52 protein-coding genes, 2 tRNA genes and 3 pseudogenes are annotated in these 55,371 nt (G+C 61.8%); 33 read left to right on the forward strand and 24 right to left on the reverse strand.

Annotation, left to right across the window (positions count from 1 at the left end):
* Positions 1-35: 35 nt before the first annotated feature.
* The 3 genes from LMTR13_RS17245 (at position 36) to LMTR13_RS17255 (ending at position 2,564) form a co-directional block, all read left to right on the forward strand.
* Positions 36-929: a LysR family transcriptional regulator gene (locus LMTR13_RS17245; RefSeq protein WP_065728893.1), complete on the forward strand. Its 894-nt coding sequence runs from the start codon at positions 36-38 to the stop codon at positions 927-929.
* Between the two features lie 272 nt (positions 930-1,201).
* Positions 1,202-2,137, forward strand: a complete 936-nt coding sequence (locus tag LMTR13_RS17250; RefSeq protein WP_065732755.1) for a pirin family protein — start codon at positions 1,202-1,204, stop codon at positions 2,135-2,137.
* A 76-nt stretch (positions 2,138-2,213) separates the two neighbouring features.
* Positions 2,214-2,564, forward strand: coding sequence for an ethanolamine utilization protein (locus tag LMTR13_RS17255; RefSeq protein WP_065728894.1), 351 nt, complete (start codon positions 2,214-2,216; stop codon positions 2,562-2,564).
* Between the two features lie 553 nt (positions 2,565-3,117).
* On the opposite strand, the pseudogene LMTR13_RS39360 reads toward LMTR13_RS17255, so the two are convergent.
* Positions 3,118-3,444 (reverse strand): annotated as a pseudogene (locus tag LMTR13_RS39360) (IS21 family transposase); the annotation flags it as partial.
* Positions 3,445-3,587: 143 nt separating this feature from the next.
* Between LMTR13_RS39360 and LMTR13_RS17265 the strand changes: the two are divergent.
* The 3 genes from LMTR13_RS17265 to LMTR13_RS17275 all read left to right on the forward strand — a co-directional run bounded on the left by LMTR13_RS17265 (position 3,588) and on the right by LMTR13_RS17275 (position 6,335).
* Entirely contained in the window at positions 3,588-4,085 is a 498-nt protein-coding gene (locus LMTR13_RS17265; RefSeq protein WP_065728896.1) for a carboxymuconolactone decarboxylase family protein, read from the forward strand.
* Positions 4,086-4,370: 285 nt separating this feature from the next.
* Positions 4,371-5,222, forward strand: a complete 852-nt coding sequence (locus LMTR13_RS17270) for an SDR family NAD(P)-dependent oxidoreductase (RefSeq protein WP_065728897.1) — start codon at positions 4,371-4,373, stop codon at positions 5,220-5,222.
* Between the two features lie 147 nt (positions 5,223-5,369).
* Complete coding sequence (locus tag LMTR13_RS17275) at positions 5,370-6,335, forward strand: RNA polymerase sigma-70 factor (RefSeq protein WP_083219076.1); 966 nt, start codon at positions 5,370-5,372, stop codon at positions 6,333-6,335.
* 305 nt (positions 6,336-6,640) lie between these two features.
* Here the strand turns inward: LMTR13_RS17275 and LMTR13_RS17280 are convergent.
* Together LMTR13_RS17280 and LMTR13_RS17285 are read right to left on the reverse strand one after the other, a co-directional pair.
* Positions 6,641-6,717: transfer RNA gene (locus LMTR13_RS17280), tRNA-Arg, on the reverse strand.
* Positions 6,718-6,766: 49 nt separating this feature from the next.
* A complete protein-coding gene (locus LMTR13_RS17285) occupies positions 6,767-7,024 on the reverse strand; it encodes a hypothetical protein (RefSeq protein WP_065728898.1) in 258 nt (85 codons plus the stop codon).
* Between the two features lie 328 nt (positions 7,025-7,352).
* Between LMTR13_RS17285 and LMTR13_RS17290 the strand changes: the two genes are divergently transcribed.
* The 3 genes from LMTR13_RS17290 (at position 7,353) to LMTR13_RS17300 (ending at position 10,700) form a co-directional block, all read left to right on the forward strand.
* Entirely contained in the window at positions 7,353-7,799 is a 447-nt protein-coding gene (locus tag LMTR13_RS17290; protein WP_065728899.1) for a hypothetical protein, read from the forward strand.
* Between the two features lie 157 nt (positions 7,800-7,956).
* Positions 7,957-8,832 carry a DMT family transporter gene (locus LMTR13_RS17295; RefSeq protein WP_065728900.1) on the forward strand — a complete coding sequence of 292 codons (876 nt, stop codon included), beginning with the start codon at positions 7,957-7,959 and terminating at the stop codon, positions 8,830-8,832.
* A 131-nt stretch (positions 8,833-8,963) separates the two neighbouring features.
* Positions 8,964-10,700: a methyl-accepting chemotaxis protein gene (locus LMTR13_RS17300; protein ID WP_065728901.1), complete on the forward strand. Its 1,737-nt coding sequence runs from the start codon at positions 8,964-8,966 to the stop codon at positions 10,698-10,700.
* A gap of 188 nt (positions 10,701-10,888) precedes the next feature.
* On the opposite strand, the gene LMTR13_RS17305 is transcribed toward LMTR13_RS17300, so the two are convergent.
* Positions 10,889-11,548, reverse strand: a complete 660-nt coding sequence (locus tag LMTR13_RS17305; protein ID WP_065728902.1) for a peroxiredoxin — start codon at positions 11,546-11,548, stop codon at positions 10,889-10,891.
* Between the two features lie 461 nt (positions 11,549-12,009).
* Here LMTR13_RS17305 and LMTR13_RS17310 point away from each other — a divergent pair, with 461 nt between their 5' ends.
* Both LMTR13_RS17310 and LMTR13_RS17315 read left to right on the forward strand, forming a co-directional pair.
* Positions 12,010-12,579 carry a hypothetical protein gene (locus LMTR13_RS17310; RefSeq protein WP_065728903.1) on the forward strand — a complete coding sequence of 190 codons (570 nt, stop codon included), beginning with the start codon at positions 12,010-12,012 and terminating at the stop codon, positions 12,577-12,579.
* 131 nt (positions 12,580-12,710) lie between these two features.
* Positions 12,711-12,989 (forward strand): hypothetical protein, encoded by a 279-nt coding sequence (locus tag LMTR13_RS17315; protein WP_065728904.1) that lies wholly within the window; start codon positions 12,711-12,713, stop codon positions 12,987-12,989.
* Between the two features lie 76 nt (positions 12,990-13,065).
* Here the strand turns inward: LMTR13_RS17315 and LMTR13_RS17320 are convergent, their stop codons facing one another.
* Positions 13,066-13,407 carry a hypothetical protein gene (locus tag LMTR13_RS17320; RefSeq protein WP_065728905.1) on the reverse strand — a complete coding sequence of 114 codons (342 nt, stop codon included), beginning with the start codon at positions 13,405-13,407 and terminating at the stop codon, positions 13,066-13,068.
* A gap of 378 nt (positions 13,408-13,785) precedes the next feature.
* On the opposite strand from LMTR13_RS17320, the gene LMTR13_RS17325 reads away from it, so the two are divergent.
* From LMTR13_RS17325 to LMTR13_RS17340, 4 genes are all read left to right on the forward strand, one after another.
* On the forward strand, positions 13,786-14,238 hold the full coding sequence (locus tag LMTR13_RS17325) for a PPC domain-containing DNA-binding protein (RefSeq protein WP_065732757.1): 453 nt from the start codon (positions 13,786-13,788) through the stop codon (positions 14,236-14,238).
* 74 nt (positions 14,239-14,312) lie between these two features.
* Positions 14,313-14,804 (forward strand): YciE/YciF ferroxidase family protein, encoded by a 492-nt coding sequence (locus LMTR13_RS17330; RefSeq protein WP_065732758.1) that lies wholly within the window; start codon positions 14,313-14,315, stop codon positions 14,802-14,804.
* 252 nt (positions 14,805-15,056) lie between these two features.
* A complete protein-coding gene (locus LMTR13_RS17335) occupies positions 15,057-15,584 on the forward strand; it encodes a hypothetical protein (RefSeq protein ID WP_065728906.1) in 528 nt (175 codons plus the stop codon).
* A gap of 92 nt (positions 15,585-15,676) precedes the next feature.
* A complete protein-coding gene (locus LMTR13_RS17340; protein WP_083219077.1) occupies positions 15,677-18,397 on the forward strand; it encodes a bifunctional diguanylate cyclase/phosphodiesterase in 2,721 nt (906 codons plus the stop codon).
* 6 nt (positions 18,398-18,403) lie between these two features.
* Here LMTR13_RS17340 and LMTR13_RS17345 read toward each other — a convergent pair whose 3' ends face one another.
* On the reverse strand, positions 18,404-20,857 hold the full coding sequence (locus LMTR13_RS17345) for a PAS domain-containing sensor histidine kinase (protein WP_065728907.1): 2,454 nt from the start codon (positions 20,855-20,857) through the stop codon (positions 18,404-18,406).
* 57 nt (positions 20,858-20,914) lie between these two features.
* Entirely contained in the window at positions 20,915-21,685 is a 771-nt protein-coding gene (locus LMTR13_RS17350; protein ID WP_156795660.1) for a thermonuclease family protein, read from the reverse strand.
* Between the two features lie 198 nt (positions 21,686-21,883).
* Between LMTR13_RS17350 and LMTR13_RS17355 the strand changes: the two genes are divergently transcribed.
* The 5 genes from LMTR13_RS17355 to LMTR13_RS17375 all read left to right on the forward strand — a co-directional run bounded on the left by LMTR13_RS17355 (position 21,884) and on the right by LMTR13_RS17375 (position 26,059).
* Positions 21,884-22,093 (forward strand): hypothetical protein, encoded by a 210-nt coding sequence (locus LMTR13_RS17355; protein ID WP_065728908.1) that lies wholly within the window; start codon positions 21,884-21,886, stop codon positions 22,091-22,093.
* 138 nt (positions 22,094-22,231) lie between these two features.
* Positions 22,232-24,247, forward strand: a complete 2,016-nt coding sequence (locus LMTR13_RS17360; protein ID WP_065728909.1) for an acetyl-CoA carboxylase biotin carboxylase subunit — start codon at positions 22,232-22,234, stop codon at positions 24,245-24,247.
* Between the two features lie 145 nt (positions 24,248-24,392).
* A complete protein-coding gene (locus tag LMTR13_RS17365; protein WP_065732761.1) occupies positions 24,393-25,262 on the forward strand; it encodes an isocitrate lyase/PEP mutase family protein in 870 nt (289 codons plus the stop codon).
* The gene (locus LMTR13_RS17370; protein WP_065728910.1) at positions 25,259-25,558 is read left to right on the forward strand and encodes an acylphosphatase; all 300 of its coding nucleotides are present in this window, start codon (positions 25,259-25,261) and stop codon (positions 25,556-25,558) included. The genes LMTR13_RS17365 and LMTR13_RS17370 overlap by 4 nt, the downstream gene beginning before the upstream one ends.
* 129 nt (positions 25,559-25,687) lie before the next feature.
* Positions 25,688-26,059 carry a nuclear transport factor 2 family protein gene (locus tag LMTR13_RS17375; RefSeq protein ID WP_065728911.1) on the forward strand — a complete coding sequence of 124 codons (372 nt, stop codon included), beginning with the start codon at positions 25,688-25,690 and terminating at the stop codon, positions 26,057-26,059.
* 79 nt (positions 26,060-26,138) lie between these two features.
* Here LMTR13_RS17375 and LMTR13_RS17380 read toward each other — a convergent pair whose 3' ends face one another.
* Positions 26,139-28,088 carry a diguanylate cyclase domain-containing protein gene (locus tag LMTR13_RS17380; RefSeq protein WP_065728912.1) on the reverse strand — a complete coding sequence of 650 codons (1,950 nt, stop codon included), beginning with the start codon at positions 28,086-28,088 and terminating at the stop codon, positions 26,139-26,141.
* Between the two features lie 237 nt (positions 28,089-28,325).
* On the opposite strand from LMTR13_RS17380, the gene LMTR13_RS17385 reads away from it, so the two are divergent.
* The 3 genes and pseudogenes from LMTR13_RS17385 to LMTR13_RS17395 all read left to right on the forward strand — a co-directional run bounded on the left by LMTR13_RS17385 (position 28,326) and on the right by LMTR13_RS17395 (position 31,010).
* A complete protein-coding gene (locus tag LMTR13_RS17385) occupies positions 28,326-28,883 on the forward strand; it encodes a GbsR/MarR family transcriptional regulator (protein ID WP_065728913.1) in 558 nt (185 codons plus the stop codon).
* A gap of 27 nt (positions 28,884-28,910) precedes the next feature.
* Positions 28,911-29,576 (forward strand): DUF4166 domain-containing protein, encoded by a 666-nt coding sequence (locus LMTR13_RS17390; RefSeq protein WP_065728914.1) that lies wholly within the window; start codon positions 28,911-28,913, stop codon positions 29,574-29,576.
* A pseudogene (locus LMTR13_RS17395) lies at positions 29,573-31,010 on the forward strand (TIGR01777 family oxidoreductase). Before LMTR13_RS17390 ends, LMTR13_RS17395 begins: the two are co-directional and overlap by 4 nt.
* A gap of 27 nt (positions 31,011-31,037) precedes the next feature.
* On the opposite strand, the gene LMTR13_RS17400 reads toward LMTR13_RS17395, so the two are convergent.
* Both LMTR13_RS17400 and LMTR13_RS17405 read right to left on the reverse strand, forming a co-directional pair.
* Entirely contained in the window at positions 31,038-32,555 is a 1,518-nt protein-coding gene (locus LMTR13_RS17400; RefSeq protein ID WP_065728915.1) for an ATP-binding protein, read from the reverse strand.
* 81 nt (positions 32,556-32,636) lie between these two features.
* The gene (locus LMTR13_RS17405) at positions 32,637-33,491 is read right to left on the reverse strand and encodes a LysR family transcriptional regulator (protein WP_065728916.1); all 855 of its coding nucleotides are present in this window, start codon (positions 33,489-33,491) and stop codon (positions 32,637-32,639) included.
* Positions 33,492-33,608: 117 nt separating this feature from the next.
* Between LMTR13_RS17405 and LMTR13_RS17410 the strand changes: the two are divergent.
* Positions 33,609-34,036: pseudogene (locus LMTR13_RS17410) on the forward strand (tautomerase family protein).
* A gap of 52 nt (positions 34,037-34,088) precedes the next feature.
* Here LMTR13_RS17410 and LMTR13_RS17415 read toward each other — a convergent pair.
* Together LMTR13_RS17415 and lipB are read right to left on the reverse strand one after the other, a co-directional pair.
* Entirely contained in the window at positions 34,089-34,388 is a 300-nt protein-coding gene (locus tag LMTR13_RS17415) for a hypothetical protein (RefSeq protein WP_065728917.1), read from the reverse strand.
* A gap of 107 nt (positions 34,389-34,495) precedes the next feature.
* Positions 34,496-35,224 (reverse strand): lipoyl(octanoyl) transferase LipB, encoded by a 729-nt coding sequence (gene lipB, locus LMTR13_RS17420; protein ID WP_065728918.1) that lies wholly within the window; start codon positions 35,222-35,224, stop codon positions 34,496-34,498.
* A gap of 64 nt (positions 35,225-35,288) precedes the next feature.
* Here lipB and LMTR13_RS17425 point away from each other — a divergent pair, with 64 nt between their 5' ends.
* Together LMTR13_RS17425 and LMTR13_RS17430 are read left to right on the forward strand one after the other, a co-directional pair.
* Positions 35,289-35,531, forward strand: coding sequence for a FliM/FliN family flagellar motor switch protein (locus tag LMTR13_RS17425; RefSeq protein ID WP_065728919.1), 243 nt, complete (start codon positions 35,289-35,291; stop codon positions 35,529-35,531).
* A gap of 97 nt (positions 35,532-35,628) precedes the next feature.
* A tRNA-Leu gene (locus LMTR13_RS17430) sits at positions 35,629-35,713 on the forward strand.
* 26 nt (positions 35,714-35,739) lie between these two features.
* On the opposite strand, the gene LMTR13_RS17435 is transcribed toward LMTR13_RS17430, so the two are convergent.
* The 8 genes from LMTR13_RS17435 to LMTR13_RS17470 form a co-directional block, all read right to left on the reverse strand.
* Positions 35,740-35,943, reverse strand: coding sequence for a hypothetical protein (locus LMTR13_RS17435; protein WP_156795661.1), 204 nt, complete (start codon positions 35,941-35,943; stop codon positions 35,740-35,742).
* Between the two features lie 70 nt (positions 35,944-36,013).
* Entirely contained in the window at positions 36,014-36,202 is a 189-nt protein-coding gene (locus LMTR13_RS17440; RefSeq protein ID WP_065728921.1) for a hypothetical protein, read from the reverse strand.
* Positions 36,203-36,744: 542 nt separating this feature from the next.
* On the reverse strand, positions 36,745-37,779 hold the full coding sequence (locus LMTR13_RS17445; RefSeq protein ID WP_083219078.1) for a tripartite tricarboxylate transporter substrate binding protein: 1,035 nt from the start codon (positions 37,777-37,779) through the stop codon (positions 36,745-36,747).
* Positions 37,772-38,911, reverse strand: coding sequence for a mandelate racemase/muconate lactonizing enzyme family protein (locus LMTR13_RS17450; RefSeq protein WP_065732763.1), 1,140 nt, complete (start codon positions 38,909-38,911; stop codon positions 37,772-37,774). The genes LMTR13_RS17445 and LMTR13_RS17450 overlap by 8 nt, the downstream gene beginning before the upstream one ends.
* Positions 38,912-38,919: 8 nt before the next feature.
* A complete protein-coding gene (locus LMTR13_RS17455) occupies positions 38,920-39,882 on the reverse strand; it encodes a hydroxyacid dehydrogenase (protein WP_065728922.1) in 963 nt (320 codons plus the stop codon).
* A complete protein-coding gene (locus LMTR13_RS17460) occupies positions 39,875-40,780 on the reverse strand; it encodes a fumarylacetoacetate hydrolase family protein (protein WP_065728923.1) in 906 nt (301 codons plus the stop codon). Before LMTR13_RS17460 ends, LMTR13_RS17455 begins: the two co-directional genes overlap by 8 nt.
* Positions 40,781-40,795: 15 nt before the next feature.
* On the reverse strand, positions 40,796-41,935 hold the full coding sequence (locus tag LMTR13_RS17465; protein ID WP_065728924.1) for a mandelate racemase/muconate lactonizing enzyme family protein: 1,140 nt from the start codon (positions 41,933-41,935) through the stop codon (positions 40,796-40,798).
* Between the two features lie 54 nt (positions 41,936-41,989).
* On the reverse strand, positions 41,990-42,967 hold the full coding sequence (locus LMTR13_RS17470; RefSeq protein WP_065728925.1) for a Bug family tripartite tricarboxylate transporter substrate binding protein: 978 nt from the start codon (positions 42,965-42,967) through the stop codon (positions 41,990-41,992).
* Between the two features lie 112 nt (positions 42,968-43,079).
* Here LMTR13_RS17470 and LMTR13_RS17475 point away from each other — a divergent pair, with 112 nt between their 5' ends.
* Together LMTR13_RS17475 and LMTR13_RS39365 are read left to right on the forward strand one after the other, a co-directional pair.
* Positions 43,080-43,772: a GntR family transcriptional regulator gene (locus LMTR13_RS17475; RefSeq protein WP_236843415.1), complete on the forward strand. Its 693-nt coding sequence runs from the start codon at positions 43,080-43,082 to the stop codon at positions 43,770-43,772.
* A gap of 989 nt (positions 43,773-44,761) precedes the next feature.
* Positions 44,762-45,145, forward strand: coding sequence for a ribbon-helix-helix domain-containing protein (locus LMTR13_RS39365; protein WP_083219079.1), 384 nt, complete (start codon positions 44,762-44,764; stop codon positions 45,143-45,145).
* Between the two features lie 24 nt (positions 45,146-45,169).
* On the opposite strand, the gene LMTR13_RS17485 is transcribed toward LMTR13_RS39365, so the two are convergent.
* The 4 genes from LMTR13_RS17485 to LMTR13_RS17500 are packed head-to-tail and all read right to left on the reverse strand — an operon-like array spanning position 45,170 to position 48,078.
* A complete protein-coding gene (locus LMTR13_RS17485) occupies positions 45,170-46,738 on the reverse strand; it encodes a GMC family oxidoreductase (protein WP_065728926.1) in 1,569 nt (522 codons plus the stop codon).
* A gap of 38 nt (positions 46,739-46,776) precedes the next feature.
* Positions 46,777-47,325 carry a Twin-arginine translocation pathway signal gene (locus LMTR13_RS17490; protein ID WP_065732765.1) on the reverse strand — a complete coding sequence of 183 codons (549 nt, stop codon included), beginning with the start codon at positions 47,323-47,325 and terminating at the stop codon, positions 46,777-46,779.
* A 36-nt stretch (positions 47,326-47,361) separates the two neighbouring features.
* Positions 47,362-47,757: a VOC family protein gene (locus LMTR13_RS17495; RefSeq protein ID WP_065728927.1), complete on the reverse strand. Its 396-nt coding sequence runs from the start codon at positions 47,755-47,757 to the stop codon at positions 47,362-47,364.
* Positions 47,758-48,078: a c-type cytochrome gene (locus LMTR13_RS17500; protein WP_065732766.1), complete on the reverse strand. Its 321-nt coding sequence runs from the start codon at positions 48,076-48,078 to the stop codon at positions 47,758-47,760.
* A gap of 304 nt (positions 48,079-48,382) precedes the next feature.
* Between LMTR13_RS17500 and LMTR13_RS17505 the strand changes: the two genes are divergently transcribed.
* The 5 genes from LMTR13_RS17505 to LMTR13_RS17525 all read left to right on the forward strand — a co-directional run bounded on the left by LMTR13_RS17505 (position 48,383) and on the right by LMTR13_RS17525 (position 55,355).
* A complete protein-coding gene (locus tag LMTR13_RS17505) occupies positions 48,383-49,435 on the forward strand; it encodes an NAD(P)-dependent alcohol dehydrogenase (protein ID WP_065732767.1) in 1,053 nt (350 codons plus the stop codon).
* A gap of 1,618 nt (positions 49,436-51,053) precedes the next feature.
* Entirely contained in the window at positions 51,054-52,724 is a 1,671-nt protein-coding gene (locus LMTR13_RS17510) for an aromatic/alkene/methane monooxygenase hydroxylase/oxygenase subunit alpha (RefSeq protein ID WP_065728928.1), read from the forward strand.
* Between the two features lie 85 nt (positions 52,725-52,809).
* Positions 52,810-53,850 carry a 2Fe-2S iron-sulfur cluster-binding protein gene (locus tag LMTR13_RS17515; protein ID WP_065728929.1) on the forward strand — a complete coding sequence of 347 codons (1,041 nt, stop codon included), beginning with the start codon at positions 52,810-52,812 and terminating at the stop codon, positions 53,848-53,850.
* A gap of 56 nt (positions 53,851-53,906) precedes the next feature.
* Entirely contained in the window at positions 53,907-54,977 is a 1,071-nt protein-coding gene (locus LMTR13_RS17520; protein WP_065728930.1) for an aromatic/alkene monooxygenase hydroxylase subunit beta, read from the forward strand.
* 6 nt (positions 54,978-54,983) lie between these two features.
* On the forward strand, positions 54,984-55,355 hold the full coding sequence (locus LMTR13_RS17525; protein WP_065728931.1) for an MmoB/DmpM family protein: 372 nt from the start codon (positions 54,984-54,986) through the stop codon (positions 55,353-55,355).
* Positions 55,356-55,371: the final 16 nt, after the last annotated feature.

The following is a 55,371-nucleotide window of genomic DNA, read 5'->3' on the forward strand; positions in this document are numbered from 1 at the left end:
TCGGTAATCTGTGTCGCGAGAAGCGGAACGCCAGAATGGAAATCGAAGATCTAGAGACATTCGTCGCAGTGGCCGATGCCGGGGGCGTATCGGCCGCCGCGCGCCGGCTCGGCGTCTCCAAGTCAATCGTCAGTCGGCGGCTCTTTCGGGTTGAAGCGGAGCTCGGCGTCCAGCTTCTTGCACGAACGACCCGCGGCGCCGCGCTCACCGAAGCGGGAATCACGTTTAGAGATCATGCGGCTAGAGCCAGCGCCGAGATCGACACGGCCAGGGAAACGATCCTCCCGACCGGCGACCTTCGCGGCCGCCTGAGGGTTGCCATGCCGCTGACTTTCGGCCCGACCCACTTCGCCCCGGTGCTCGCGGAAATGGCGCGCCAGCACCCGCAGCTTCACATTCATACCTCCTACAGCGATCGCTTCGTCGATCTCGTCGCAGAGGGTTTCGATTGCGCGATCCGGGGCGCCTACCTTCAGGACTCCAACCTGATCGCGAAGCGCGTCGGGCCGATCCATGGAAAGCTTGTCGCAAGCCCGGATTATATCGAAGCGCACGGGTCACCCGAGACTCTGGACGAACTCGTCACCCATCAGGCCCTCATGCAGGGGACGGAAGCCTGGCAGTTCTTGGATGGCCGCAAGATTGTTGCGGTCCAGCCGCAGGGCAGGTTCAAGGCCGACAGCGCCACGGCGCTTGCTGCCGCCGCGGCGGCAGGTCTCGGCATCGCCTGGCTCCCCGATTGCATCACACATGAATATGTGGCCTCCGGCGCGCTGGTCCCAATCATGACACGCTATCCGGTACCTCCGGGGGCCGCGTATGTCGTCCGACCGCCGGGTCAGCATCCCACGCGGAAAGTGCGGGTGCTCACCGAGATGCTAATTGAGTATTTCAAACGGAACCCGGATCTTTGGGGTCTCGACGGCTAGGGCGCGAACGGTGCGAAGCCTTATTAAAGAGTTGCGTTCGACGGTCGCTCTACAGCGAGCCGCCGGGCTCGACGACACCGCGCGCCCGTTCCACTTGCCGCGACACAGCTTGACGCATCACAGGACTAGTTGGGCAGACGGTCGCTGGCCAAGTTTAGGCGTTCGTCGGGCCGAAAGCGCTCTTCCCGCTCGTGTGGTCCGGATCAATCGAAATCAGGCATTCGCATCGGCAAGGGCGAGGCCTCCCGGAAGCCCAAGAGAGGATGACGTTCATGAGTTGGAACCCGGCAATCGACCCCGGCTGCCCCGATGAGGTCGGCATCGACGCGATCGAAACTCTCATTGTTCCACGCGCTCGCGATCTCGGCGGCTTTGAGGTTCGGCGCGCCCTGCCGGCGCCGAAGCGGCAGATGGTCGGACCGTTCATCTTCTTCGATCAGGCTGGGCCGGCCGAGCTCCTGACCGGACAGGGCGTTGACGTCCGGCCGCATCCGCATATCGGTCTCGGCACCGTCACCTATCTATATCGCGGCGACTTCCATCACCGGGACAGCACCGGGGCCGATCAGATCATCCGTCCGGGCGAGCTGAACTGGATGGTCGCCGGGCGCGGTGTCTCCCATTCCGAGCGCACATCAGCGGCCGCCCGAAGCGGTCCGAACAGCCTGTTCGGAATTCAGACCTGGCTGGCGCTGCCCGAGCGTCACGAGGATAAGGCACCGATGTTCGAGCATCATGGCAAGGAGGCGCTGCCGGTTGTCGAGGATAGCGGCGTCTCGGTCCGGCTCATCCTCGGGGACGCCTACGGCGAAAAGGCCCCTGCGACGATGTTCTCGGAAACATTCTACGCCGATGTGGCGCTCGAAGCAGGAAGCCGACTGCCGATGCCGGATGATCACGAAGATCGAGGCATCTACATCGTCGAAGGTTCGATCTCTATCGCCGGCCAGGAATACGACGCATCTCAGATGATGGTCTTCCGCCCCGGCGACAGGATCACGGTCGCGGCCGGCGACAGAGGTGCGCGCCTGATGATTCTCGGCGGCGCGACCTTTCCGGGCCCCCGCTACATCTGGTGGAATTTCGTCGCGTCTTCGCAGGAGCGCATCGAGGAGGCCAAAGCCGAATGGCGCGCGCAGAACTGGGGCAAGGGGCGCTTCGATCTCCCGGTCGATGACCGGGATGAGCACATTCCTCTTCCGGACTGACCGAGGCTGATAACGTGATCGCTGGACACGGCTCGAGCGGTCGAGGACGACACACCCGCTAGAAGGAGCAATTCCCATGAAGGTTCGCAAGTTCGCCATCACCGACGCAGTGCTGGAGCGTTCCCCGGGACAGGACGGAGACGTGTTTGTGGGCAATCTGGTCGACCAGCGCCATGCCTCCCCGATCACCATCGGGTACGGGCGCTATGGGCCGGACCAGACACTCGAGGAGACAATGGCCGTCGATGATGTGATGGTCGTCCTCGAGGGGCGGCTGTCGGTATCCGGAAAGGCAGGCAGCGTCACCGCAGGGCCGGGCGAGATCGTCCATATGCCCAAAGGCCAGAAGGTCACGATCTGCTCGCACGAGCAAGGCGCAGTCACCGCCTATGTCACCTATCCCCACTGGCGGGAGGCACGGGGGTAAGTCCTCCGGGCGACGCCGCAGGCTCGACGTCCACGCGGATCATGCTCATCCGAGTAGGCGTTGAGGTCTTGCCTGTTCAGATCTGGCGCGAGGCCTCTCCGCTTTGTCCCAGCGACGCCTCGCGTGCGCAGGCTCAAAGCTGTGCAAATCCGCCGTCCAGAACACCTCGCCCCCGTCTGGAAGCTGCTGTCGCTGAGGCGAGGAAGGCAGCGACGGCGGTGATAACGGGCGGCAACGTTCGAATGCCGCCGCGGCGAACTGAACGGCGGACTCGGGCGCAAAGCTGCCATCCAGCGCCGATGCGTGAGCACCGCCTTGGGCCAATACGTCATTCGACCGTAAGCGATTCGAACTTTTCACCGCCGTTACCACGCTATTCGCCCCCTGGTTGTTACCACCTCTTTGCGCAGGCGTAGTTCCGGTGGCGATTGGCGGTAATTCTCGGTGTTGGCGTAGTGGAAATGACCGAATTGGCGCGCCGCACCGGGTGATGATGAGAACTATGTCTACTCCATAGGCCTCTAAGGCCCGCCTGTGGCGCTCTTCGCCGACATTAGGACGACGGCCCGAGCAGCAACTGCAGCAGGTGGCGAACTCTCGTGCGTGCCCAACAATCGGCGGCAGGTTCATGGCGCAGGCGCAGGGTATCGGGCGTCGTGATCGTGATCGTAGCGGCCGGCTCGCGGCGTCGGGCCAGGATGAAATGACGTCTGCCGAGTGGACGCCTTCCTTCAGTGCCGTAGCGCAGGCGGTTTCGACCGCCGGCAGACCGTCGCTTAGCACCGGCCAGGATATCGACCATCTGCACCACCCTGCACTCCGCGAGCTTCCGACGCACCTGGTCCAGTGCGGCCGGAAGGATCCGACCCTTGAAGGGTGCGCAGAATACCGCCGAGCCTTCGATTTTCTGAGATTCGGGGGGCAAGCGAACTAAGTTTTGTCAGCGGCGATGTCACAGGGCGCAAGGCCGGGGTGTCTTAAGGATGTGATCAACCCAACACCCTCACGCGAAGGAGAGCAACTATGAGCCACCCCAATGCCCAATCACGCCTGAACTTCATGGAGCAATCGCCCGATCTGTTCAAGAAACTCCAGGAACTGGGAATTGCGATCGTCAAAAGCAGCGATATCGAGCCGGGGTTGGGCCAATTGGTGGACATCCGTGCCTCACAGATAAACGGCTGCGCCGCCTGCCTGGATATGCACGTCAAGCAGGCAAAGCTAAGCGGCGAGCGAGAGTTACGCTTGTATCACATCGCGATCTGGCGCGAGTCGCCGCTGTTTTCCGCCAAGGAGCGCGCGGCGCTGGCCTGGACCGAGGCGCTGACCCAGATCGCGCCGACGGGCGTCTCCGATGACCTCTATGCCGAGCTGCGCGAGCAGTTCAGCGAAAAGGAACTCTCGACGCTGACTTTCCGCGTGATCGGCATCAACGCGGCGAACCGCGCCAATGTGGCCTTCCGCACCCCGCCCGGCAAGTACGATAGGGAATTCGGTCTCGACAAGGCCGAGCTTGCCTAAGCGTGCGAACGATCCGGCGAATGCACCCCGCTGTCTGCGGCTTGGTCGCTAGGTTTGGGGCGACCGAGGTGATCGCCAAGGTCTAGCAACCGACTTACGCAAAGCTGTCCGCGCGCCGCGTACTCTTCAATAGTGAGCCGGCAGTTCTGACGTGGTCCGCGAACGGCAACCACCTACGCAGCGCGACGAGTGACAACTGGCGCATATGACAAGGGTACCGGAACCCATATTCGACGATGCAAATCGAATGTTCAGCGGAGATCAAAGAAAGAAGGAGAAGACATCATGAGTAAGGCTTGGTTCGTCACCGGTTCGTCGCGCGGTTTGGGCCGCTGCTTCGTCGAGGCCGCCCTGTCTCGCGGCGACAGGGTGGCCGCGAGCGCCCGAAACACCGCGAGTCTTGATGAACTGGCCGATGCCTATGGCGACGCCGTGCTTCCGCTCGAGCTGGACGTGACCGACAAGGTCGCGGTCTTCGAAAGCGTGAAGCGGGCCAAGGAGCACTTCGGCCGTCTCGACGTCATCGTGAACAATGCTGGCTACGCGCAGATCGGCGCAATCGAGGAACTGACGGAGCAACAACTGCGCGACCAGTTCGAAACCAACGTGTTCGGCGCGGTTTGGGTCATTCAGGCCGCGCTGCCTTACCTGCGCGAGCAGCGCGCAGGGCACATCATCCAAATGTCCTCGATCGGCGGGCTCATCGCGATGCCGCTCGGCGGCGCATACCAGGCCTCCAAATGGTCCCTCGAAGCTCTGAATGACACCCTTGTCCAAGAAGTCGCCGACTTCGGCATCAAGGTGACCGTGGTCGAGCCCGCCGGCTTCGCCACTAGGTCCGGCAAGAATCCAAATCCATTAGCCAACGGTCACATGGCCGAGGCGAACCCGGTCTACGACGGACTCCGCCAACGCCTTGCCGTGCTCGTGGGAAAGCAGCCCGCCGGCGACCCGGCCGCTGCGGCCCAGGCACTCCTCAAGATCGTCGATTCCTACACCCCGCCCCTGCGGGTGCTTTTCGGCCAGGGCTTCTACCAAATGCTCCAGCAAGTCTACGCCGACAGGCTCAAGTCCTGGGCCGACTGGCAGAACCTCTCGGCGGAGGCTCACGGGCAAGCTCAATCAAGAGATCGGTGACCCCTTCGGTGTGAGCTTTCGAGATCTGAGACGAGTGCATCAACCATGCCCGAATACAGACGGCATGCGTGAGGCGGTGGCGTTCTGGTGGTAGTCTTGCGGCACAGGCGAGGCCATTTAGTGCGCTATCCCTTTATTGAGAATTCGATGCGTCCCGAGCGGTTTGGCGGCGCGACGGCGCTGAATGAGAGGGATCGAGATTTGAACGACCATGCCAATAACGACCATGCCATTGATGTGGCGACGGAGGCTTTCACAGAGCACCGTGATCTTCTCTTCACGGTCGCATACGAGATGCTTGGATCGGCATCCGATGCCGAAGACGTCCTTCAGGAGACCTGGCTGCGTTGGGTGAAGGTCGACTTGGGACAGGTACGCAACAAACGCGCCTATCTTGTCCGAATTGCAACTAGGCAGGCGCTGAATCGGCTCCGCACCATAAAGCGGCGCAGGGAGGAATATGTCGGGCCGTGGCTGCCTGAGCCGTTGATCACTGCGCCGGACGTGACGGAAGACGTCGAACTCGCCGAAAGTGTTTCCATGGCGCTCATGATCGTCCTTGAGACGCTGTCACCGGTCGAGCGCGCTGTCTTTGTTCTTCGCGACGCCTTTGATGTAACTTATGAGGAGATCGCCGCCGTCGTCGACAAGACTCCCACGGCCGTCCGCCAAATAGCGCATCGGGCCCGTCTGCACGTCGAGACGCGCCGCCCTCGCCAAGTGGTCTCTCCCTTCGAGGCGAGGAGGGCACTGGAGTTATTCCGCCGTGCACTCGAATCCGGGAATCCCCAGGACCTCATCAACGTGCTTGCGCCTGACGTCGTCCTCGTGAGCGACGGCGGCGGCGTAAAGCAGGCTGCACTGCGCCCGATCATCGGGGCACAAAGGGTTGTCGGGATGTTCGTCCACGGCCTCCCGAAGATCGAAGGTGCGCTCACTGGCGAGCACACTGTCGTCAACGGCAACCCGGCGCTCCTCATGCGCCTTGATGGGAAAATCGACGGCGTCCTCGCGGTCCGGGTCGAGGACGCGCGCATCACCGGTCTTTACTACGTTCGAAACCCAGAGAAGCTAACACGGATCGCATCCATGACGTCGCTGACACTCGCATGAGCAGCGGCCCCGAACGAGCCCTTGCGATCAAGGGTCGTGGCGACGCGATTCCGATGCTGAAGATTTTCCGTGGGGTGAATGTACTTGCCAGATCTTGCTCTTCCTGCGATTCCCGCACGCTCCACTGTCGATACCGAAGGAATCAGGATCCTCGTCTGGCGCAGCGCGTCGATCACTTTTTCACCGCCGATCGCCGCCGCTACTACGCCTTTCGCGCGCAGGATATTTCTCGCGTTTCACTCAGCCGTAGTTCCGGCGGCGATTGGCGGTTATTCTCGGTGTTGGCGTGGTGGAAACGACAGAAGTGGCGCGCTCGGAGAGATTCGAACTCCCGACCCTCGGAATCGAAATCCGATGCTCTATCCAGCTGAGCTACGAGCGCCTGCGGTCTGCCGATATCAGACTTGGCTCGGCAGGGCCAGCAGTGGAAGCTAGTAGCAGGGATGCCGCCGGCGGTCCTGGCCGAGATAGGCAGCCGCGCCCTGACGGCAGAGGACAGTAGAGGGGCCGTCATAATAGGCAAAGGTGCCGGGTTGTGGGCCGGGCCCGTAATTGTGCAGGAAGCTGATCGGGTAGGGTAGGCCCCAATTGCGCAGGTGGTGCCGATTATGGCGGGCGTCCGCCAGGTTTGGGGCGATTACCGCCGCTAAAAGGAGGGCGGCGGCAACGAAAAACTTTGCTTTGGTCATTTCGATTCTCCGGAAGTCCCTCTGAGACTGTAGTGATTCGAGCCGAACGGATAGAAATTCGTGTGAAGAAAGTGCATCAAAACAACAAGATAGAAGCCTAAGCTGTGATTTGATCGCAGCTCGTAGCCCTGACATTCTGGCCGATCCGATGTCCCATTCCAGGAGAAGTGGGCCGAAATGCTGCGGAAAACCATCCTACCGCGCCCATTTTTGGCCTCAAGGGATGCTTAACGAATTCCCAACACAGTCCGGCCAGAGTTCTGTCCGGTCTTCGACAAGGGCAGACCTATCCCCGGCTGACAAAGGCTATCTGGTTCCAGATCGACCCATGCGCATCACGTCCCTTGCCTTGCTGTCCCTCTCGGTCCTGGTCGCGAGCCCGGCGCGCGCCGACCTGCATATCAGGCGCGATCACGGCGGATATGTCGAGGAGTACAAGGCCAAGTACAAGCGCATCCGCGACCGCAAGGAGCGCGTCATCATCGACGGCATCTGCAACTCGGCCTGCACGCTGGTGTTCGGCATCGTGCCGATGAACAAGATTTGCGTCACGCCGAAGGCAAGCGTTGGTTTCCACCAGGCTTATTACGACAAGGCCTTCACTTTCGGCATCAAGGTCACGAGTGCTGAAGGGACGTCGGATCTGATGTCCTATTATCCGGAAACGGTGAAGGACTGGATCCGCAGGAATGGCGGGCTCACGACCGAAATGAAGAAGATCAAGAACGGCCGCGAGCTCTGGAAGATCGTCGATCCCTGTCCGGAAGAGTGGTGAGCCCCGTTACCTTTCTCGCAAGCTCCAGAACGTGACGACGCAGCGATAGATTCGCCGCGCTTCATCCGTTCGTTCTTCGACATGTGAAATCGCGCCGGCGGCCCCGCGTGACCAATGCTTGCCGCACAACATGCGATCGGGCAACAGGGGCGAGCAAATGACCGGCGACTTCGAAAAAATGGCCGCGCGCGCGGCGCCCGCGATCTTCGTCGTCCTCTGGAGCACGGGCTTCATCGGTACCAAATACGTGCTGAACAGCGCCGAGCCGCTGACCTATCTCGCGATCCGAATGGCGTTGGTGGTGGGACTGATGGCGATCATCGTGGCGGTCGCGCGGCCGCGCTGGCCGGATCGCATCGGCATCGCGCACAGCGCCGTCGCCGGCATTCTGGTGCATGGAATCTATCTCGGCGGCACCGCGATCGCGATCGCACATTCGATTCCGGCCGGACTTTCGGCTTTGATCCCGGGCTTGCAGCCGATCCTCACCTCGACGCTTGCGAGCCGCTGGCTCGGCGAGCGCGTCACGCCGCTGCAATGGGGCGGATTGCTGCTCGGGCTCGCCGGCGTCGCACTGATCCTGCACGACAGGCCGATGAGCGGCGAGGCGGGCTGGGGATGGCTCGCCTCGGCCGTCTCGCTGGTCAGTATCACGCTCGGCACGCTGTACCAGCGCCGGTACTGCAGCGCGATCGACTGGCGGTCAGGCAATCTCGTGCAATACGTCGCGGTGACGATTTTCTTCGGTCTAGGCGCATGGCTGTTCGAGACCAACGAAGTGCATTGGACCACCGAGTTCATCTTGGCGCTGGCCTGGCTTACGGTCGTCCTGTCGATCGGATCGATCGGGCTGCTCTATTGGCTGATCCGGCGCTCGGCCGCGACGTCGGTAGCGAGCCTGTTCTATTTGGTGCCCGCTGTGACGTCGCTGATGGCCTACCTGCTGTTCGGCGAGCGGTTGGACGCGGTCTCTGTCGCCGGCATGGCCGCCTGCGCGGCGGCGGTGCTGGTGGTCAACCGCCGCTCAGTTTGAAGTAGAGCGTTCGACTCGCTTGCACGTATAAATTTCGTGAGGCTTATCAGTATTTTCCCTGGGTTGTGGCCATTAAGGCGATCGTAAGCAAAACAGGTCAGATTGGGCGCGATTTTGGGGGATTTCTCGTCATGGCCACGCAATCTGTTGGAAAGTTCCTGCCGGCGCTCAAGCTGCGCCTCGGTACCAAGGCTGTCATCTGTGCGATCCTCCTGATCGCGGTGAATACCGCGCTGGTGGTAGGGGCGGCCCATTGGTCACTGACCTCCGAATTTGGCGACCGGGCGCTCCGGGACATCGAGGTCAACCTGCGCACGCTGGGGCTGGCATTTGCCGAGACTTACGGTGACGCCAAGATCACCATCAAGGATGGGGCCGTCGCGCGCGCCGAAATTCCGAAGATGCCCGAGTTCAAGGACCACGCGATCGTCGATCGCGCGGTGGGCTATGCCGGCGGCAACGCGACGCTTTTCGTCTATGACGACGCCAGTAACCAGTTCGTCCGCCGCACCACCAACGTCAAGAAGGAGAACGGCGACCGCGCCGTCGGCACCCAGCTCGCGGCCGACCATCCCGGGCAGGCGGTGGTGCGCCGCGGAGAGGCCTATCGCGGCCCGGCGACGCTGTTCGGCAGGACGTTCATGACGGCCTACTATCCAATCATGAATCCGGCCGGCAAGGTGATCGGGCTCCTGTATGTCGGCATTCCCATGGCTCACTTCGAGAGCATGCTGTCGCACGCCATTCAGAACATGGCCATTGCAGCCGGCGTCGCGGCGCTTCTGGTGATGCTCCTGACCTTGCTGCTCGTGCGCCAGGTGACCAAGCCGCTCACCTCGGTCACGGCTTCGCTCACCGCCATCGCCAATGGCGACACCGACGTCGAAATCGACTGTGACGACCGGATGGACGAGATCGGCGAGATTGCGCGTACGCTTGCGGTCTTCAAGAGCAACTCGGTCGAGCGTCGGCGCATGCGCGACGAACAGACCTCAGCCGCCACTGCCGCGGCCGAGCAGCGCAAGTCCGAGCTGCGCGGCTTCGTCGATGAGTTCCAGACCAGCGTCGGCGGCATCCTCGACAAGGTGCTGAACTCCTCCGGCGAGTTCGAGCGCGTCGCGCGGCAGCTCACCGACACCGCGCGCACCACCGCAAGCCTGTCCGGCAAGTCGGCCGGCGCTTCCGAGACCGCCTCCGAGCATGTCCGCACCGCGGCGGCAGCCTCCGACGAGCTCTCCAGCTCGATCGCCGAAATCACCCGCCGGGTCCAGGAATCGAACGGGATCGCGGCCGACGCCGTCAAGCAGGCCGTCGCCACCGACCAGCGCATCAACGAATTGTCGGAAGCCGGCGCCCGGATCGGCGACGTGGTGAAATTGATCACCTCGATTGCCGAGCAGACCAACCTCCTGGCGCTCAACGCCACCATCGAGGCGGCGCGGGCAGGCGATGCCGGCCGCGGCTTTGCCGTAGTGGCGCAGGAGGTCAAGAGCCTGGCTGGCCAGACCGCGAAGGCGACCGAGGAGATCTCCAGCCAGATCGGCAGCATGCAGCTTGCGACCGAAGAGTCGGTCAGCGCGATCAAGGCGATCGGCCAGACCATCGAGCGCATCAGCGACATCGCCACCTCGATCTCGGCGGCGGTCGAGCAGCAGCGCGGCGCGACCCAGAACATCGCGCAGAGCGTGCGTGCAGCGGCGAGCGGCACGGCCGATGTTGCCGCCAACATCCGCAACGCCGCGCAGGGCGCCGACGAGACCGGCGAGACGTCGAGCCGGATGTTTGCCTCGGCACAGAATCTGTCGAGCGAAAGCCTGCACCTGAAGGCCGAGGTCGAAAAATTCCTCGACCGCGTCCGCGCCGCCTGACGGAAGCGTAGCGGTTGCTCGTGATGAACTGGCTGGTGCCCTGTTACCACGTCATTCCGGGGCGGTGCGAAGCACCGAACTCTGGTGCGCAATTGCGCACCAGAGAATCTCGAGATCCCGGGTCTAGTGCTTGCGCACCATCCCGGGATGACGGTTTCGATTGATCGCTACGCGCTCAATCGCAACCGTCACTTCGGCTGCGGCACGATCCGGATATACGGCTTCGGCGCCTTCCAGCCGGCCGGATAGATCGTCTTCGCCTCGTCGTCGCTGACGGAGCCTGCGATGATGACGTCCTCGCCCTGTTTCCAGTCGGCCGGCGTTGCGACGCGATGCTTGGCCGTCATCTGCAGGGAATCGATCGCGCGGAGGATTTCTGCGAAGTTGCGGCCCGTGGTCATCGGATAGACCAGCACCAGCTTGATCTTCTTGTCCGGCCCGATGACGAACACGTTGCGGACTGTCTGGTTGTCGGCGGGCGTGCGCGTGAGCGGATCGCCCGACGTTGAGGCCGGCAGCATGTCGTAAAGCTTGGAGACGTTGAAATCGATGTCGCCGATCATCGGATAGTTCGGCGCCGCGCCCTGCGTCTCCTTGATGTCCTCGGACCATTTCGAATGCCGGTCGACAGGATCGACGCTCAAGCCCATCAGCTTGACGCCGCGCTTGTCGAATTCCGGCTTCAACTTCGCGAGAGCGCCGAGTTCGGTGGTGCAAACCGGCGTGAAATCCTTCGGGTGCGAGAACAAGAGCGCCCAGTTATTGCCGATCCAGTCATGGAATTTGATTTTCCCTTCGGTGGTCTCAGCTTCGAAATCGGGGGCGGTTGCGCCAATCTGGAGTGCCATGGTTTCACCTCATGTTATTCAAGTTACGGGGGAAATTTGTCTTCAACATTATAGGAGTCTGAAGCGGTTAAGTGAACCGGCTAGCGCAGAAGGTGAGATCCTTCTCAGCAAGCCCGGAACTCCTAGCATCTTCTTTTGATCCGCGCCTCTGCGACGAAAAGAACCGTTGGCTCCTGCATTCGATGGAGGAAGTAGATTCGGGGGCCATCCTGTTGTTTGGTCGCGATCTTTTCATCGCTGCTCCACTTTTTTGCCGTTGCTGCCCAGATATTGCCTTTTATGGCCCGCATCACGCCGGGCCATTTTGCACCCGAGCGTGCTTTGGCTGAACCGTGACGGACCTCACAGCGACCAATTGGCAACCATGTAAAAATCTCGGAATGCGGGTTTCGAGTCGTTAACCGCTCGTTCATGCCCCGTATGGAAATGCTGGACTGGAATTGAAATTGAGAAGTGCAACTATGTCTGCCCCGACGGCTGTAGCCGCTGAAACATCCCTTCAACCATCCTGCCGCAAGACCGCCGCTTATGCGCTCACCATCGTGCGCGATGGCGTGATCACCGGCGAGGGCCCCACGACCAAGGGCCGCATCCATTTCTCCCGCGCGCTCGATGCCGATGACGCCGCTTGGTGCGTACGCATCCTGACCGTGAGCGCCGTCGAACATGAGCCGGTGAGCCGCGCCGAAGTCGAAGCGTTGTTCGAAATCAGCGATGCGGCCGCGGAACGCACCGACGACGGACGTTTCGACGATTTGTTGGCCAAGGCGGTCGCCCACCATGCCGCTTCCGAGTCCGGCCTGCCGGTGCCGCCGCGCACGGTGGCGCTGTCGCCGGATACGCCGATCGAGAGCTGGGCGCCGGTGAAGGCCGCCAACATCGACACCAAGGTGCTGGAATGGATCGCCAGCCAGATGCGCGGCAAGCGCCACAGCAACCGTCGCCTTGCGGCGCTGGTCGCCACCCTGGTCGGCGCCGCCGCGCTGCCGCTCGCGCAACTGCCGGGCATGCTGGACATGGGAATGCTGTAGGTCCATTTGGCGACACTTGTGCGGAACCGACCTCGGAGTCGGGGAGCATTGCCGGTCCCGGTAAAATCCTGCTCGAAAACACGTGGAAACATTGCCGCCTGACGTCGTTCTTCGATGGAAGGAGGCCCGCCATGAGCAAGTTCCATGAGAAGGTCGAGGCTCAGACCAAACAGATCATCGGGCAAATGCTCGGCGACGAACTGTTAGTTCGGGAAGGCAAGGAGCAACATCGGCAAGCGACAGAGCCCGAACCGACCGATCCCGGATCGTCCGATGGCAGCGACGACCAGGGCATCGTCCGTGATCAACGGGGACAGGAGCAACCCAAGGACAAGGAGCGCGCCCAGCGCGTGAGCCGGGTCGACCGCGGCGGCGATCCACCCGGAAAGAAGACTTCAGACAATCGCTAAATCTTCAGGGTAATCGCTAAAACCAAAAGAGAAGAGGCGTATTTGACCGCCTCTTCTTCAAGGCCTGTCGTGTTGGCTACTGACAGATGTGACGCCGGCCGTCCTCGCCGATGAACGTCGTTCCGGGCTGACAGACGAATCCGCTACTGTAGCTGCCATAGTAGCGACGCCCATAATAGCCATCATTGTAGGCGTAGACGTCATTTCGGAACGGAGCTGTCGCAATCGCGCCGGCCGTGCCGCCGACCACGCCGGCGGCTATCTCACCCGGCCAGAATCCGCTGTGGCGGTGATAAACCCGGTCCTGGGTCTGCGGTTTACGGATGGCATCCGACCGTCCGTGAGGATCCTGCGCCAGTGCTGGCGCTGCGACCGCAGTCGAAAGAACCGCCGCTGCGGCTAGGAGCTTCAAGTTCATGGGTTGCCTCCGTTGTGCTTACGCGGGGCCAACAAACAGCGATGTTGGCCGTTCCGATCTCGTGATCGGCTCGTTTCAAACGGATGTGAGGTTTCTGTTCCGGCTTCTGTTCCGCCAAAGGTGCTCAATCAGCAAACGCACCACTTTTGTGTGGCCGGAATAGCGGCCGCGATCACACGCCCTCCCGGCCCGTTGGGAACGATGCCCCGCAGTACCGATTTACCGAGACAGCTCAATCTCAGGATCCGGGTGACCGAAGCGTTCAGTGCGAAGGTCATCGAGGAGGTGAGGGAAGGCCGGCACACCAGGCGGGCTTCTCAGGATGAGGGTTTGAGCAGCTATGAAGCAGTAAGACTGACCGCAACCCATGAGGTCGCCATGAAGAGCATGCTTATCGTCGCCGATCACGAGGCGCAGGTTCACGTCGTCATTCTGGACACGGGAGAGGAGGCGTTTGCCGCGCTCACCCGGTTCGCCGAAAAATCCGGAATTTCCGCGGCCTCGCTGACCGCGATCGGCGCCTTCGAACGGGCGACGGTCGGCTGGTTCGACGTCGCCGCGAAGAACTACCGGAAGATCGAGGTCGACGAGCAGTGCGAAGTCCTCAGCGCGATCGGCGACATCGCCGCAGGCGACGACGGCAAGCCCAGCCTGCACGTCCATGTCGTGCTCGGCCTTTCCGACGGTTCGACACGCGGTGGTCATCTGCTGGCGGCAACCGTCAGGCCGACGCTCGAAGTGATCTTGACCGAAGCGCCGGCAGCGCTTCGACGCAAGAAGAGGCCCGACCTTGGAATTGCCCTGATCGATCTTGCGGCGGGGGGCGGGTAGCGCCTTCGACGGGCGCTTTAGGAACCATTTCATTCGGTCCCATGTTGTCAGCGCACCCATCAATGGAGGAAGCCATGCCGGACAAAGACCTGAATGAACTGTTCCTGGATACGCTCAAGGATATCTACTACGCCGAGAAGCAGATCCTGAAGGCGCTGCCGAAAATGGCGAAGGCCGCCACTTCGGACAAGCTCCGGGCCGCCTTCGAAAAGCACCACGAAGAGACCGAGGAGCAGGTCGAAAGGCTGGAAGAGATATTCGAGCTTCTCGGCAAGCCAGCGCGCGGCAAGAAGTGCGAAGCGATCGAGGGCATCATCGACGAAGGCAAGGACATCATGGAGCAGTATGCCGACACGCCCGCGCTCGATGCCGGCCTGTTGGCCGCCGCCCAGTCGGTCGAGCATTACGAGATTTCTCGTTACGGCACCCTGAAAGCCTGGGCACAAAAGCTCAACAATCCGCAAGCCGTGAAGTTGATCGATCAGACGCTTGCCGAAGAGAAAAAGACCGACGAAACCCTGACCAAGATCGCGGAGACTGAAGTCAATTACGAGGCCGCGGCATAGAGCACTCGTTCTATTGCGTCATGGCTGCTCAAACCGCTCATCCCGAGGCGCCCGCAGCGCGGGCGTCTCGAAGAATGTAAGCCACAGACGGGGCCTCATGCTCGTCGGCGCCCCACGTGAGCACCTTCGCAATCTGTTCGACTTCCTTTCGGGCCGAACAAATATTTGCGCACCGGGCGCCAGCGTAAGCAAACGTTTAGCCGCTGCCCGTAAAATGCCGGCATCAACTTCTGCATTAACCCCTGGTTAGTCATGCGCCTTCTGCCGATGAAAGAGCCGGACAGGTCCTGGCGGTCGATCAAGGGCCAGTGGAAGAAAGACGCCGAAAGCGTCGGAGAGGATTTTTCGACCTTTTCGACGGGAAGCTTTGCGGCTTATGACGGGCTGACCAGGGAAGGCGATCACCCCAGTCTCTACTGCCTGTCCGATGGCGAACGCGTCCACGCGGCCTGCCAGGTCAGCCGCCTGATGATGAGCAAGTTTCCAGATCCCATCCTCCGCGCGCGCTTTATCGTGGTGTCGCCGGTTTACGAACTCGGCATCGCGGATGCCGGCCAGTATGCCCAGACGATGGTGGCGCTGTTCTCGGGCATCGTATGGCTGTCGAGAGACACGATGTCGGCGAGCCACATCCGGTTTTTCCTGCGCAGTCCCGGAGACTCGCAGTTTTTCGCGGCGCTGCAGGCTTCGACGCCGGGCTCGCTGTTTTCGAAGTTCACGATCGACGGCGCGCTGATCGAGTGCAGTCTCAAGGAAGACGAGATGGCGGAATCCGCGTGATTCCGCGGCCGTCTTAACCCCTCGATAACTCATTTTGCTAACCGCCTCTTGGCTTGTGGTCCCTACAACGAGCGCCTGTGGGGGCAGCGAAAATGCTGAATAATCCATCGAAAGACGTCATCGCGGAGAGCCAGCCGCTGTTCGGTCGCGGCATGCCGTGGCGGATCAGGCTGAGTGCGATCCAGTGGCTGATCCTGAGCGCCGCGGGGCTCGTGATCGCGATCATGCTCGGCACCGGCTATTTTGCCCTGCAGTACCGCGAGCGGGCGCTGGAAGTCGCCGAGCGCGAACTCAACAACAGCGCGCTCTTGCTGTCACGGCATTTCGACCAGCAATTGAGCGATCTACAGCACGTGCACGAGGACGTCGTCGCCGCCATGCGGGCCGACGGGGTCGATACGTCGGAAAAGTTCGAACAGAGAATGTCGACCTTGAGCGTGCACGAGATGCTGCGCAGCAAGCTTTCGGCGCTGCCCCATGTCGGCGCGCTGAACCTGTGGAACGCCAAGGGATGGCTGATCAACTCCTCCGAGATGTGGCCAGTCCCCGATCTCAGCATCGCGGACCGCCAGTACTTCAAGGAGTTCACGTCGGGAAGATCGACGCGAGACGTGATCGTCGATCCGGTCGTCAGCAAGGTGACGAGGAACTGGACCACGCTATTTGCGCGCAAGATCGTCGGCCGCAATGGCGAGATCATCGGATTTGCCAGCCGTGGCGTCGAACCTTCGCATTTCGAGGCCTTTGTCGGATCGCTGGAGCTCAACAGCGATACCGCGATCTCGATGATTCACCGCAACGGCACCATCATTGCCCGCTATCCCAAGGACGACAGCCTGATCGGCTTCAATGTCGCCGAAACCGAGGCCTTCCAACGCGCGCTGGCCGTGGATGGCAACATATCCGGGCGCTTCACCAGCGCGAGGCGGGCGGAAGACAAGGTCGGCGCGGTCAAGTCGCTCATGCACTTTCCGATCCTGATCGTCGCGACTACCCGAACGGAGGCTGCGTTGGCCGACTGGCGGGCGCAGACCAGGCTGCAATTTTTCGCGGCAGCGTTGGCAATCATCGTCGTGATCGGCATGGTCTTTCTGATCGTGCGCCAGCTCCGCGGCCAGCATGCCGCCGCGCAGCGCAAGCTTTCGGAGAAGAGCCAGCATCTCGACACCGCCATCAACAACATGACGCAGGGCCTGTTGCTGTTCGATGCCTCCGGCCGTCTTGTGATCTGCAACCGCCAGTATATCGAAATGTTCGGGCTGTCGCCGGAGGTCGTCAAACCCGGCTGTCATCTGCGCGACCTGATCCGGCACCGTCAGGAACGCGGCTCCTTTCTCGGCGACGTCGACGCCTATTGCGACCGCTTCCTCGATCCCAATGGCAGCCTGGTTCAGGACACTGTAACCTCGACGCCGGACGGGCGCATGATCCGGCTGATCTTCAAGCGCTCGGCGGACGGCGGCTGGGCCACGACGCTGGAAGACGTCACCGAAGGGCGTCGCGACCAAGCCAGGATCGAGCATCTCGCGCATTACGACGCGCTGACCAATCTGCCGAACCGCACCCTGTTCCAGCGCCATGCGGAGGGACTGCTGCTGGAAACCGAGGGGTGCGAGTTCGCGATCCTCTATATCGACATCGACGAGTTCAAGCGCATCAACGACACGCTGGGACATCTGATCGGCGACGAGTTCCTGAAGGGCGTTGCGGAGCGGTTGCGCCAGTCGGTCGGCCCGGAAGACTTCATCGCCCGCCTCGGCGGGGATGAGTTCGCCATCCTGCAGCACGACATCGGGAGCTCCGAGGACGTTCACGCGCTGGTCGCGCGGATCTATCAGGCACTGCGTACCCCGTTCGATTGCCATGGCCATCAGCTTTCCAGCGATGCCAGCATCGGTATCGCGATTGCCCCGCGCGACGGCTCGGACCTGTTCGATCTCCTGAAGAACGCCGATCTCGCGATGTATGCGGCGAAGGCCGCCGGCCGCAGGACTTATCGCTTCTTCAATCCGGAGATGGAGCAGCAGGCCAATCATCGCCGCGAGTTGGAGGCGGACTTGCGCGAGGCGCTGGTGCAGGGCGGGTTCGAATTGCATTATCAGCCGCAGGTCGATCTGCGCGGCGACGGCGTCACCGGCTGCGAGGCGCTGCTGCGCTGGCGGCACCCGGTGCGCGGCATGATTTCGCCCGCCGACTTCGTACCGGTCGCCGAGGAGACCGGCCTGATCGAGGAGATCGGGCGGTGGGTGTTGCGCACCGCCTGTACCGAAGCCGCCGCCTGGCCGGCCCATGTCCGCATCGCCGTCAACGTCTCGCCAGTCCAGTTCCGCTCAGAGACGCTTTCGCTGAAGGTCGCCGCGGCGCTGACCGAGAGCGGGCTCGACCCGCGCCGGCTGGAGCTGGAGATCACCGAAGCCGTCCTGATTGCGGACGACGACGCCGCGCTTACGACGCTGAACCAGCTCCGCGCGCTCGGCATTCACATCGCGCTCGACGATTTCGGCACCGGTTATTCATCGCTGCAATATCTGCAGCGCTTCCCGTTCGACAAGATCAAGATCGACCGCTCCTTCGTCAAGGAAGTGACGCGCAATTCCTCGTCGGCCTCGATCATCCGCGCGGTGGTCAGCATCGCCGCCGACCGCAACATGATCACGACCGCCGAAGGCGTCGAGACGTTGCAGCAGCGCGAGACCGTGCAGAATCTCGGATGCACGCAAATGCAGGGCTATCTGTTCAGCGCCGCGCGTCCAGCCCAGGAGATCCGCGTGCTACTGGCGACGGGGGAGGCCGGCGTCGAGGCCGCGGCGTGAGCTGCCCTAGCGCCGCGCCTCGGAAATCGCCTTCCTGAGAATCCGCGACAGCAGCTCTACCGAATAAGGTTTCTGGATCAGCTCGAAGCCGCGGTGGGCGCTTTCCGCCAGCACGTTGCTGTAACCGCTGGTCAGGACCACGGGCAGGCCGGGATAGCGTTCGCGCACGATGCCGGCGAGCTCGACGCCGTTTATGCCGGGCATGATGACGTCGGAAAACACCAGGTCGGCGGAAAACTCGTCCTCGGCCAGGATTGCGAGCGCGGCGTCCGCGCTGGCGACGCGGCGCACGGTGTAGCCGAGATCTTCCAACAGCTCGGTGGAGAACTGGCCGACGTCGTCATTGTCCTCGACCACGAGGACGCGGTAGCCGCGGCCGCGGGCGGCGGGTTCGCTGCCGGTCGCGGCAGCCTCGACCGCGTCGGCCGGCACCGCGGCCTGCGGCAGGTAGATCGTGAACGTCGCGCCCCGGCCGGGCTCGCTCGCGACCGCGATGTCGCCGTCGGATTGCTTGGCAAAGCCGAACGCCTGGCTCAGCCCGAGGCCGGTGCCCTTGCCGACTTCCTTGGTGGTAAAGAACGGCTCGAAGATCGTCTCGAGAAGGGCAGGGGCAATGCCGCAGCCGGTATCGGTCACGGTGATGGCGACGAAGTCGCCGCTGCGGGCGGGCTGGGCACGCAGCGGCGGTATGGCATTCACCTTGCGGACCTGAATGGTCAGCCGGCCCTCGCTGTCCATGGCATCGCGGCTGTTGACCGCGAGATTCATCAGCGCGGTTTCGAATTGCGCGATATCGGCGATTGCGAAGCAGCTGAGATCGACGATGTCGACATCGATCCGGATCCGGGCGCCGACGAGGGGACGGATCAATTGTGCGACTGACTCAACCTGGGTGCCGACGTTGAACACCTGCGGCTTCAGCGGCTGCCTGCGGGCGAACGCCAGCAACTGCCCGGTCAGCTTGGAGGCGCGCTCCACGGTCTCGGCTATCGCGTCGATGTAGCGCCGGCGCCGCTCTTCCGGCAATTCGCGGCGGCGCAGGAAATCCGTCGCGGAGCGGATGATGGTCAGCAGATTGTTGAAATCGTGCGCCACGCCGCCAGTCAACTGTCCGACCGCTTCCATTTTCTGCGACTGGCGCAGCGCTTCCTCGCCCTGGCGGCGCTCGGTGACGTCGATGGCCTCCGGCACCGCGCCGATGACGGTGCCGTACCGGTCGTGCAGCGGGCGCATCGCGAAATCGAAATAGCGGTCGCCGATCGGCAGATGCAGCAGCATCTCGATCTTGACCTCTTCGCCCCGCATTACGGTGATGAAGGCGTCGCGGACGGCATCGCGCATGCCGGAGGTGGCGGTAAACCACGGCGTTTCCCAGAACGGCTGGCCGACCACCGCGCCGGCGTCGGCGCAGATTCCGGCCAGCGCCGTCTGGTTGGCATAGAGCACGTCGCCGTGCTGGTTCAGCAGCGCCTGATATTGATGGCTGGTCTCGAAGATCGCCCGCATCTGGGCTTCGCTGGATTCGAGCTGCGCGGTTCGCTCGGTGATCCGCATTTCGAGGATCTCATTCAGCCGGCGCAGATCGTGCTCGGCCTGCTTGGCCGACGTAATGTCGTGGGCGACGCCGATGAACCCAATGTGCTTGCCGGTCGGATCCCAGCGCGGTTGGGATTCCGAGCGCAGCCACCGCCATTCGCCGTCGGCGCGCTGGTAGCGCGCCTCCAGCACGAACGGCTTCAGCGAGGCCTCGCCCGCGACGGATTCCTGCACGATGCGCGGCGCGTCATCCGGATGCAGCCTTTTGCGCCAGTCGAACACGATGGCTTCCTCGAACGGCAGCCCGAGGAAATCGACATAGGCCTGGTTGGCGAAGGAACGCGTGCGGTCGAGCTTGGTGACCCAGATCGGCACCGGCGCGCTGTTGGCGATCAGGCGGAAGCGCTCCTCGCTTTCGCGCAAGGTTGCCTGCGCCAGCATTTGTGCGGTGACGTCGCAATCGGCGCCGACCAAGCGAAGCGCGCGGCCGTCGCGGTCGCGCTCGATCTTGCCTACGACGCGGATCCAGCGCATCGCGCCGTCGTTCGGCCGCACGATCCGGTATTCGGCCGAATAGTCTTCGCTCTGGCTCTTCAATACGCCGAACAGGTGCTGGACCGTTCGCTCGCGATCCTCGGGATGGATTCGACTGACCCATTCCTCGTAGGTCTCGTTGGCCGCCTCCGGCGGCAGCCCGTGAACCAGAAGATATTCGGGGGAGCGACGGTTCTTGACGCCGTCACGGAAATCGATTTCGAGACCGCCGACACCGGCGATGCGCTGGATCCGCGCCAGTTCCGCTTCGCGCTCCTGCAAGGCACGATGGGCGCTGTCGCGCTCGCTCGCGATTTTCTGCAGGTGTTGCCGCAAACGCTCGGCGGCGGCAGCTTCAGGCAGGATGTTCGTCGTGTCGGAAGGGGTCATGCGTGCCGGCAACCTCTGCCGGCCACTTTCACACAAGAGCCGGCGCGTTTGCCAGCCTCATTTGCTCTTGGTGGTTGACCGGCAGTTATAGGCCCTGCGGAACCCCGCAGCTTGCGCATCTTCCTCGGAACAGAACCAGCGGTCCGGCTTCAATCCCGGATAGGATCGGCACGCCTGCAGGTGGTAGATGCCGAGGTTCCCGGTGACGCGCGCGCGCACCGCGTATTTGCCCTTGATGTTGCATCTCGCCGGCATCACGAGATCCTCGGGGAACAATGCCTCGCGGATTTCGCGATCTCGATCGGCCCGGCACGCGGCGCCGAGCAAGGGGCCGTCCTTTTTGGCCGCGCGGAACTCGCGCGGCGCGGCGAAGCAGCCCTTCCACAGCCCATGGCGGTCTTCCCGGGCACGGGCTTCATCCGGCTTGAAGCGTCCGCTTGCGGACGCTTCAATATTCAATGCAAAACCCTTTTGGACAAGCAGTTGGCTCAGGCTGGTTGTCTCGCCCTCGATTTTACATACGCCGATGCGCCGCTTCTTGTAGGTCGGGTCCGCACCCAGATCGTCGCAGCGGACTTGTTTGCCGCCGATCAGCTTGGTCAGTTGATCGCGCGCCTCGATACCGCAGGTCCAGCTATCGGCGTGCTCGTCAATGCAGAGCTGGTCGATGGACGGGACATCGATCCCGTCGAGACGGTAGATGACGTTACCCAACTGAAGCGTGTTGCCATCCCGGACGATGGCGGTAGCGGCCGAACTCTGGCTGGTCGGAAGGAGCATCGACAGCAACGCCGCAATCAGAAGAATTCGTGACCGCATCTGTTTCATTTCAAATCAATTCCACACCCGGCGCTGCCTTCTAGCATAAGGTGATGTGATTGAACCAAGATGCCGGCGCTAATGGGCGCGAGCGAAGCAGGCTGGGGAAAACCGTGAGCGCCGTTGCGAGCCACCGACCAGCGGCCCATTGACTTCGTAAGAACGAAAGAGGAACATGGGCGGCGTCGCTCAACACGGAATGCTGCCATGTCGTCCTCTTCACAGCCGAAGTCCGAAGAGAACGACGAGCTGGAAGCCGCTGTAGATCAGGCCATTTCTGCCTGTGGTGGGGATATGAGGGCGACGATCCGCGCGTTGATCGTGGCCAACGAATATCTGGAATCCGAGGTCGGCGAGCTGATGAAAGCGGTATCCCACGCTTATGCGCGAGGCCGGTTCAGCTCCTATTCCGGCTGAATTACCGCCGGGCGGCACCGCGAAGCCGGTACGAGACCGTTGCCTCCACCGATTTTTGCTGTACGACGGGTGTGTTACCCGCGTCCCGCATGTCTCATTGCGGGGGAGGATCCCGCCCAAAGCTCAAGCAAGAAGAACATGTTCAAGAGAATTCTGATCGCAAATCGCGGCGAGATCGCCTGCCGGGTCATCAAGACTGCGCGCCGTATGGGGATCGAGACGGTCGCGGTGTATTCCGAGGCCGACCGCGATGCGCTGCACGTCGAAATGGCCGATGACGCCGTGCTGATCGGCCCGCCGGCAGCGGCCGAGAGCTATCTGTTGATCGACCGGATTATCGATGCCTGCCGCAAGACCGGCGCGGAAGCCGTACATCCTGGCTATGGCTTCCTGTCCGAGCGCGAGGCGTTTCCGCGCGAACTCGCCAAGGCGGGCATCGTCTTCATCGGTCCCAATCCCGGCGCCATTGCCGCGATGGGCGACAAGATCGAATCCAAGAAGGCAGCCGCCAAGGCCAAGGTCTCCACCGTACCCGGCCATCTCGGCGTGATCGAGGACGACAAGCACGCGGTGAAGATCGCCGACGAGATCGGCTATCCCGTGATGATCAAGGCTTCCGCCGGCGGCGGCGGCAAGGGCATGAGGATCGCGCATTCGAAGAAGGAAGTCGCCGAAGGCTTCAATCTCGCCAAGGCCGAAGCGAAATCATCGTTCGGCGACGATCGCGTCTTCATCGAAAAGTTCATCGTCGATCCCCGCCACATCGAAATCCAGGTGCTCGGCGACAAGCATGGCAATGTGATCCATCTTGGCGAGCGCGAATGTTCGATCCAGCGCCGCAACCAGAAGGTCATCGAGGAGGCACCATCGCCGCTGCTCGACGAGACCACCCGCCGCAAGATGGGCGAACAGGCGGTCGCTCTGGCCAAGGCGGTGAATTACGATTCGGCCGGCACCGTCGAATTCGTCGCCGGCCAGGACAAGAGCTTCTACTTCCTGGAGATGAACACCCGTCTGCAGGTCGAGCATCCCGTCACCGAACTGGTCACGGGCATCGATCTGGTCGAGCAGATGATCCGGGTCGCCGCCGGCGAGAAGCTTTCCATCGCGCAGAAGGACGTCACGTTGACCGGCTGGGCGGTGGAATCGCGCGTCTATGCCGAGGATCCGTTCCGCAACTTCCTGCCGTCGATCGGCAGGCTGGTGAAATACCGGCCGCCGGCGGAAGCGAGCCAGGACGGCGTCACCGTCCGCAACGATACCGGCGTGCAGGAAGGCGGCGAGATCTCGATCCATTACGATCCGATGATTGCCAAGCTCGTGACGCATGCGCCGTCACGGGCCGCCGCGATCGAGGCACAGGCCACTGCGCTCGATGCGTTTTACGTCGATGGCATCAGGCACAACATTCCGTTTCTGTCGGCGCTGATGAACCATCCGCGCTGGCGCGAGGGCAAGCTGTCGACCGGCTTCATATCGGAGGAATTTCCAAAAGGGTTTTCCGCGCGCCCGCCGGAAGGAGAGATCGCGCGACGGCTGGCCGCCGTTGGCGCCGCGATCGATCACGTGCTCGGCGAGCGCAAGCGGCAGATTTCGGGCCAGATGAGCGGCCGCCTGGTGCAGCGCGAGCGCCGCCGTGCGGTATGGCTTGACCGCGACGAAATCGCGCTCGACGTGGCACGCGAGGCCGACGGCATTGCGGTGCGCTTCATCGGCGCCGATAGCCTGCCCGGCAACCCGCACAATCTGGTCTCGACCTGGACCCCTGGCGAACCGGTCTGGCACGGCACGATCGACGGCCACTTCGTGGCGATGCAGGTGCGCGCGATCCCGAACGGCTTCCGCCTGGCGCATCAAGGCTTTGAAGTTGCAGTGAACGTCTTCACTGAAAGCGAGGCCACAGCGGCGCGGCTAATGCCGGTGACGTCGGCCGCCGATACCGGCAAGAAGCTGTTGTGCCCGATGCCCGGGCTCGTGGTGTCGATTGCGGTCGCCGAAGGGCAGGAGGTCAAGTCCGGCGAGACGTTGGCCGTGGTCGAGGCGATGAAAATGCAGAACGTGCTGCGCGCCGAGCGCGACGGCACCGTGAAGAAGATCCACGCCGCGGCCGGCGCGACACTGGCGGTGGACGCGTTGATATTGGAGTTTGCGTAGGCGCAACCCCCGTCATTGCGAGCGTAGCGAAGCAATCCATCGTGCGGCAAAGGAACTATGGATTGCCTCGTCGCTTCAGCGCAAAATTGCTTTGCAATTTTGTCGCGAGCTCTTCGCAATGACGGAAGATAGAACTGAGGGCACCATGGCTTTCCGTCAGCGCCGCCAGAGATTGCGCGCCATCCTCACCGGCTCCACCTGCATCCGGCCGGGGTCGGTCTATGACGCGACCTCGATCCGCATTGCGGAAGACCTCGGCTTCGAACTCGGCATGTTCGGCGGCTCGGTGGCCTCGCTGGCCGTGCTCGGCGATCCCGATATTGCCCTGATCACGTTGACCGAGCTCGCCGAGCAGATGCGGCGGATGTCGCGCGCCTCGACACTGCCGGTGCTGGTCGACGCCGACCACGGCTATGGCAACGCGCTCAACGTCCGCCGCACCGTTCAGGAACTCGAGGCCGCCGGCGCCGCCGGCCTCACCATCGAGGACACGCTGCTGCCGCCGGCGTTTGGGCAAACCGGAACGCAAATGATCACGCTGGAGGAGGGCGTTGGCAAGATGAAGGCCGCGCTTGATGGTCGCAGCGATCCCTCGCTGGTCATCATGGGCCGCACCGGCGCCGTGTCCGTCACCGGCCTTGACGATGCGATCGCACGAGCGAAAGCCTATGAGGCCACGGGCGTCGATGCGCTGTTCCTCACCGGCATCAAGGGCCGGAGCGAGCTGGAAGCGGTTTCCGCCGCGACGAGATTGCCGATCGTTCTCGGCGGCGCGCCCGAGGACATGACGGCGTTGGATTATCTCGCCGGTCAACGCGTGCGGATCGCGCTGCAGGGCCACGCACCATTCGCCGCCGCGACGCAGGCCGTCTACCAGACGCTGAAGGCGTTGCGCGAGGGAACCTCGCCGAAAAATTTGAACGGCCTTGCGTCTGCCGAGTTGACCAGCCGGGCCATGCGCGATGCCGATGTAAAGGCACGCTCCGGCGAATTTCTCGGGTTGAAGAATAAATGAGCGATGCAATTCGTCATGTCACGATAAGCGGCCGGGTGCAGGGCGTCGGCTATCGCGCCTGGGTCGACGATACGGCGCGGGCGCGCGATCTCGAAGGCTGGGTGCGCAACCGCAGGGACGGCTGTGTCGAGGCGGTGTTCGCAGGTCCCGCGGAGCCGGTGACCGCGATGATCTCGGCCTGCCGGCGAGGGCCGTCATCGGCGCGGGTCGAGACGGTACAGGACGACGCCGGCAACCCCGAGATGCTGAAGCTGCGACGGGCAGGGGAGCGGTTCTCGGTTCTGCCGACGATATAACGTCGATGCATGCTCGAACCGGGCCCGCTTTCGGACCTCCGACCTTGACCGCCCCAGTCGCCAATGGCCCTATTCGGATATCGAATGCGTGGAGCAAGTATCAACTATTCGACTGGGCGGAGACGGGCGATGGACATTCGATCGACGCTGATGGATCTATGCGATGCCTTCAACGCGCACGATCTTGATCGCATCATGACGTTCTTTTCTGACGATTGTGTCCTGGAGATGCCGAGGGGAAGCAAGCCTTGGGGTTCACGTTTCGAGGGCAAACGGAACGTGCGGGAAGCGCTGGCAACACGCTTCGAGGGCCTGCCTGACGTCCACTATGGCAACGACGAGCATTTTGTGGATTCGACTGCGAAGACCGGCATCTCAAAATGGACCCTCACAGGCACCACCCGTGAGGGCAGCAGAAAGGAGGTCCGGGGTTGCGACTTCTACACGTTTCGCAACGGGAAGGTGATCCGCAAGGACTCCTATTGGAAAATCGTGGAGTAGCAGGTGTTGGCTTTTCCGGTCTAGCAGAGCTGATGTTCAGCGAGCCGCTTCTTGCACAACTACATAACAGCTACGCGCCTCAGTGCGTCCGTTCGCCCGACGCGAATTCGCCATCGTGCTGGATGGAGGCGCTGTCGACATATTGCAAGTCGATTGAGGAATACACGATGCTGCGATTGCGGCCGAGGCGCTTTGCCTCGTAGAGGGCAGTGTCGGCTTCTCCCACCAGCGCGGCCTCGTCTATTGTCGAACGGGTTTTTGCGGCACCGCCTGCGCTGATGGTGATGTAGCCTCGGCTCGAAGCTGTGTTCGGAATGCCGAGCGCCCGAACCGTCAGGCGGATGGATTCGGCAACCTTCAAGGCATCGTCTTCCGAAGTGTTCGGCAATACGACGGCGAATTCCTCGCCGCCGTAGCGCGCGGACAGGCCTGACGTGTTGGCGGTCGCATCGCCGATGGCCTTCGCAACCGCCTGCAGGCAGCGGTCGCCGGCCTGATGTCCGTAGGTATCGTTGTAGCCCTTGAAATTGTCGATATCGAACAGCAGCACCGAAATCTCTTCGCAGGCTTCGTACTCGCGCCGCAGGAAGCCGTCGAGGGTGCGGCGGTTGGTGAGCCCGGTCAGCCCATCGGTTGCTGCAAGCTGGGTGAGGCGGCGGTTGAGCTGGGTCAGCTCATCCTCCATTCTTTTGCGTTCGGTGACATCGCGGATGACGCAGAGGAATTCCGTCCGCGTCGGGTCGCTGGTATCCGATGCCAGCTTGAATTTGCTCTCGACCCACGCCAGGGTTCCGTCGCCGCGATAGTGCCGGAACACGACCGTGCTGACGCCACCGACACCGTTAAGCCGCATGGTTGCCTGCATTACGCTTTCCCGATCCTCGGGATGGACCAGATCGAAGCATGATTTTCCGATCAGGTCCTTCGCCTGCAGTCCGAGCACCGGCTCGACGGAACGAGAAACATAACGGAGCATGCTGTGGGCATCGATCATGATGATGATGTCGGCGATATTGTCAGCCAGCAACCGATAGTGCGCCTCGCGTTCGCGCAGCGTGCGCTCGGTCTTGCTGCGGAAGTGGAACTGCAGGGCAAGCAGCGCCGCCAACATCAGGATCATGCATAGCAGCACGCCGGCGACGATGGCGTCGGTCCGCAAGCCCTTCCACCATTCGGAAAGCAGCCAGTCTTCCGACATAGCGACGGTGACTACCATCGGGTAGTGCGGCGTCACCTCATAGCCGAGGTGCTTCACGAGGCCGTCGAACGGCGAGATGATCTTGTAGTATCCGACAGAGCTTTGCTTGAGATGCTTCCTGAACAGGTCGGTCTTGGAGAGATCCGTGCTCTTGTCCGACTGCGGCCAGCGCATCAGGAGCGCACCATCATTCCGTATCAGGCTAATGCCGCCGTCGGGGCCGAGCTGGAATGTCCGGTAAAAGTTATTGAAGTAATCCTTGTCGATCGCCGCGGCGACGACCCCGCCGAAGCTGCCGTCGAGCTTGGTAATGCGTTTCGAAAGAACGATCATGGAGGATCGCTCGTCCACACGGGATTGCATCAGTTCGCTGATCCGAAGCGTGTTGTCCGGTTTGTCACGATGGTCGGCGAAATAGCTGCGGTCCGAGATGGTATGGCGCGGTGTTTCCGGCAACGACGAATAGGTCCAGTTGCCCTTGGCGTCCGCGACGCCGATGCCGCGCAATTGGGGCAGCGTTTTCGCCGTTTCAGCGAGGTATCTGTTGAACCTGCCCGGATCGGGATCCCTGTATTTCAGCAAGTCCACCATTCCAGCCATCGCGATGTCGACCGCCTGGATGGTGTGCGAGGCATGCTCGGAAAGCGAATGGGCGAGGTTCTGGATATCGGAGCTGCCGCTCGCCAGCGCCGCCTTTTTGGCGTCCAGCGCCTTCCAGGCCATGACGCCGAGGATGCAGGCGGTCATGACCAGCGCAAAGGCGATGACCACGGCCGTCGATGTCACCCGCCGCAGCGGCCCAACGGGTTTTGGGGAATTTCGATGGGGCATTCTGTGCCTTGATGCCGCGCCAGACCTCGTTGCTGGCAGCGTGCGAGGGGAATCTAAGACGCGACCGGTACTGAGCGGTTAACGGATCGACCGGGAAACCACCCCACATCCAAGTTCCATTTCGGGAACCCGGGCCGGACGCTTTGGGAAGCTGCGCAGAGGGACCGGCGTGCGGACCAGTTCTCCAAACCACGACGCTGGCTTGACATTGGTGCAGTCTCGTCAGATATTTCTGTTATGACAGAAAGAACCGACAAAAAGAAACTCCCCGCCGTCGTCGAACGGTTCATCCTGCACTGGGGCGATATGGGAGATGAGTGGGGCGTCAATCGCTCCGTCAGCCAGATCCACGGCCTGCTTTACCTCGCCGAGGCGCCGATGACGGCGGAGGATATCGCGGAGACGCTCGGCATGGCGCGGTCCAACGTCTCCAACTCGATCAAGGAATTGCTGGCCTGGAATCTGATCCGCCGGGTGCCGATCCTCGGCGACCGCCGCGATCATTTCGAGGCCGAGACCGACATCTGGGAAGTGGCGGCGCGGATCGCCGCCGGCCGCAAGGAGCGCGAGATCGATCCTGCCGTCGATGCACTGCGCGCCTGCGTTTCCGACGCGGCCGATGATCCGACCATCAGCCCGGTCGCGGCCAAGCGGCTGAAGGAGATGCTGGCTTTCACCGAACTGGTCGACCGCTGGTACACGCAGATGCTGCATGTGCCGCGGCCGAGGCTGGTGGCGCTGATCAAGCTTGGCGAGAAGATCGTCAGCTTCTTGCCGGCGGGGAAGTCCAGATAGGGCATAGGGGCAGCGCAGGAGCGTGTGATGGCGTCCACCAGATTACCCAGGTTTCCCGCAACGCCTGCCTCGAACACCATCCTGCTCGACGACCGCCGCTTCCATGATCTGTTGCCCGACGAGGAGTGGGGCCGCCTGCCGCTGGCGATATGGCGGCGTTTTTCCAAGCGTTTTGCGGATGGCGAGACCGTCGTCTATGTCGGCGAAGTTGAGGAGGCGAGTTTTAGCCGCGCCGGCTGGTGGCTGGCGCAGCTCGCGCGCCTGATCGGCGGGCCGCTGCCAACGGGCTCCGCGACCGGCGTGCCCATGGCCGTGATGGTGACCGAGGATGCGGCGAGCGGCGGCCAGATCTGGACCCGCATCTGCGCGCGCAGCAACGGCTTTCCGCAGGTCATCCATTCCGCAAAACGGTTCGCCGGACCGACCGGGCTCGAAGAATATGTCGGCTACGGCGTCAGCATGGCGTTGCGCATTTCCGTCGAGCACGAAGCGCTGGTGTTTCGCAGCGTCGGCTATTCCTTGCAGATCGGGCCGTTGCGGTTGCCGCTGCCGCCCTGGCTCACGCCCGGCGACCTCACCGTGACCCATTCCGACCTCGGCGCCGGCATGTTCCGCTTCACGCTCGAGATCGTTCATCCGCGCTTTGGCCGGCTCATTCGTCAGTCCGCCGTGTTCATGGAGGCCGCATCATGACTTCGCTGCTCTGGATCCTGATCGCTATTCAGGTCGTGATGGGCGTGTTCGACACGTTCTACCATCATGAACTGACCGAGCGGCTCGCGTGGCGACCGTCGCAGCGTTATGAGCTGCAGCTTCATGCGTTGCGCAACATGCTGTATGCGCTGTTGTTCCTGGTGCTGGGCTGGCTAGAGGTGCACGGCATTTTCGCCATGCTGATCATCGCAGTGCTGGTCGCCGAGATTGTCATCACGCTGATGGATTTCGTCGAGGAGGACATGAGCCGGAAATTGCCGGCCAGCGAACGCATCAATCACACGCTGCTCGCGATCAATTACGGTGCCATTCTGGTGCTGCTGCTGCCGGTCCTGATCTCTTGGGCGATGCAGCCGAGCGGAATCCAATCGGCTTACGCGAGCTGGCTCAGTCTGATCGCCGCGGCGGCAGCCGTTGGCGCTGCACTGTGCGGCCTGCGCGATTTCACCGCCTCAAAGCGTCTTTCGCGCATGACGAGTGCGCCAGCGGCAAGCCTGGTTGAAAAACTGCCCGCGCGGCAGACCGTGCTGGTCACCGGCGGCACCGGCTTCATCGGCAGCCGCCTGGTCGCAGGCCTGACGGGGGCAGGGCATCAGGTAATCGTGCTGGTGCGTAATCCGGCGAAGGCCGAGATGCTGCCGCCGCCGATCACGCTGATCACGAGCCTCGATCAGCTCCCGACCGACGCCCGTATCGATGCCATCGTCAATCTCGCGGGCGAGCCGATCGGCAACGGGCTATGGACCGAAGCCAAGCGCCGCAGGATTCTGGATTCCCGCATCAACATGACCGGCGACGTCGTCCACCTGATCGCGCGACTTGAACGTAAACCCCACCGTGCTGGTCTCGGGCTCGGCGATCGGCTGGTACGGGCTCTGGCAGGACCAGGTGCTGACGGAATCCGCCAAGTCCCACGCCTGTTTCAGCCATGAACTGTGCGACGCGTGGGAGAAGGCGGCGCGTGCGGCGGAAGAGCACGGCGTGCGGGTGGTCTACTTACGGATCGGCCTCGTGATCGGCACCGACGGCGGCTTCATCACGCGAATGCTGATGCCGTTCGAATTCGGCCTCGGCGGACCGCTGGGCACGGGACGGCAGTGGATGTCGTGGATCGAGCGCGACGATCTGATCCGCCTGATCGCCCACGTCATCGCGCGTTCGGAAATCTCGGGACCCGTCAACGCGACGGCGCCGATCCCGGTCACCAATTTGAAATTCACTGAAGAGCTCGGCCGCCGCCTGCGCCGGCCTGCAGTGTTCCGCATCCCCGGCGGGCTGCTGCGCCGTATCGGCGGCGATTTCGCCAATGAATTGCTGCTGGGTGGCCAGCGCGTGTTGCCGAACAAGGCGCTCAGCAACGGTTTTGTATTCCGGCACGAAACGCTGCGCAGCGCGTTCGAGGCGATCTTGTGAGGAGTTAAGTGCCCGGCCAGTCAGCGGTCACCGGGGCAGTTTCGCGATCGCCCGGCTGAGCTCGTGGATTTCGTATGGCTTGCGCAGAATCGGAAAGTCGCCGCGCACGTTCAGCGCTGCGTCGCTATAGCCGCTGGTCAGGAGGATCGGCAGTCCTGGCCTTACGGCCTTCAGGTGGCGCGCCAGACCGAGCCCGTCCATTTTGCCGGGCATCACGATGTCGGAGAAGACGAGGTCTATTCTGTCGAGTTCGATTTCGCGCAACGCGGCTTCGGCGCTTGCCACCCTGCGGACGGTGTAGCCGAGCTGTTCGAGCAGGCCGGTGCTGACGGCTGCAACATCAGGATTGTCTTCCACCAGCAGCACGGTGCCGCTTCCGCTGGTTTCGACGGCGTCGACCTCCCCGGCAGCGTTAGCGGCCTCCATTCGAGGCAGCAGGATCGTGATCCTCGTGCCCTTGCCGAGCTCGCTCGCCACCTCGACCGTTCCGCCGGCCTGATGGGCGAAGCCGTGAACCTGCGATAGTCCAAGACCCGAGCCCTTGCCGATCGGCTTGGTGGTGAAGAAGGGATCGAAAATCTTGCCGAGCACATCAGGCGCGATGCCGGTGCCGGTATCTTCCACCGAGATCGCGACATATTCTGTATCGGCCTCGGTTGGCGTGTCGTTGTGCGCCGATATCGTGATGACGCCGCCGCCCGTCATGGCGTCGCGCGCGTTGATGACGAGGTTGACCAGCGCCGTCTCGAATTCGGTGACGTCGACCATCACCGGCCAAACGCCCGCGTCGACCTCGAGCTGCAATGTCACCGCGCTGCCGACACCGGTATCGAGGACTTCGCGCGTCGCATCGATGCGTTCGGCGACGTCGACCGCCTGCGGATCGACGCTCTGCCGCCGCGCGAACGTCAATAACTGGCTGGTGAGAGAAGCGCCGCGCTTGGTCGCCCCTTCGATCGCCGATAGCGCACGCTGACATTTGGGGTCGTCGCCAACCGCCTTCTTCAGCGTGTGAAGACTGCCGCTGATGACCATCAGAAGATTGTTGAAGTCATGGGCCACGCCGCCCGTCAGTTGGCCGAGTGCATCGAACTTCTGCGATTCCGCGAGCTGCTGCTGCATCCGTTCGAGCTTGAGCTGGGCTTCGCGGCGCTCGGTAACGTCCCGGGTAATCTTGGCAAAGCCGATGAGCTTGCCATCCTCGTAGATCGGGTCGATGACGACGCTGGCCCAGAAGAACGTGCCGTCCTTGCGAACGCGCCAGCCTTCCTCCTCATAACGGCCGTGTTCCCGGGCAATGCGCAATGCGCGTAGCGGATTGCCATTCGCGCGATCGACTTCGGTATAAAAGCAGGAAAAATGCTGTCCGATGATTTCGGCGGGCGCGTAACCCTTGATCCGCTGGCCGCCGATGTTCCAGCTCGTCACCACCCCGGTCGGATCCAGCATGTAAAGCGCGTAGTCGGAAACGCCTTCAACCAAGAGTCGGAAATTGCGTTCGCTTTCGAATAGATCCCTTTGCTGCTGCTGATCTTTTTTCGACATCCGACCTGCCCATTTAACTGGCGCAAACGCTTGTGCTGCCGATTGGTTCCACGGCCGTCGGGCTTTTTAACGAAATGGTGGTTATCGCGCTGCGGCCACACTTCTGAACGTCGCCGCCAATGTCCGCAGCGCCGCGAGCTTGGTTGGGTCGCTGACCTTCGAGTGCAGCAAGACCTTCGAGGAAGCGAGTCGCGGCAGCCCGTCGGCCGGCCCGATATCGACCAGACCCGCCGGCGCAATCCGCCGGGCCAGCGGCGCTACCGCGAGGCCAGCCAATGCCGCGGCGGCCACGGCGGTGACGCCGCCGCCGACAAAGCTCTCGTTCCATGCGATGCCGGCCTTGTCGAGGGCACGGATCGCGAGCGCGCGTACGCCGCAGGGCGGGGCCAGCATCGCCAGCGGCAGCCTCTCGCCGCGGCGCCAGGCCAGACCTTTGGCGGCAAACCAGCCGAAGCCATCTTCGGTCAGCTTCTCGCCGCCGCGTCGGCTGCCTTCCTGCCGGACCACCACGGCATCGAACTCGCCGGCATCGTAGGCGTCGAGCATCTGGCGCGAGAAGCCGATGGTCACGGAAAGCGCCAGTTGCGACACCGCATGCAGCCGTTCGAGCAGCGGCACCAGTTCGGGTCCTGCGGCATGATCGGAGATCCCAAGCGACAATAGCGGGCGCGGGGGCTTGTCGTCGCCCGACAGCGCACGGTCATGCGCCTCGATCAGCGCGCGGGCGTGCGGCAGGAACGCAGCGCCCTCGGCGGTCAGCGCGACCGCCCGCGGCGAGCGCTCGGCCAGCCGCCGGCCTACCACGCTCTCCAGCCGCTGCAGCTTCATGCTGATGGCGGCCTGTGTCGTGCCAAGCGCTTCGGCGGCGCGCGTGAAACTTTGCAGTTCGGCGACCAGAAGAAACGCCTGCACCGTATCGATATCCAGCGTGCTCATAGCATCATCAACAATACTTATCATTGTTATGAACAAAGATAAGATACCAAAATGGCGGCCGCGGGTCTAGCTGAGGGGGAAGCGCAATACCTGCGCGCCCGCTCAAGGAGAACGACCATGCCGCTCATCACCGTCACCTATTCCAGCGCCCGCAAAGCGCCGTCGCTGAAGGCCGGGATTGCGTCCGCCGTCAGCGATCTCACCGCGCGAATCCTGCGCAAGGATCCGAAGGTCACCGCCGTCATCGTGAAGTCGGTCGAGGCTGCCGATTGGTTCGCCGGCGGTAAATCGCTCGCCGAGCAGAACTTCGCCAGCTTCTGGCTCGACGTTCACGTCAGCGAAGGCACCAACACAAGGACGAGAAGGCGGCCTATCTCGCCGCGCTATTCCAGCGCATGGGCGAACTGCTCGGGCCGCTGCATGAAGAGAGCTACGCCCATGTCGACGAAGTGAAGGGCGACGCCTATGGCTTCGGCGGCCTCACCCAGGAGCGCCGCTACATCGCCGGCCAACTCGAAGTCGCGCCGCGGAAGGCTGCGGTGTGAAGATCGCCCGACGAGCGGACGGCGCGCGGCGCCGTCCGCTCGGCTCTCCACTTCACACGATCAGCACTCCCAGCACGGCCGCGGTCGCTGCGACAAGCGAGGACGCAATCACGGTGGCTCGCCAAAGCAGTTGCTGCCGCGCCGCGCGGCGATCCTGGAATGCCAGCCAGTCGCGGACGAACCCGGCGGGGATGTCCATCGTGACGCTACGTCTGTTCGGATGATGCAGTTCGTGATCTGCGAACATGGCGCGCACGTTCGCCACGCCCAAACGGTCAAGTGCGCAATTCCATTCCCAGGCGTGCGTGCTGTTGGTCCATCGGTTCTCGAAGGGAAGCCTGTGCGACATCATCGCGACCTCCGCTAAACACCGCCTGCCTCTGGATATGTGGCCCCATTCGTCGTGGCGGAAGACCTCGAGGAAGAGCGGCGATAGCCACTGGCATCCGTTCGACAGTTTCAGGCGCTCGCCGCGGGCAAGCGCGCCATGGTCGTTCCGAACACCTCCTGGAATGCCCGCCGGAGCGCGATGTCGACGTCTTCCATCGCCACGGGCAGGCCGAGGTCGACCAGCGAGGTCACCCCGTAGCGCGGGTCGACGACGCCGCAGGGGACGATGGCGGAAAAATGCGAAAGCTCCGGCTCGACATTGATGGCGATGCCGTGGAACGACACCCAGCGCCGCAAGCGCACGCCGATCGCGGCGATCTTGTCTTCATGGCCGACACCCTTGTCCGGCCGCCGGACCCAGACGCCGACACGATCCTCGCGGCGCTCGCCGCGCACGTTAAAGGCATCGAGCGTGCGGATGATCCATTCCTCGAGACCGGCAACATAGGCGCGCACGTCCGGTCGCCGCCGCTTGAGGTCGAGCATCACATAGGCCACCCGCTGGCCGGGCCCGTGATAGGTGATCTGTCCGCCGCGGCCGGTGGTGAACAGCGGGAAACGCGGGTCGAGCAGGTCGCCTTCCTTGCCGCTGGTGCCCGACGTGTAGAGCGGGGGGTGCTCCAGGAGCCAGACCAGCTCGGTCGCCTTCCGCTCGGCGATCTCGGCTGCGCGTTCCTCCATGGCGGCCACGGCCTCGGGATAGGGTACCGGTTCCGCCGAAATCCGCCATTCGACCTCGCCGCCGCCCTGGGCATGCGCGAATGTCGTCAAATCAAGGCTTTGGCGGCTATTAACCATTGGCTAACCATAACGTGGTCAGGTGGGAACCACACCCATTTAGTCCCCCTTTGGCGGTTCAGAAGTGGCCACCCTCGATAAAGTCAGCGTCGATCTCATGGTGGTGCTCGGCACCACGACCATGCCCATTCACCAGGTGATGCGGCTTTCCCGCGGCGCCATCATCGAACTGGACGCCACCGAGGCGGACGAGGTCAAGATCCTCGCCAATACCTTGCCCATTGCCTCCGGCGTGGTGCTGGTCGATCGCAACCGCATCGCGGTCGAAGTCAAGCAAATGCTGCCGAAATCCCCTGATGTCAGGTAGTTATCGGAGCGCAAAACCTCCTTGTCCCTCCATCCCTGATTTGTTACATCGCAGCCGTTGATCCGGCGGGCTGCAATCCTTCCAGCCGGTATCCCAAGCGCTCGTGGCGGAATTGGTAGACGCGCTGCCTTGAGGTGGCAGTGAGTAACATCGTGGGGGTTCGAGTCCCTCCGAGCGCACCATTCACCCACGTTTGGCGTTGAAATCCTTAAGGTTTTTTCCGGAAGTTACTGATCGGCGCTACTGCTGCGTTCACGGCTCGCAACAGCGTGAAATCCCCGATGTTCTCGTTTTGGCTATGGTCGAATGACACCAGCTTCTCCATGCCGCTGGCGCCCAGTTGGTCGCGCCTGGCCTTGGCAATGTAGTGGGCGGGCATCTTCGGGTCGGTCCAGCCGAACATTGCCATCATCTGTGCCTCCGTGCAGTCGGCATACGCGGCAGCCTCGGCTCTCGTCTTTCGCACGCCATGGCAGCTCTTCTTAGGTTCGTTGGCCTGCCATCACGGCGTACTTCTTGAACTTGTTGGTCCATGACTTCTTGGTCATCGGCTCGATGCGGCCGTTGCTGTCACCGACCCGCTTGCCGACGAACACCTCCTCGCCGATGATCCCGGCCGCGCGAGCCGTCCGCAGGCTCCCGGCGAAGTCGGGATGGATCGGTACCGTCACGGTGGTGCGGCCTTGACTCTTCTCGGTGGCGATCTGGAACGACGTTCAGGAGTCACTCTAGTGAAGGCAGATAAAACTTGGAGTATTGTGAGATAGTCGAAAGAGCCAAAAATCATCGTGAGCTAGCGAAGTCGAAGAAGAAGATAGCGATCATTTTCTCTTGATCGGCTTAGCTGGGACAGTTGCGCAGTTTCTCTAGGGCTTCTTGAGCGCTTCCAATGCTGCGGCCTTGAGGCGTCGGGGGCGGCGCCGACCTCGTACATGCCCCTACATGAAATGTCCGATGACACAGAACGCACTGGCCCGTGCAGTGGCCTTTGGCTTTGGTAATTCACTACGATCGATGCTGGGACTTCATATCGAGCGCTCGGTCTTCGCCGCTATGCCGCCGACGGAAAGATCACGGACGCCTGGCGATTCTCGCGGCGCACCAGACACGATTCAAACGTGTGACTTTGCCTTCGGAGGGAAGTGGCTGAGCCAGGTAGGAACGAGGTGTCGTGCGACTGCGGGACCGCATGCAGCCACAGAACGTCGCACACTCATTCAGGCTGAATGTTGGCGTCCTTGGCAACCTTGGCCCATTTCTCGATCTCGGCTCGAATATGATCCGCGAATTGTGAGGGCGTTCCGCCCACGGGATCGACGCCCTGGTCCACGAAGCGGCGCTTCACATCGTCCATTTTGAAGATTGTATTTATCTCGGCACTCAGCTTTTGCACGATCTCGGGTCGGATGCCTGCGGGCCCGACGATGCCGAACCACACGGTGACCTCGTATCCAGGAGCGCCGGCCTCCGACACCGTCGGTACGTTTGCGGCAAGGGCCGAGCGCGTCTTGCTGCTCACGCCGAGCGCGTGCAGTTTGTCGCCATTGACTTGGGGCAGTACGTTCGGCGTGTTGTCGAAGGCGATATCGATGTGCCCGCCGAGCAGGTCGTTCACCATCGGCGCACTGCCTTTATAGGGCACGTGCACGATGTCGATCCCGGTCATGCTTTTGAACAATTCCATCGACAGATGATTGGACGAGCCGATGCCGGTGGAGCCGTAGCTGACTTTGCCGGGATTCTTCCTGGCGTAGTCGATCAACGCCTTGAGGGAATTGATCGGCAGGGAGGGCCGTATGACGAGGAGATTCTGCGTCTGGCCCGCGAAGATCAGCGGCGTGAAATCCTTTACCGTATCGTAGGGCAGATTCTTGTAGATGCTGGGATTGGCGCCGAATGGAAACGCGACGCCCAGCAGGGTGTAGCCGTCGGGCGGAGCCTTGGCGACCGCTTCGGTACCGATCAGCGTGCCGCCGCCCGCCCGGTTCTCGACCACGACCGGAACGCCCCAGGCCTCCGCGAGTTTTTGCGATACGATCCGTGCCAGCGTGTCGTTGAATCCGCCGGGTGGGTAGGGAACGATGTAGCGGATGGTACGGTTCGGATAACTGTCCGCGCCGGCTGGTGTTGAGGCGGTCTGCGCCGATGCGGCGGTGGCGCCGATGAGGAGAACGAGGAGAGCGCGGCAGGCGAAGTGAAAAAGACGGCGTGCGATCGATATAACTTCAGCCCGCTGCGTTTCAGACATAGCAAGGTCCCTCGATCAGTGGATGGGCGTTGATGAAGGCTTCATTGATCTCGACGCCAAGCCCCGGAGTTTCCGATGGCTTGACGCATCCGTCTGCATCCAGCGTGTAGGGGACGCCGCCAACCTCGTCGCGGAACGGGTTGTGCTTGGCTACATCGCCCTCGAAATATCCGGGGAGGTCGACGGCCGCTAGCACGTTGATGCTCGCGGCCATGTTGATGCCGGTTGCCGAGGTGTGCGGATTGAAGGACAGCTTCCACGCATAGGCCATGCCGGCGATGCGGACCGCCTCGGTGACGCCGCCGGTCTTGGACAGGTCTGGCTGCACGAAGCTCACGGCGCGGTCTTCGATTAGGCGCGTGAACTCGAAGCGGGTGTAGTGGTTTTCGCCCGCCGCCAGCGGCGTGGTGCCGAGCGAGGCCGCGGTCTGGTACGAGCGGTAGTCCTGCGCCGGAAATGGTTCTTCGAGCCATCCGATCTGCAGCTCCTCATAGGCCGGCATCACGCGGCGCACGTCATCGACCGTGTAGCCCGTGTTGGCGTCCACCAGGATCTCAATTTCATCTCCGACCGCTTCGCGGACGGCGGTGGCGCGGGCGACGTCGTCGCGCGGATTATCGCCGACGCGAAGCTTGATCGCCCGGTATCCCTGCCCGACGTAGCCGAGGGCTTCCTGCGCGAGCGATTGCGGCGCTTGCCAGCCGAGCGAAATGCCCCCCGCATAGGCCTTGATCGGTTTTGAAGCGCCGCCGAGCAATTTGTAGAGCGGCCAGCCGGCCGCCTTGGCCCTGATATCCCACAATGCGAGATCGAGTCCGCTCAAGGCCATCGCGGCGGCATAACCCATGCCGTGGCTCGCCAGTTGCATCTGGTAGACGCGCTGCCAGACGCCGACGACGTTCATCGCATCCATGCCGACGATGAGTTCGGAGATCGTGGTATCGATCAGTTTGGCGATCGCGCCCGGGCAGCGGCCGTGATGGGCTTCGCCCCATCCAGTCAGGCCTTCGTCGGTGGTGACCTTCACCAGCACCGCGTCGCGCTTAACGGCGCGGCCAATACCCAGCCTGACGTTCTGGCCTTCCGGTACGCGGTAGGAGATCGGGACGGCCTTGATCGATGTAATGCGCATGTTGGACCTCATGCCGCCTTGTAGGCGGGATTGACGAGATTGAGCGGCTGTTCGCCGCGCAGGATACGAAGCATTTCCTCGGCCGAGCCGACCGCCATCGCGCGGCCGCTGGTGGCGGTGATCCCTGCGGTGTGCGGCGTCAGCAGCAGGTTCGGACAATCGAACAGGGAATCGTTCGACGGCAATGGTTGCACGTCGAAGACGTCGAGAGCAGCGCCGCCGATCTTCTGTGATCGCAAGGCGTCGATGAGGGCTGGTGTCTCGATCACTGCTCCGCGCGAGACATTCACCAGCACGGCGGTGGGCCGCATCCGGCCGATCAGGTCGCGGCTGACCATCCCGCGGGTTTCGTCGGTCAGCCCGCAGCACACCGCAATTGCATCGCTGCGTGTGAACAGGTCCTCGAGCGAGACTTCCTTGATGCCCGCCGGCAGCGCCCCCTTGCGGCGGGAGGTGCCGAGCACCGTCATCCCGAAGCCGTCGCGGGCGATATTAGCAATGCGGCGGCCGATCGTACCGACCCCGAGGATGCCGAGCGCCGATCCGCTCAACTCGATCAGGCTATCGGCCGCCGGGCGCGCGGCGTTCCAGCCGTCGCTGCGCAAGCTTTTGTCCAGACGGTAGAGCGGCCGGCGCAGATGCATCAGCGCCGACATCACATATTCGGCCACCGCGCTGGTATTGCTTCCGGGCAGATTGGCCACCGCAATGCCGCGCGCTGTGGCGGCATCGACCGGGATGAAGTCGAGGCCGACGCCGTGGCGGACGATGCCCTTCAGGCGCGGCGCATGATCGACGATGTCGTCCGGCAGTTTGGCGCGCACGATGATGCCATTGGCGTCCTTGGCCCATTCGCGCAGGGTTTCCGGTCGAGCATCGGGCGGAACGATCAGCCTGACATGCGGCGCGAGGATCGCTTCGCCGTCGGGATGCATCGCATTGGTCAGCAGGACGATCGGTTGGTCAGGCATCTGGCGCGGGTCCCTCGATGACAGAATTTTGCAATCGGCCAAGGCCTTCGACCTCGACTTCGACGGTCGAGCCCGGCTTGAGCCAGGCCGGCGGCTTGTGCAGGGCGGCGACGCCGGCCGGTGTGCCTGTTGCGATGACGTCGCCAGGCTCAAGGACCTGCAGCCCGGACAAGTAGGAGACGAGATCGGCAACGTCGAACAGCATGTCCCGCGTCGACCCGGACTGCAGCACACGGCCGTCGACTTTCAGCGACACCGCGAGCGCGTGAGGGGCCTTCACTTCGTCGCGCGATGCGAGATACGGCCCGAACGGCCCAAATGTCGCAAAATTCTTGCCGCGATTGAAATGGCCGTCTGCCTTGATGATCTCGCTGGCGCTGATGTCGTTGAAGCAGCCATAGGCGACGACGTGATCGAGCGCCCGGTCCTTGCTGACCTTCTCGGCGCGAGTCCCGATCACGGCGGCAAGTTCGGCCTCATAGGTGACGCCGCCGATTCCCGCCGGCAGGACGATCGCCTGTCCGTTCCCGGTAATCGTTCGCAGCGCTTTCATGAACAGCACGGGTTTTTCCGGTGGCGCCATGCCGCGTTCGGCCAGCGCGTCGCGGTAGTTATGCGCAATGCCGAAGATACGTCGCGGCTCGGGCAGGGGCGCCGTGAGTGTGACGGAGGTGATCGGAAGCTTTGCGTCCTCCGTCAGGCCATGCGTGCCGATGCTTTCGACGACGCCGGGAAGACCACTCTCGATCAAGGCCAGCATTTTCGGCGCGGCGCCGCGCAGCGCCTTGCGCATCGACGGATGGGCGAGATCGACGATCCGGTCGTTCTTGCCGGCGCCGTCCCCGAGCAGCACACCGGCGCGGACAAAACCCTGCTCGCTGAAGCTGACAAATTTCATGATGGGGCTACCGGTTCAGGCGACGCGATAGCGGTCGATCACGCGGCGATCGATCTCGATGCCGAGGCCGGCGCCGGTCGGGACCGCAATCGTGCCCTTGACCTGGTGGATCGGCTCTGTGGCCAGATGATCGCGGAACGGATTTTCCTCCTGCTCGAACTCCAGCATCGGCGGCATTGGAAACAGGCTCGGCGGTTGGTTCGGTATAGACGCCAGGAAGTGGATGGTAGCGGCGAGGCCGACCGCGGAGCCCCACGCATGCGGCACGCATTCCACGCCATGCGTCGACGCCAGCGCCGCGATCTTCTTGCATTCGGTGATGCCGCCCGCCGCGCAGACGTCAGGCTGTACGATATCCATCGCCTTGCGCAGGATGGCGTCGCGAAAACCCCAGCGGGTGAATTCGTTCTCGCCGCCCGCCACCGCCATGTCGAGCGCCCGCGACACCGCGACATAACCGTCGATGTCCTCCGGCGAGATCGGCTCCTCGAACCACTCGATGTCCAGTTCTTCCAGCTTGCGGCCAAGCCGGATCGCGGCGGGCACGGTGAAGCAATGGTTGGAATCGACCATCAGCTTAACGTTCGGGCCGATGGCATCGCGCACAGCCTTGACGCGATCGAAATCGCGCTTGATCGAGCCGAGGCCGATCTTCATCTTGATCGCCTTGAAGCCTTGCCTGACATAGCCCGATGCTTCCTCGACGGCCTCGTCGACCAGCCGGTCCATGTCGGTGAAGTAGAGTCCGGTGGCGTAGGCATCGACTTCGGTGCGGAACGCGCCGCCGATCAGTTTGTGAACCGGCTTGTTGCAGGCCTTGCCGACGATGTCCCACAGCGCGATGTCGATGCCACTGATGGCGGCGATCGACATGCCCTTCGGGCCGTAGTCCTTGATCCGGTTATAGAGGTCTTCCCAGATCACCTCGACGTCGAATGGGTCACGGCCGATCACGCGCGGCGTCAGCTGGGTGTCGATGAAGGCCTTGGCGACGGCGGAGGGGCCGTAGCATTCGCCCCAGCCAGTGATGCCGTCGTCGGTCTCGATCTCGACCAGGCAGGTGCCGCGGGTTTTGTAGAGCCAGCCGCGCGAGGAGGTGAACGGTCGCTGCACCGGCGCTGCAACGACGTGACAGGTGATTTTCTTGATGGGCAAGCGCGTGGCCTTTTGTCTGGAATGCAGGGAACGGGAGGGCGGCGATGTCGCCGCTTATTCTTTCTGGTCCTTCGGGAAGACCTGCGCTGCCACCGTGCCGAGCGCGGCGGCGACGCTGTCGACTTCCTTGGTCAGGCCGTCGCCGGTGAGGTCGTCGACGAGGAACGCGTTCTTCTTGGAAAATTCCTTGAAACGCGGATCCTGGATCGCGGCGCGGAAGGCGGTGATCAGCTTGGTCCTGACATCGGCGGGCAGGCCGGCCGGCGCGACCACATAGGCCATCTGGACCACAGGGCCGAAGGGAAAGACGTCGTATCCCCGATCCTTGAAGGTCGGTACATCCGGAAACATCTCCAGCCGCTCATTGGCGAAGACGCCGATCGGCTTGAGCAGGCCTTCCTGAATTTGCCCGAGCGTTTCCGACGGCTTGAGCACGCCTGATGCGACGTGTCCGCCGAGCAGGTCGGCAACCACCTTCGATCCGCCGGTGTAGGGCACGTTGACATAGTTGACGCCGGCGGCGCGCGCCGTCATCGACGCGAAAATGTGGTTGAGGTTGTAGCTGCCGGGCGTGCCGACCGTCACCTTGTCGGGATTGTCCTTCATCAGCTTGATGAAATCGTCGAGCGATTTCTGCTCGGACTTGGTCGGCACCAGCAACATCAGCGGATCGGTCGAGACGCGGGCGATGTGGGTGAATTGCGCATTGGTAAGCGGCGTCTTGCCCTGCGCGATCAACGCCAGCGTCGAGCTTGTACCCATGCCGATCGTGTAGCCATCGGGGGCTGCGGTCGCCACCCGGCGCATGCCGATCGTGCCGGTGGCGCCGGCTACGTTCTCGATCACGAGTTTGATGCCGTGCTCGCGCAGGATCGGATCGAGGGCCCGGATCGCGACATCGTTCGAGCCGCCGGCATTCCAAGGCACGATGAAAGTGACGTCCCGCGCCGGATAGGTGGATTGCGCCTGGCTGGCGCTGAGCTGTAGGGCGGCGATGGCGCACGCCAGAATAATCGAGGTCGGCTTGAGCATTGTTGTTTCCTCCCGTTTTGTTGTTTGTTATAACAAACAACATGGGTGGGTCAATAGACCGTCCTTGCGAGGGAATTTGCGCCATGTCGCGCGCTGAGATAGCGAGCGTCCAATGACGACGGCATTGAAACGAATCGAACGTGAGCCTCTGTGGGATCTCGCGCATGCGCAGTTGCGCGATGCGCTGCTGGCCGGACGTTTCGAGCCCGGCAAGGTCTTGACCTTGCGTTGGCTAGCCGAAAGCTTTGGGACGTCGATTACGCCGGTACGCGACGCCGTCACCCGGCTGGTCGCGCAGGGCGTATTGCAGCAGGGGCCGCGCAATTCGGCGATCGTGCCGAACCTGTCACGCAAGGAGCTTGCAGATCTGACGGTGGTACGCTGCGCGCTCGAAGGACGCGCGGCGCGGGAAGCCGCGTTGCAACGGCATGACGACGCCACGCTGCGCCGCCTTGAAGAGCGGCTTGCAACAATGCAGTCGTTGATTCAGGCGCGTAAGCTCGAAAGCTATCTCGAGCATCACCGGAAATTCCATTTCGGGATTTACGCGATGTCGGGCATCCCGCTGATGGTCGAGACCATTGAGAACATGTGGTTGCGCTGCGGCCCGGTGCTGTCCTTTGTGATCCCCGAATATGTCGTTCTGCTAAAAGGGTGGGATCATCACACCGCGGCGCTGAAGGCGATCATGGTGGGTGATGCCGATGGCGCGGAGCGTGAGATTATCGCCGACATTAGCGAGGCCGCGCATTATCTTGCCGGCCTTGCAGATTCGACGGGGCAATTGAAGCGCCCCTCCGGCTAGTCACCTCGTGGCTGGGCTTAGGCTACAAGTCGGCGCGTGCAGCCCCGTTGCAGGTTTTTCAACAACGAACCCAGCCTTCGAGGCTGCTTCCTATTTGGAAGCGACTAACAGGTCATTGATATTGCTAGAGGGTGCTTTTGGCGCTTTTTCCAAGTGCGCCTTGAAATCGTTGAATAATCAAGCTGACTTTGATTCTGCTGTACAGCTTCTTCTCCGCGTCCGAGCACTTGGATAACAGGCGACGCAAGAAGTACTATGGTCGCGCGACGAATGCCCATTTTCGGCCGGATAAGCCCAGGGATGCGACTGGCGAGTCATTGATTGTTCTCAACCCGTGGCCGCCTCTTGATCAGCGGGTCCCAGGTTCGAGTCTTGGTGCGCCCACCATCGCGAAAGCGTTCTCCTTCGCTGAACTACGCGAAAGGTGGCCGAGGACAAAACGGTTCTCGTGCAACGTTTTTTGTGGCCGGACGTCGTACGGCCAGGCTGCTGTGCGACTTTTCCTTTGTTTCTGTATCTTCACCCCATTCGATACAGCGCGCAGATCCGATGGTACAGGTCGATTACGTGCTCGTCGTAGAAGGATATTTGGGCGTGCAAAGCGGACAATCTGTTCTGCCCGTCGCCGCAGGGTAGCGCTTGCTGCAGAACCAAACTGGATTGTTCGGGTCGGGGGTTCGATTCGCTCTCCCGCGCGACGATTTCTCTCACTCGGCTACGATCAGGCGTGATGAGCCGTAGTTGAGGAAGTTACGTATACGTACCTAATGTCACTCGATCGCCTGCCAGCGACGCGATCAGTCGGCGCCCCAGCCAGGTTGCGTTCCGCCAACAGAGTTGATTCAATCGCGATGGGCCAAGGCAAAGAAAGCCGGATTGATCGTCAACAGGAGCCTGCTTTGGCCCGCCGGGCGCATGCCGTGCGCTGTGGCGTGCTGCCTCGAATTATGACATTCTAAGCGAAGTCAAGCATCCGAGGGGAATCCGCCATGTGCAACTTGTTCGCGCGACAACCTCAACGCAACTACGAATCGCAGACCCGTTCGCTGCGGATCGAAGGTCACTGTACATCGATCCGTCTCGAACTCGCATTTTGGGACACTCTGGAAGAGATTGCGGCAAAGGAGAGGATGAGTCTTGCCAAATTTCTTACTGCCCTCCACAGCGAGGTTCTCGAACATCACGGTGAGGTCAACAATTTTACCTCGCTGTTGCGATGCTGCTGTCTCATCTACCGCTCCAGCAATGATGGCGCGAAAATGGATTCCGTTACTCCGATGTCAGTTTTGCGGAGCAGCCGACCGGAGCGCCTGCTATCCACGTTGGAGCGCAAGCAGCATGCAGAAGACGCGGCTCTGTCAGTCGTTAAGTGACAGAGCTTCCGCGCTTAGTCGCATCTAGATCTCTTTCTTCTGCATCGTGGCGGCTATATAGTCCGCCTGCCGGATTGCCAGCGATACGATCGTCAGCGTCGGATTGCAGGCGGCGCCGCTGGTGAACTGGCTGCCGTCGGACACGAACAGGTTCTTTATGTCGTGGGCCTGGCCGAATTTGTTCACCACGCCATCCCGCGCCTTCTCGCTCATCCGGTTGGTACCGAGATTGTGCGTGCTTGGATAGGGCGGCGTCGGATAGGTCACGGTGGCGCCGACCGCCTCGTAGACCGCGGCGCCCCGCTTGTAGGCGTGCTCACGCATCGCGATGTCGTTGGGGTGGTCGTCGAAATGAACGCTTGCCACCGGCATGCCGAACTTGTCCTTGGCCTTCGGATCCAGCGTGATGCGGTTGGTTTCCTGCGGCATGTCCTCGCCGACCAGCCACATGCCGGCCATGCGCGGATAGGACTCCATCGCGCTGGTGAAGGAGCGTCCCCAGGCGCCGGGGTTGAGGAATGCCGCCATGAAGGGCACACCGATCGACAGCGTCTCCATCTCATAGCCGCCGACGAAGCCGCGTTTGGGGTCGTTCTTGGCTTCATCGCGGATGATGCCGGCCATGGTGGTGCCGCGATACATGTGAACCGACTTCTCGAACGCCGCGTATACGCTGCCGGTCATGTGCCGCATATAGTTGCGGCCGACCTGGCCGGACGAGTTGGCAAGGCCGTTCGGGAACATATTCGAGGCACTGTTGAGCAATAGCCGCGGGCTTTCGATCGAGTTACCCGCGACCGCCACGACACGCGCCTTCTGGCGTTGCATTGCCCCGCTCTGGTCGGCATAGACGACGCCGGTCACCTTGCCGGACGCGTCGTGCTCGATCTTGATCACCATGCTGTTGGGACGCACCTCGAGATTGCCGGTCGCCTCGCCCGCGGGAATTTCGGTATAGAGCGTCGACCATTTCGCACCCGACTTGCAGCCCTGGAAGCAGAATCCGATCTGCTGGCAGGCTCCGCGTCCATCGCGCGGCTCGCTGTTGATCGCCATGTTGCCGGTGTGCACGGACTTGTAGCCGAGCTTCTTGGCGCCGGCTTCCAGCACCTTGAAATTGTTGTTGCCGGGTAGCCCCGCAATGCCGTTGGTGCGGGTGACGCCCATCTTGTCCTCGGCCTTGGCGTAGTAAGGCTCCATTTCGGCGAGCGTGATCGGCCAATCCAGCAAGTTGGCGCCGGGAATGTTGCCGTAGGTGCTCTTGACCTTGAACTCGTGCTCGTCGAAGCGCAGCGAGGCGCCGGCCCAGTGCGTTGTCGAACCGCCGACCGCCTTCACGATCCACGCCGGTAGGTTCGGAAAATCTTTGGCGACACGCCAGCTTCCCGATGTGGTGCGCATGTCGGACCAGGCGAGCTGGGTAAAGCTCTCCCATTCGTCGTTGACGAAGTCCTGCATCTCGATACGCGACCCGGCCTCAAGGACCACGACCTTGACGCCTTTTTGCGCAAGCTCGTTGCCGAGCGTTCCGCCGCCCGCACCGGAGCCGACGATCACGACCACGCCGCTGTCATTCAGATCGAATTTTGCCATGTGGGTTTCCTCCCTTACTATTCGTTGCCGGTGGCGCTTTAAGCCTTCGGGAGCCAATCGATGTCGGCAAAGCCGCGTTTGATGTAGCCGCCGTGCTCGGCGGAGGAACCTTCGTAACCGAACTTCGGCCAGACCTCTTTCTGGTTGTAGAGGGAGACGACGAGGTCACCGCGAACCTTCTGGAAGAACGGGGTCTGTTCGATCTGCTGCAGCAGCGCGACGCGTTCGCTCTCCCATTGCACCTGGGCGTAGGGAACTTTGTGACGGTCGTTGGCCGCCTTATCGAGTTGGGTGACGCCATCGGAGATCAGCGACTTGATCGCGGGATCCTTGGCGGCCTTGCCGTCCCACGGTTTGATCGCCGTGATGTAGTAGCTGTCGCCCAGGAAGTCGTGCGGATATATATCGCGCGCGACCTTCACCAGCGTCTTCAGCGTCGCCGGCGTCAGCGTGGTGGCATCGTTGGCCCAGGCGTCGCTGACGCTCAGGCCCGCGCTGGTAGCGATCGCGACGGCTGGCACCGCCGTGGCCGCGCCCTTCAGGAAGACGCGACGGTCATATTTGCTTCGACGATCGACTTCTCTCATGGCTGTGTCCTCCATTGAACGTTTTTTTGATTGCGATTAACCGAACCGGCCGCCTCGCTGGATCACTTCGATCTTGTAGCCGTCGGGATCGGAGACGAAGAAGAAGCGCGCTAGCGTCCTGCCGTCGTGCTTGAAGTCGCGCAGCGGCCCGGGCGCCAGATCTTCGCGAGCAAATCTGACGTGTTCGGCGTCGACATCATCGACCACGACGGCAAGATGGCCGTAGCCGTCGCCAAGCGAATAGGGCTCCTTGCGATCAAAATTGACAGTGAGTTCGACCTCGAAGGGCGAGGAGGGATGACGCAGATAGATCAACGCGAAATCCGCAAACTTGAGATAATCTGCAACCTTGAGCCCGAAGGCTCGCGCGTAGAAGTCGAGCGATTTCGCCTCGTCGAACACGCGGATCATCGAGTGAACGGGTTTGGCCATTCAGTTGAGCTCCTTGAGATAGGCGATGATGGCGGCACGGGTCTCGGGCTTCGGCTGGCGATAGGCCATCACGGAGCCGGGAATCATCCCCTGCGGATTGGCCAGGTAGGCGTCGAGCCTGGCGTCGTCCCAGACGAAGTCCGCCTTCCCGAAACCTGACGAGTAATGGAAGCCATACGCCTGGCCCGCCTGCCTGCCGACGACCTTGAACAGTGACGGTCCTTGCCGGACCGGATCGGATTGATTTGTGGTGTGACAGGTCGCGCATTGTTGCTTGAACAGCGTCGCGCCATCGGGTGGCTTGGCTGAGGGCAGTGGCATCTGCGCGCCGGCCGCATTTGCGACAAATACGGCACTGCAAAGTCCGGCTGCCATTGTCTTTATCGAGTCCAGCTTGGCCATCGATCCTCCCTGACGAGGACTCTAGATGACCGCAATCCATGTTTGGTAGTAACGGGTTGTTTCATTGCGAATGAACGACAAACTTTGACGGCGCACCGCAGGATTGCCGCTGTCGCGTTTTGGAGAATGGCTGTTTGTGCCGCGCAACAACCCACTGGCACGAAAAATGCTGAGGCTCGATCGCCGATGGCGAACCGAAGTTCGCCGGGAGACGGAGGAGATGATGAGAGCCCAAGTATTGAGAGCGTATGACGAGAAGCTTTCCGACGATCAGTGGGTCAGCGAAGAAAAAGTACCCGACCCCAAGCTGACCAAATCGACTGACGTCATCGTTCGCATCGGGGGTGCGGGCGTATGCAGGACCGATCTTCATATCATCGAAGGCGTCTGGAAGCCCCATATGGATCCAACCGGCGATAAACTGCTACCCATCATCATGGGACACGAGAATGCCGGCTGGGTCGAAGAGATTGGCAAGGAAGTCGAAGGACTTAAGAAGGGGGATCCCGTAATCGTTCACCCGAAGATCACCGGCGGCACCTGTCTCGCCTGTCGCCGTGGCTTCGATATGCACGGTCCCGGTACATTTCCGGGTCTTGATTGCAACGGCGGCTATGCAGAATTCCTTTGCACCTCGGAACGCAACATCGTTCCGCTGCCGCGGACACTCGCGCCAAAGGATGTCGCGCCTTACGCGGATGCGGGTCTCACGGCCTATCGCGCAATCAAGAAAGCCACCCGCCACCTTTTGCCCGGCGAATATTGCGTCGTCATCGGCGCGGGGGGATTGGGCCACATTGGAATCCAGTGTCTCAAGGCGATGTGTGCGGCCGACGTTATTGTGGTCGACAAGTCCGATGCGTCGCTGAAACTGGCCGAAAAATCGGGCGCCGACCATCTGGTGAAAGCCGACGGAAACGAAGTGACAGTCGTTCTGGAATTGACAGCCGGAAACGGCGCGGAAGCGGTGATCGATTTTGTCGGCGAGAAGGGCACGACATCCAAGGGGCTGGCGATGACCCGCCCGATGGGCAGTTACTACGTTGTTGGCTACGGTGAGGACATCCGTGTCCCGACCGTCGACATGGTGATTACCGAGAAAAACATTATCGGCAACCTGGTCGGCACATGGGCTGAGCTAACGGAGTTGATGGCCCTTGCGGATCGGGGCTTGGTTGAACTCGCAACCGCCGAGTATCGTCTCGCTGATGCGAACAGAGCGTTGCACGATCTCAATGCCGGCAAGATCCATGGGCGCGCTGTTTTGATTCCTTGAGCCAGAACTACGTAATCCATCGCGAGTATTTGCTCGCGATGGATTTGGCATGTTCCTATCGTTATGCCGGTGCGGTCACTTTTGCTGAAGACCTTCTAAAGGCCTCCGCGGCAGCGCGAAGCAGCGGTCCGATCAGGTAAGTCCCTAGCAGACTGCTTACATTGCGGTACAACGCCGAGGCCCGAACTACATGCTCACGCGGGTCGCATAGAGTCTCATTTTGCATAATTGTCGCAATTTGCGTCGCGACTGTTCTCAGATCGATTTTTGCGATCGCACCATTGCTCAGCTTTGTCGGAAGCCGATCCCGGAAGAAGTCCGTAGCGGTCTGGCACGCCCATTGCACGTCTCCTGTGCAAGGTATCCGCCGGCGAGACACGTCGATAGCGGCCAAAAAAAGAGCCGCTTCGCTTTGAGGTGAACATCAGGCCCGATCTCTAGCGTCTGGTGTCCATACACGCCGCGAGACTTGGCACGCCACTACCATTGCGGACGACGCACCTCGCGCGCGTAAACGCGGCGCTATGGGCAAGAAAAGCGCGGCGGAACCATACACGTAATGCGTACAGGAGGCCAAAATGCGCAAGAACTCCCAAGGTATTCACCAGGGCACAGCGAGATGCTGCGCCATCTGCGGCGGAAAGTTCGGGCTTGTTCGCTACTACTGCTGGCGAACGGCGCTTTGCTCCAAGAGGTGTGTCGACCGGTTTAGAGCACGCCTGGAGGCTGACCATAAATGGCTCCGCTGGTTGCGAGCCGCTTAGACTGTTTCCGCGATTACCAAGCGGCATTGTACTCCTTCGCATTGGGAGGTGCCACATGAGGTTCGTTCTGGTGAATGGCAGGACACCCTGCCCAAAGACCTACTGTCTATTTTGCTGTGAGCCAATTCACGCAGGCTACCTGAGAGAGATCAGCACCAGGTTGCCCTTCTGCGATAATGATTGTTACGTCCTTTCCTCGGATAGCCGGATCTCGAAAATAGGGCAGCCGAAGCCGTCGACGTTTGCGGAGGACTACCGCTAGTTCGAGCGCCTCTCCTTCCAGACGTATACCAGCGATCAGCGGCCAATCACCAACTCCAGTACCTGGGCGGTGATTTATTGCGACGCAAAAGTTGCATTGCAAACTGACGCGCAAGCGTCGCTGAGATTCTCATTTTGCAATTTCCGTCGCAATTTGCATCTCGGTCGGTCGCACGCCCGGAGTTGCGACGTCTCCGCCTTCGCTCATTTCCGAGCTCATCCAATCAGAAATCACTTGGCGAGCCCCCTTGGAGGAGCTGGCACGCCCATTGCAGAGCTACTTGGCACAAGAACGCTGACGTCCGTCTGGGGCGAGCCGCGAAAAGAACGAGGGAAGGGGATGGCCGAGTCGAGGGCGCATCATGTGCGGGATGAAGCAATTGCGATCGGAGGCCGCTGGTGCCGAGGATCGCTCGTGATCACCCCGCAGTGCTCCACAGTCATCCTGAGACCCTTGCCGATATCAAACTTCCGGTCGTGCAAACGGCCGTGAGGTTGCCCGTGACGCGCGGGTAAGCACTGCCTGGTCCTTCGAGGTCCTGGGCAGGCGGAATATCGATGTGGTTTCTGACCCGATCAGGAGGATTGACTAGATGTCTGGAACTTTAACACTCAACAAGATCACCGCCCAGCGCGGCATTTCCGTCGGCGACGCTGCCAAGAAGATCGCCGATCTTGGATGGAATCCGTCCTACATTCAGGAAGCGATGACCTTCCCGACCGACTACAAGATCACCAAGGCGCCAAAGGATCCGATGAAGCAGGTCCTGCGGTCCTACTTCCCGATGCAGGAGGAGAAGGACAACCGGGTCTACGGCGCACTCGATGCGGCGCTACGCGGCGACATGTTCCGCAACGTCGAGCCGCGCTGGGTCGAATGGATGAAGCTGTTTCTGGCGATCATCCCGTTCCCGGAAATCTCCGCCGCACGTTCGATGGCAATGGTCGCTCGCCTTGCACCCGGCGAAGACCTGCGCACTGGGTTCACTATGCAGATGGTCGACGAATTCCGTCATTCGACCATCCAGATGAACCTCAAGAAGTGGTACATGGAGAACTACATCGATCCAGCCGGCTTCGACATCACCGAGGAGGCGTTCGGCAAGTGCTACGCCACCACCATCGGCCGTCAGTTCGGCGAAGGGTTCATCACCGGTGATGCCGTCACGTCGGCGAACGTCTACCTGACGGTGGTCGCCGAGACGGCGTTCACCAACACGCTGTTCGTCGCTATGCCCTCGGAAGCGGCCCGCAATGGCGACTACGCGCTGCCGACCGTCTTCCTCTCCGTGCAGTCGGACGAGAGCCGCCACATCGGCAACGGCCACTCGATGCTGATGTCGATGCTGAAGGAGCCGGAAAACCACCTGCTGCTCGAGCGCGACATGCGGTATGCCTTCTGGCAAAACCACGGCATTGTTGACGCGGCAATCGGTACATTCATCGAGTACGGCACTACAAACCGCGACAAGACCAAAGAGTCCTATGCGGAGATGTGGCACCGCTGGATCTTCGAGGACTATTATCGGACTTATATGCTGCCGCTCGAAAAGTACGGCATCAAAATTCATCATGACGACGTTCAGACCGCCTGGAAACGGCTGACCGAAAAATTCTACGTCCACAAGGTCGCGCAGTTCTTCGCGGTCGGCTGGTCGGCGAACTTCTGGCGCATCGAGGCTCAGACCGACAAGGACTTCGAGTGGTTCGAGCATAAGTATCCAGGCTGGTATGCCCAATTCGGCGACTTCTGGAAATGGTACGAGAAGCTGTCGCATCGCGGCCAGACCAATATTCTGTTCAACAGCGATGTTGGCTACGCTTATCCGCATCGTTGCTGGTCCAGCCTGGTGCCATGTCTCATTCGTGAGGACATCGTCACCGACGAAATCGACGGCAAGCTGTATACCTTCGCCCATGAGCTCGATCGCTGGACCGCGGTCGAAGCTTTTGCGGGCGAGTATCAGGGGCGACCGACTCCGGCAATGGGGCGGTTCAGCGGCCGCCGCGAGTGGGAAAGCGTCTACCACAATGTGGATATCGCCGACGCCATCAAGGATCTCGGCTTTGTGCGCACTGACGGCAAGACCCTGGTCGCCCAGCCGCACCTGCGCTTCGACGAGAAGGAAATGTGGACGCTCGACGATGTCCGCGGCCACATTCTGAAGAGCCCGCTGCTCACGCTGCGGGAGATGAGCCCGGCCGAGCGCGAAGCGCACCTCGCCGACTATCGCAAGGGATTCACTATCAATCCCTGCAACTAAGTGCGACGGGGAAGGAGCCGGCCCCGGCTGGCTCCTTCCCATCACCCCCCGGAAGATCTCCAAGCCTTGGTTTGAGGAGGCCCTCATGGGCGCGCCCGCTAATGTCGTTCGCCTGCATCCGGTAGGCATAGAATTCGAAGTCGAGGAGAACGAAACCGTTCTCGACGCCGCCTTTCGCCAGGGCATTGCCTTGCCGCACGGGTGCAAGGAAGGTCAATGCTCGGCCTGCAAATGTGTCCTCACCGAAGGCGATGTGGAGTTGAAGAAATACTCGACCTTCGCTCTCAACGAGATGGAGCGTGGCCAGGACTACATCCTGCTGTGCCGAACCTTGGCGTACTCGGATCTCGAGGTTGAGCTTCTCAACTATGACGAGGAGGTGCTGTCGAAATCGATTCCCGTCAAGGATTTCGAGGGCACGGTTACGGGCGTCTCCGCATTGACCCACGACATCCGACGCCTGGAAATCTCGCTGGAGCAACCTCTGAAGTTCTGGGCGGGCCAATATGTCGACATCACGCTCGCGAGGACAGAGACGATTACGCGCTCGTTTTCCATGGCAAATTCGCCGGGCGAAAGCCAAAAGCTCGCATTCATCATCAAGAAGTATCCGAACGGGCGATTCTCCTCCCGGCTCGACGGCGACCTCGCCGTCGGAACCAGAGTTGGGATCAAAGGACCCTACGGCACCTGCTTCCGGCGGGAAAACAGAGACGGACCCATGATCCTGGTCGGTGGTGGATCGGGGATGTCGCCGCTTTGGTCGATCCTGCACGATCACATCAGTTCCGGTGAAGTGCGACCGGTGCACTTCTTCTACGGCGCCCGCACGCAAAACGATCTCTTCTACCTCGATCATTTCGCGGAAATCGCTGCCAACCATGCGGACTTTACCTTCGTGCCGGTCCTCTCCCATGCCGCCGACGATGCGGCCTGGAGCGGAGAAAAAGGCTTCGTGCACGAAGTGGTCGGAGCCCATCTGCGCAAGTTGGGCTGCGGCGAAGACGTCGACGTCTATGCCTGCGGGCCATCTCCGATGATCGAGGCGCTGACGCCGGTGCTGCAGATGAACGATGTCGATTCAGATCGGGTCTTCTTCGACAAATTCACACCAGCCAACAGCTGAGACGTTCTAAGTGCGGATCTAGCAAGCGTAAGGCCACCAATGGGAGGAGGAAGACTATGACTGCCGTTCCAAGTGTTTCAGTGGGATCCGGTGCAGCAGGTGCTGCGGTGTTTCCGGATTCGGACAGCCGCAGATACCGGTATTTCGAGCCGCGCAGCAAGCGGGCGACGCATTATGAGGATGTGACTGTCGATGTGCAGCCGGATCCTGAGCGCTATCTGCTGCAGGATTGGATCATTTCCTTCCCGAACGGGAAGGGCGCCTACACCAAGGACAACACGGCCGCCTTGAGCTCGAACTGGCATGCCTTCCGTGCTCCGGACCAGGAGTGGGAGCGCACCCATTACCAGCGCCAATCCAAGATCGAGGCAATGGTTCAAGCGGTCATCGCCAACGGCCGCAAGTCCGGGGCGCCGAAAGCCTTTGCAAAGGCCTGGATCAAGATTCTGCAAACCCACCTCGGCGCGTGGAAGCATGCCGAATTTGGGCTCGGTACGTCGTTGATGCAGGCGCAGCGCTACGGCTACACCCAGATGATCAACAACGCGACCCTGACCAACTCGTCCTACAAGCTTCGTCTGGCGCAAGACATCACGCTCTATCTCGCCGAGCTCGGAATGGATATTTCCGGCTTCGATGATACGGCGGGCAAGCGTGCGTGGCTCGAAGACAAGGGCTGGCAAGGCACTCGTGAGGCTGTCGAATCGATCATGGGCTCGGCGGACTACCTCGAGCAGTATTTCGCCACCAATATCGTGTTCGAGCCGCTCGTCGGCGAACTGTTTCGCAGCGGCTTCCTGATGCAGGTAGCGTCGTCGAACGGTGACTTCATCACGCCGCCGGTCGTTTCGGCCGCTGAAGCCGACTATGAGCGCAATCTCGCGAACACGATCGACCTGATGCATCTGCTGGTGACCGATAATCAGCATGCCGCCCACAACAAGAAGCTGTTCCAGGGGTGGGTGAACAAGCACGTGGCGCTCGCGAACAAGGCGGCCGCCGGCCTGCAACCGATCTGGTCACAGCCGCATTCAAAACCGGTGCAGTACGCCGACGCCAGAGCGCAGTCGGTCGAACGCACCAAGAAGATCCTCGGCGAGCTCGGCCTCGTCCTTCCCAAGGAGTAAATTGCAATGTCCGTTGCTTCCAGATCTGCGACCAACCAGAACATCTTTCAGAAGATGGGAGACATCGTTTTCGACCGGACGATTTCTCACCAGTGCGGCGTCACCATGAACGACAGCGTTGAAGCTCGCGCTATCGCCGAGTTCATGGGGAAGAAGCCGAATGTGACCGTTACCTATCAGCCGGCCCTGATCCGCATCGACGGCGAAGGCAAGCTGATCTTCAAGATGGATGAAATCAGCGACATCCTCGGAAAAGAGATGACGGCCGAGATCTTCGAGGTGAATACTTCGACCCACTACGGCCGAATGGTTCGCATCGACGACAATACGGTGACGTTGTTCGGCAACATGGACGAAGTCTTCGAATATATCGAGTGAGTCTCCCTGACTGGGT

It is taken from the genome of Bradyrhizobium icense, from assembly GCF_001693385.1.
Classification (GTDB): domain Bacteria; phylum Pseudomonadota; class Alphaproteobacteria; order Rhizobiales; family Xanthobacteraceae; genus Bradyrhizobium; species Bradyrhizobium icense.

What these genes read in the sequence shown, in the direction of transcription:
- LMTR13_RS17245 (WP_065728893.1), top strand. Translation starts at nt 36, where the DNA reads ATGGAAATCGAAGATCTAGAGACATTCGTCGCAGTGGCCGATGCCGGG.
- LMTR13_RS17250 (WP_065732755.1), top strand. Translation starts at nt 1,202, where the DNA reads ATGAGTTGGAACCCGGCAATCGACCCCGGCTGCCCCGATGAGGTCGGC.
- LMTR13_RS17255 (WP_065728894.1), top strand. Translation starts at nt 2,214, where the DNA reads ATGAAGGTTCGCAAGTTCGCCATCACCGACGCAGTGCTGGAGCGTTCC.
- LMTR13_RS17265 (WP_065728896.1), top strand. Translation starts at nt 3,588, where the DNA reads ATGAGCCACCCCAATGCCCAATCACGCCTGAACTTCATGGAGCAATCG.
- LMTR13_RS17270 (WP_065728897.1), top strand. Translation starts at nt 4,371, where the DNA reads ATGAGTAAGGCTTGGTTCGTCACCGGTTCGTCGCGCGGTTTGGGCCGC.
- LMTR13_RS17275 (WP_083219076.1), top strand. Translation starts at nt 5,370, where the DNA reads ATGCGTCCCGAGCGGTTTGGCGGCGCGACGGCGCTGAATGAGAGGGAT.
- LMTR13_RS17285 (WP_065728898.1), bottom strand. Translation starts at nt 7,024, where the DNA reads ATGACCAAAGCAAAGTTTTTCGTTGCCGCCGCCCTCCTTTTAGCGGCG.
- LMTR13_RS17290 (WP_065728899.1), top strand. Translation starts at nt 7,353, where the DNA reads ATGCGCATCACGTCCCTTGCCTTGCTGTCCCTCTCGGTCCTGGTCGCG.
- LMTR13_RS17295 (WP_065728900.1), top strand. Translation starts at nt 7,957, where the DNA reads ATGACCGGCGACTTCGAAAAAATGGCCGCGCGCGCGGCGCCCGCGATC.
- LMTR13_RS17300 (WP_065728901.1), top strand. Translation starts at nt 8,964, where the DNA reads ATGGCCACGCAATCTGTTGGAAAGTTCCTGCCGGCGCTCAAGCTGCGC.
- LMTR13_RS17305 (WP_065728902.1), bottom strand. Translation starts at nt 11,548, where the DNA reads ATGGCACTCCAGATTGGCGCAACCGCCCCCGATTTCGAAGCTGAGACC.
- LMTR13_RS17310 (WP_065728903.1), top strand. Translation starts at nt 12,010, where the DNA reads ATGTCTGCCCCGACGGCTGTAGCCGCTGAAACATCCCTTCAACCATCC.
- LMTR13_RS17315 (WP_065728904.1), top strand. Translation starts at nt 12,711, where the DNA reads ATGAGCAAGTTCCATGAGAAGGTCGAGGCTCAGACCAAACAGATCATC.
- LMTR13_RS17320 (WP_065728905.1), bottom strand. Translation starts at nt 13,407, where the DNA reads ATGAACTTGAAGCTCCTAGCCGCAGCGGCGGTTCTTTCGACTGCGGTC.
- LMTR13_RS17325 (WP_065732757.1), top strand. Translation starts at nt 13,786, where the DNA reads ATGAAGAGCATGCTTATCGTCGCCGATCACGAGGCGCAGGTTCACGTC.
- LMTR13_RS17330 (WP_065732758.1), top strand. Translation starts at nt 14,313, where the DNA reads ATGCCGGACAAAGACCTGAATGAACTGTTCCTGGATACGCTCAAGGAT.
- LMTR13_RS17335 (WP_065728906.1), top strand. Translation starts at nt 15,057, where the DNA reads ATGCGCCTTCTGCCGATGAAAGAGCCGGACAGGTCCTGGCGGTCGATC.
- LMTR13_RS17340 (WP_083219077.1), top strand. Translation starts at nt 15,677, where the DNA reads ATGCTGAATAATCCATCGAAAGACGTCATCGCGGAGAGCCAGCCGCTG.
- LMTR13_RS17345 (WP_065728907.1), bottom strand. Translation starts at nt 20,857, where the DNA reads ATGACCCCTTCCGACACGACGAACATCCTGCCTGAAGCTGCCGCCGCC.
- LMTR13_RS17350 (WP_156795660.1), bottom strand. Translation starts at nt 21,685, where the DNA reads ATGAAACAGATGCGGTCACGAATTCTTCTGATTGCGGCGTTGCTGTCG.
- LMTR13_RS17355 (WP_065728908.1), top strand. Translation starts at nt 21,884, where the DNA reads ATGTCGTCCTCTTCACAGCCGAAGTCCGAAGAGAACGACGAGCTGGAA.
- LMTR13_RS17360 (WP_065728909.1), top strand. Translation starts at nt 22,232, where the DNA reads ATGTTCAAGAGAATTCTGATCGCAAATCGCGGCGAGATCGCCTGCCGG.
- LMTR13_RS17365 (WP_065732761.1), top strand. Translation starts at nt 24,393, where the DNA reads ATGGCTTTCCGTCAGCGCCGCCAGAGATTGCGCGCCATCCTCACCGGC.
- LMTR13_RS17370 (WP_065728910.1), top strand. Translation starts at nt 25,259, where the DNA reads ATGAGCGATGCAATTCGTCATGTCACGATAAGCGGCCGGGTGCAGGGC.
- LMTR13_RS17375 (WP_065728911.1), top strand. Translation starts at nt 25,688, where the DNA reads ATGGACATTCGATCGACGCTGATGGATCTATGCGATGCCTTCAACGCG.
- LMTR13_RS17380 (WP_065728912.1), bottom strand. Translation starts at nt 28,088, where the DNA reads ATGCCCCATCGAAATTCCCCAAAACCCGTTGGGCCGCTGCGGCGGGTG.
- LMTR13_RS17385 (WP_065728913.1), top strand. Translation starts at nt 28,326, where the DNA reads ATGACAGAAAGAACCGACAAAAAGAAACTCCCCGCCGTCGTCGAACGG.
- LMTR13_RS17390 (WP_065728914.1), top strand. Translation starts at nt 28,911, where the DNA reads ATGGCGTCCACCAGATTACCCAGGTTTCCCGCAACGCCTGCCTCGAAC.
- LMTR13_RS17400 (WP_065728915.1), bottom strand. Translation starts at nt 32,555, where the DNA reads ATGTCGAAAAAAGATCAGCAGCAGCAAAGGGATCTATTCGAAAGCGAA.
- LMTR13_RS17405 (WP_065728916.1), bottom strand. Translation starts at nt 33,491, where the DNA reads ATGAGCACGCTGGATATCGATACGGTGCAGGCGTTTCTTCTGGTCGCC.
- LMTR13_RS17415 (WP_065728917.1), bottom strand. Translation starts at nt 34,388, where the DNA reads ATGATGTCGCACAGGCTTCCCTTCGAGAACCGATGGACCAACAGCACG.
- lipB (WP_065728918.1), bottom strand. Translation starts at nt 35,224, where the DNA reads ATGGTTAATAGCCGCCAAAGCCTTGATTTGACGACATTCGCGCATGCC.
- LMTR13_RS17435 (WP_156795661.1), bottom strand. Translation starts at nt 35,943, where the DNA reads ATGATGGCAATGTTCGGCTGGACCGACCCGAAGATGCCCGCCCACTAC.
- LMTR13_RS17445 (WP_083219078.1), bottom strand. Translation starts at nt 37,779, where the DNA reads ATGTCTGAAACGCAGCGGGCTGAAGTTATATCGATCGCACGCCGTCTT.
- LMTR13_RS17450 (WP_065732763.1), bottom strand. Translation starts at nt 38,911, where the DNA reads ATGCGCATTACATCGATCAAGGCCGTCCCGATCTCCTACCGCGTACCG.
- LMTR13_RS17455 (WP_065728922.1), bottom strand. Translation starts at nt 39,882, where the DNA reads ATGCCTGACCAACCGATCGTCCTGCTGACCAATGCGATGCATCCCGAC.
- LMTR13_RS17460 (WP_065728923.1), bottom strand. Translation starts at nt 40,780, where the DNA reads ATGAAATTTGTCAGCTTCAGCGAGCAGGGTTTTGTCCGCGCCGGTGTG.
- LMTR13_RS17470 (WP_065728925.1), bottom strand. Translation starts at nt 42,967, where the DNA reads ATGCTCAAGCCGACCTCGATTATTCTGGCGTGCGCCATCGCCGCCCTA.
- LMTR13_RS17475 (WP_236843415.1), top strand. Translation starts at nt 43,080, where the DNA reads ATGACGACGGCATTGAAACGAATCGAACGTGAGCCTCTGTGGGATCTC.
- LMTR13_RS39365 (WP_083219079.1), top strand. Translation starts at nt 44,762, where the DNA reads ATGTGCAACTTGTTCGCGCGACAACCTCAACGCAACTACGAATCGCAG.
- LMTR13_RS17485 (WP_065728926.1), bottom strand. Translation starts at nt 46,738, where the DNA reads ATGGCAAAATTCGATCTGAATGACAGCGGCGTGGTCGTGATCGTCGGC.
- LMTR13_RS17490 (WP_065732765.1), bottom strand. Translation starts at nt 47,325, where the DNA reads ATGAGAGAAGTCGATCGTCGAAGCAAATATGACCGTCGCGTCTTCCTG.
- LMTR13_RS17495 (WP_065728927.1), bottom strand. Translation starts at nt 47,757, where the DNA reads ATGGCCAAACCCGTTCACTCGATGATCCGCGTGTTCGACGAGGCGAAA.
- LMTR13_RS17500 (WP_065732766.1), bottom strand. Translation starts at nt 48,078, where the DNA reads ATGCCACTGCCCTCAGCCAAGCCACCCGATGGCGCGACGCTGTTCAAG.
- LMTR13_RS17505 (WP_065732767.1), top strand. Translation starts at nt 48,383, where the DNA reads ATGAGAGCCCAAGTATTGAGAGCGTATGACGAGAAGCTTTCCGACGAT.
- LMTR13_RS17510 (WP_065728928.1), top strand. Translation starts at nt 51,054, where the DNA reads ATGTCTGGAACTTTAACACTCAACAAGATCACCGCCCAGCGCGGCATT.
- LMTR13_RS17515 (WP_065728929.1), top strand. Translation starts at nt 52,810, where the DNA reads ATGGGCGCGCCCGCTAATGTCGTTCGCCTGCATCCGGTAGGCATAGAA.
- LMTR13_RS17520 (WP_065728930.1), top strand. Translation starts at nt 53,907, where the DNA reads ATGACTGCCGTTCCAAGTGTTTCAGTGGGATCCGGTGCAGCAGGTGCT.
- LMTR13_RS17525 (WP_065728931.1), top strand. Translation starts at nt 54,984, where the DNA reads ATGTCCGTTGCTTCCAGATCTGCGACCAACCAGAACATCTTTCAGAAG.